Origin of the sequence: Collinsella sp. TF11-5AC (assembly GCF_003436775.1) — a bacterium.
GTDB lineage: Bacteria > Actinomycetota > Coriobacteriia > Coriobacteriales > Coriobacteriaceae > Collinsella.
On sequence record NZ_QSQO01000006.1, the window covers coordinates 57,092 to 106,689 of the forward strand.

Consider the following 49,598-nt stretch of genomic DNA (forward strand, 5'->3'; position numbering starts at 1 on the left):
TACGGCTCGATTCCGGGTCGCAGCTTCCACTTGAGGCGTCATCCGGAAAATGTATCCCATTCCGAGCTTAGATTCCGGGATGCGGTTTCCGCCTGGGCTGCCATTGGGAAAGCGCGTCCCACTCTGCGTCACTGAGGCGTTTTCTTTACGCCCGCGCCCTGCATAGAGTTCGATTCTCCGCGGGTGGGGGAATCCGTTGGTGCTGGGCATGGCTAGCTGAAATACCATCGGCAGCACATCTGTTTTGGGTTGGGGCTTTGCGCGGAGAATCCGCGTGTTTGCTTCGCGAACACGCACCGGCTTCGGCCGCCTGCCGGCGTCCTCGCCCGCGGGCTAAAAACGCTTACGCGTTTTCTTTACGTTCGCGCCCTGCACAGAGTTCGATTCTCCGCGGTACGGGCTAGAAATGAAAAGGCAGGTAGATACGAATATCTACCTGCCTGTAACTATTGGTGGAGGCGCGGAGAATCGAACTCCGGTCCACGAAAGCCCCCTGATTGGCATCTCCAAGCTCAGTCGCTGGTTTAGTCTCGGACGCTTTGCGCGCAGCGACACGCTCGCAGCATCCCAACCGGTTCGATCTTAGCCTGCGCCATACCGATTACGTGCGCAGGAGCATTCCCCTAACATGACGTCGCGCCGGTGTCGGGGAAATCACCGGGTTGACGCGCCGCTATAAATTAAGCAGCGAGAGCCATAGGCTCAAAAGAAGAGTTGTTGTCAATTCAATTTGACGGTACCCCTGTTTAACGAGGCGAGGAGACCTCGGCTTGCTTCCTCTCTCAGAGCTATCGTGTCGAAACCAGTCGCCCCCGAATGTCGGGAAAGTCTGGATGGTATCGGGCCTGCAAACACCCGATAACCGTCGACTTTTCAAGGAACATACGGGGCGAGCCCCGCTTGTGGAGTGTTATCTTACCACGTTCTGAAAGCGGACAGCTGTTCTATGCACGAGCTGTGAAGACCCCAATGTGCGCCGCACTTCGCACTTTTGTTACCGATCGCGTCACGTATATTTTCGCCAAGCAAAATTGACCCGTCGAAAGGACCGTTATGGATACCAAGCAGCAACTCGTCAATGCCCTCGCAGGCCTGGGCTCAACCATTACCGAAGCTATGGATGTCATCGAGGGCTTTGTCCCCTGCGGACATCCCGCCCTCACGGTATCGAACGCACTCGTCGCGCTGGACGTTGACGATGATGCAGCTCTCACTCAGCAGCTTGAGACCGTCGAGGGCTTTATCGACCACGTGAGTGAGAACCGCGGCGTAGCCGCCTACCACGGTATCGAGGTCGAGCTCGCGGGTCCCAAGGCCGATCTGTTCGCAGCAATCCGCGAGGTAGGCGCCCTTATGCAGACCGCAGGCGTCAAGAACACCCAGGTCAACGAGTGGGTCTACCGCAGCCTGGCAGCACTCGATAGCTCCAACGAAAAGGCAGCCGAGCAGCTCGCAGAAAGTCCCGCCATTAAGGCCGAGCTTTTGTAAATAGCAGACGCGGGCCCCTTGGCGCATCGTCGTCCAAGAGGCCCGCAAACAGTTTGCGTCAACCGATAGCCGCGCGGCCGCGTTCGGCCAAAACCAGAATCGGCATCATTTGGCGCGGGGTCTTTGCTGCAAGATCGGCATGTTCGAGCAGCTTGCGATCGTTGGTCACCAAGTAATCGACCTGCGCGCGCTTGCACGCGGCGAGCACCAAGTTGTCCTCGTAATCGCGATGGAACGCTAAGTATTTGTCAGCCAGCCAAAGGTCCGACGCATCTGCACCCACAGCCGTGGCGTTTTCGGTCATGTTCCGAACAAACGCCAGCGCCGCATCGCCAATCGCGCGGGCAGAAGCCTCGTCGAGCGCTCCCCCGCTGGCAAGAACGCTACGCTTCAGTTCGTGCTGTACAACGTACAGCACGTCCTTAGCGGTATGCACCGGGAAGAACAGCAGCGCACGCGTCTCCGTCGCCCGCCCAATAAACGCACGCGCGGCAAGCGACTCGGCATGGTCGACGCAAAACGAATCGACCCAAACGTTGGCATCCACCATGATCTTAAGAGGGGCTCCGCTCACAGGATCATCCCCTTTTGGCGATAGCGATCGTCCATGGTCTCGGAATAGATTGTGTCCCAATCGCGATCGTCGGATACGGGCGACGTATCGATACCCAGGTCCGCGTAAAGCTGATCCGCCACCGCCCATGATGCGGCGAACGGCGTATCGGGTGCGACGGTCTGCTGCCGGTCGTCGACGGCCGCAAGCACTTCCTCGCACGAACCACCGCCCTGCGCGACCTTGGCCACCACCTTTTTGATGAGCTCGGGCAGTGACCTGCCCGAAAGCTGCAGCGCTTCCTCGGCGCGCTCTTTAACCGAGCGATCTACGCGAACATTCACCTGCGCCATGCCGCTAACAGCACCCACGTCGATCCCGCTCCCTTCAATTGCTAGCCCTGCTAGCAACACTATATAGATAAGCTAGCACATGGTCAAATGCAAAAGGCCTGCGCCCGGACGACACCGATGCCGTCTGGGCGCAGGCCAGATAACGTGGGCGAACACGTCTGCTAACGCAGGTACGCCTTCGCGTTGCTCAGACTGTAGGCAATCGTCGAGCCGTTGTGCAGCAGTGACGACGTCTGCGGAGTGATCATGCCGGTAATGCCCAGTGCCAACAGCGCTGAGTTAGTGAGCATTACCTTAGAATAGGAGCTCGTCAGACGATCAACGAGGCCCTGGCTCATGCGGCGCAGGCGCACGATCGCGGCCAGATCCGTATCGGTCAGGATGATATCGGCGACCTCCTTGGCGATGTCGCTTCCACCACCCATCGCCAGTCCCACGTCGGCCAAACCGAGCGCCGGCGAATCGTTGACGCCGTCGCCCACCATGGCAACGTGGCGCCCCTCGCCCTTAATGCGCTCCACATACGCGTACTTGTCCTCGGGCAGCAGCTCGGCCTTAAATTCGTCGACACCTGCTTCGCGAGCAATGCGCTCGGCCGTGCGCTCCGAGTCGCCCGTGAGCATGACCACGTGCTTAACGCCCAACGCGTGCAGGTCGGCGATGGCCTCGCGGACCCCGGGCTTAAGCGGGTCCTCGATACCGAGCACGCCCACAACGGTGCCGTCGACCGCCAGATACAGCGGCGACAGCCCCTGCATCTGGGACTCAATGCGTTCCTTGATGTCGGACTCGAGCTGCGCGCCCTCGTCCTCAAATACAAAGTGCGCGGAACCGATGATGGCGCGACGCCCTTCAATGGACGAAGCGATGCCGTGCGCCACGATGTACTCGACGGCGGCATGGCGCTCGCGGTGCTCGAGCCCGCGCTCGCGTGCCGCATTGACCACGGCGCGTGCCACCGGATGCGGGAAATGCTCCTCCAAGCAAGCGGAAAGGCGCAGGATCTCGTCCTCGCCCCAGCCATCGGTCGTGAGCACGCAAGCTAGACGCGGCTGTGCCTCGGTGAGCGTGCCGGTCTTATCAAACACAATGGTGTCGGCCTTGGCAAACGACTCAAAGTACTTCGCGCCCTTTACCATGACGCCCATCTTGGCAGCATCGCTCATGGCAGTCATGACGGCGACGGAACCCGTGAGCTTGAGTGCGCACGAGTAGTCGACCATCAGCGCCGCTGAGGTCTTGATGAGGCTGCGGGTGGTAAGCGCAACCAGACCCGCGAGCAGGAAGTTCCACGGGACGATCTTGTTGGCGAGGTCTTCCATGTGCGACTGGCCCTCGGACTTGAGCGAGTCGGCCGTCTGCACGAGTGAGACAATCGAGCGCAGCTTGGTCTGTGCCGTGTTGGCGCGCACGCGCACCAGGATACTGCCGTCCTCCACGACGGTGCCGGCGAACACGTCGTCGCCCACGCTGCGCTCGACGGCAAGCGGCTCGCCGGTCAGGGTCGCCTGGTTGACCATGGCGCTCCCCTGCTCGACAACACCGTCGATGCAAATGGACATGCCAGTGCGTACGGCGACCAGATCGCCGGGCTCAAGCTCGGTGGCGGCAACGCTCACCTCGGTGTCGCCGACCACTTTTTGTGCCTTATCAGGCACGTCGAGCAGCGAGTTGATGAGCTCGTTTTCGCTCATGGCGCGGGTGTAGTCCTCGAGCAATTCGCCCACATTGAGCAGGAACATCGTCTGGCCCGCGGTGTCGACATCACGCTTGACGAACGAAATGCCGATGGCCGAAGCGTCGAGCACGGGAACGGTCAGGCGCGGCTGCGCCAGCTCATGAAGGGCAGCGCGCAAAAATGCCATGTAACCGGCCACGACAAACACCGCACGCAGGGGCGTGGGCAAAAACCATCGGCGCGCATAGTGGGCGCCGACAAGCGTGGCAAGATCCATAACGAGCTTGTGCTTGCGCGGCTCAAGCTGCATCACGTAACCCGTCTTTGCGTCGGCAATGGCCTGAGCGTCGAGCGCACCGACGGCGGCCAGCACGGCATCGCGACACGGCTCGTCATATTCGAGCGCTAACTGGCCAATACGGCCATAGACGCGTACCTTGTGCACGCCGTCGATATCGCCGCTGAGCTTAAGAAGTGCATCGAGATCGCTCTCTGGCACAGGACCCGCCAATTGAAGACGGGTCCTGCCGGGGATCTCGCTGATAATCGAGAATCTCATAGTTTGTGCCTGGGAGCGTTACTCTGCTGCCTCGTCAGCAGCGGCCTCGCTCTGGGTGATGTAGGCCGCCTCGGCAACCATGTCGTCGACATTAGCCTTGGCCTGCTCGACCATGTCCTGGTAGCCGTTCTTGATGCGCATACCGCACGCAATACCCTGCACGCAGGCATTCTTGACCGGAGCGCTGGTAAGCAGCTTGATGCCGGCCGTGCCAAGCAGAAAACCGCCACCGACAAGCAGGGTATTGAACGTCGACTTCTTCATGTTGCTTCTCCCTTTTGCCGCATTGGACGCGGCATGGTGCCTCAGCACCCGAGTAAACAAGTTTGCTCGAGCACGCTTTTGAAATATCTCAATTTTATCTAACTATCTAGGTCAGCCATGGCTAACCTTTTGAAAACTAACGATGCGGAGTAACCGATTGTCAATGTGAGAAAGGGACTGTCCCTTTGCCCCTTCTTACAACTGCCAGGTAGCTGCTTCCTTTTGCAGCGCCACCATGCGGGCGAATTCTCCACCTGCCGCCTTGAGCTGCGCCGGAGTGCCCTGCTCGGCAACCACACCATCCTTGAGTACAACGATTTTGTCGGCATTTTCCACCGTACGCATACGGTGGGCAATAACGATAACCGTCTTGCCTGCGAGCAGGCGGGAGAGCGCCTGCTGCACCACGGTCTCGTTCTCCACATCTAAACTCGCCGTCGCCTCGTCCAGCAACACGATCGGCGCGTCTTTGAGCAGCGCGCGGGCGATAGAGATGCGCTGGCGCTCACCGCCGGACAGCTTGGAGCCGTTCTCGCCGATCATGGTGTCATAGCCCTGCGGCATGCGGCTCACAAACTCGTCGCAGTTGGCGGCACGCGCGGCAGCAAGCACTTCCTCATCGGTGGCATCGCGACGACCAAGACGGATGTTTCCCATCACCGTGTCGTCAAAGAGCAGCACGTCTTGGAACACAATGGCGTAGTCGCGCAGCAACACCTCGGGATCCACGCTCGCAACATCCACGCCGCCCACGGTGACCGTGCCTTCGGTGGCGTCCCAAAAGCGCGCGGCCAGGCGGCTCACCGTGGACTTACCGGAGCCCGAAGGACCGACCAGTGCCGTGACCTCGCCTTCCTTGGCGGTAAAGCTCACATCGGTAAGAACTTTCTCGCCGGCGCGGCCGTCCTCGCCCGCACCATAGCCAAATGCCACATGATCGAACACCACATCGTGGCCCACGGGCTCAAACTGCTCGCTGCCCCGCGCCACGGGCTCTTCCATGATGGAACGCATGCGCTTGGCCGACGACTCGGCGGCAAACAGCTCGGACATCAGCATCAGTGCCTGATCGAAGGGCGCATAGATGCGGCTCACCATGAGCAGGAAGGCAAACATCATCAAAAAGTCGACCTGGCCGGAGGCGACCATCGCAGCGCCCGTGACCAACGTAGTGGCAATCCCCAGGCGCAGGATGGCAAAGGCGGAGTTGACCAAAAGCCCATTGGCGAGCTCGCCCTTGGTGGTCTCGCGCTCCTCGGCATCGATCACGGCGTTGAGCCCCTCAAGATAATGAGCCTCCTGGTTGGTGGCGCGGATCTCGCGCACGCAGTCGAGCGTCTCCTGGATCGCCTCGGTAACCTTGACCTTCTCGGCACGCACATGGTCGAACACCGGGATCATGGGGCCGCGCGTCAGATACAGCACGGCAAAGGCCACGGGAACGCTCCAAAACGCCGCAATCGCCAGCTGCCAGCAAAAGAACAGCGACGCCACGAACACAATGACGCTTGCGATGATGGCACCCCAAAGCTCTCCCAGCACGTGGCTGTAGGCGTGCTCCATGGCCTGGACGTCACCCATGATGGTCTCGGTTAAATCGGCCAGATCACGACGACCAAAAAACGACAGCGGCAGTTTGCGCAAGCGCTCGGCAATCTCCATACGCTGCTTGCCGCACTCCTCGTAAAAGATGCAGTAGGTGTAGTAATACTGCTGCCAGTTAGAGGCAAAGAGCAACACGAAAAAGACCAGGAGGCCGCCCACAATCGGCAGGACATCCGGCAGGTCGGCACCGGTGGCGAGATGTTCGACAAAACCGGCCATGACCAGAAACAATAAGCCCATGCCGGCCATGGTAATGAGATTGGTGAGCGCGGTCCAGAAAATGCCGCGTTTTACGCCGGCGACGCCTTTATCGGATAGGAAGTACTTCTTTTGGAATGAGGCGAACATTTAGGCCTCGCCTCCCTTCGTGACGGCGGCATCCGCGGCAGCAGTGATCTTCCAGCTCGCGGCCTGTTCGTATTCGGCCCACATCTTGGCGTATAGACCGTTTTGGGACAGCAGCTCGGCATGGGTGCCAGCCTCCTGCACGCTACCTTGGTTGAGCACCACGATCTTGTTGGCCCCCACTACAGTCGAGAGTCGGTGCGCAATCATAATGACCGTGCGACCCGCCGCCAGCTTGCTAAAGGCGCGCTGGATGAGTGCCTCGTTCTCGGGATCCGCAAACGCGGTAGCCTCGTCGAGTACCACGATAGGCGCGTCCTTAAGGATTGCGCGGGCGAGCGCCACGCGCTGGACCTCGCCGCCCGAAAGGTACGCCCCGCCGGCGCCGAGCATGGTGTCGATGCCCTGCGGGAGCTTGGCCACGATATCGTCGCACTGAGCTGCGGAGAGGGCCGCACGCACTTCGTCGTCAGTGGCCGTAGGCTTGGAGGCGCGCACGTTATCGGCAAGTGTTTGCCGGAACAGCTGGTTGGTCTGAAACACAAAGGCGACCTGGTCCATGAGCTCGTGCGGATCCATGTCGCGAACGTCTACGCCGCCCACGAGCACACGACCCAAGGAAACATCCCAAAAACGCGGGATCAGGCTGGCGCAGGTCGACTTACCGCCGCCCGAGGGACCAACCAACGCAAGGGTGCTACCTGCGGGAACGCTAAAGCTCACATGATCGACGGCAGGCGCCTCAGCACCCTCGTAGATAAAGCTCACGTCCTCAAAGCGCACATCGCTGCCAGCGGGGTGCTTGGGTTGCGCGGGCACGGAGAGCTGCTTGGAATCCATAACGCTTCGGATGCGAGCCAGCGAATCAGCACTCATCTGAGACGCCTCGCCCACAAACATAAGCTTGGTCATGGCCGTCGGCACCACGGCCGAAAAGATCGCGTAAAACGTAAAATTGACCATAAAGTGCGCGAAGTCCGTCTCGCCCGGCGCCAGCAGCAGCGCCACAGGCAAAAGAAATGCCACAAGGCCGTTGAGCGCAGTAAGGTTGAGCACCTGCGGACCCCGGCAAAACGTGCCCGCATAGTTTTGCGCCATGTCGGCGTATTCGGCGATCGCATCGTGGAAAGCCTTAAAGGAGTAGACCGTCTGCTGGAACACCTTGACCACGGGGATGCCGCGTACGTATTCGGTACCGGTCTTGTTCATCTTGACCAGCGCGCCCATGTAAGCCTTCATAAACTCGGCGCCCTTGCCGCTCATCATGGTGGCCATGGCGCAAAACGAAACGACGACCGAGATTAAGCATGCCGCGCCCAAACGCCAATCGAGGGCGAAAAGCAGCACGAGCAGGCCCACGACCATGGCGGTGGCGCCGGCGATGTCGGGCAGCATGTGCGCGAGCAGCGTCTCAGTGGAGGCGGCGCAGCCGTCTACGATACGGCGCAGCTCACCGGTGGCGTGCGTGTCAAAGTAGCCGAGCGGCAGCTTAAGCAGATGCTCGCTCGTAGCCTTGCGGATATTGGACGCGCAGCGAAACGCGGACAGGTGCGTGCACATGAGTCCCACGAAATAGACCACGATGCTCGCCAGGGCAAAACCCACAGCCCACCAACCATACATCGCGATGTCGGTAGCCTCGCTCCAGTTGGGCGCCACGGCGATAAGATCTCGCGCTACAAGCCAGATGCACACGTACGGGCCAAAGCCCAGCAGCTGCGAGAGCGCCGAGAGGGCCATGCCCAAATACGTTAGGAATTTACGTTCATCGGCATATGCAAGCAGCTCGCCGATGCCGCCACCTTCCTTTTTTGATCCCTTTGCCATGAGATTCCTTTCTAACGGCTTGAGAGTTAACCGTAAGAAACTTATCATTGGCGTGTTAGCCGAGGCACACAATCGAGCCAGGCGTGGACGTTTCCGCAAAGGAAGGGGACGCTTTTGAAAATGCGGCGGGCAGCAACCGATATAACCGAGCTCTACGCACCGCAGTTTGAGCAGTTTGGCCTGCAACTTTCCGGCAAGGGCACCGTCTTTACCGGTGAGGTGGCAAACGATCGGGCGCACGGACGCGCATGGATCATGCCCCTCTCCCCCACTTGCATCGTCATGGAGCATTTCATTACCCCGATGCACAACATGCACCTAGCCGAATACACGCCCGAACCGTACGCGTGCGTGAGCGAGGTCAGCGCGCCCACGCTCATGTGCATGCCCGAAGCCGGCATAACGCCTGCGAACCTCAAGCCGCTGCGTGGGCCGTGGCCGAGCAGCGCAGTCTGCAGCTTTATCCAAGACAGCTGCGGCGAGGAGCTAAGCCCGCTGTTTGCAGGGCAACTCTATCACTCACGCTCGGTGCTCTTTTTGCCTGGATATTTTGACGAACTGGAGCACCGCTATCCCACCGAGTTCGCAGGGGTCTTTGAGGCGTTTGCCGAGCCATGGCACGAGGAAGCGACGTCTGCCATCTGCCACACGCTGCGCCGGATTAACGAGGAACGCGCCCGCACCGTAGGCGGACACGTCTATATGCAAGGCATCGTGGAGACCATGGTCGCGGAGCTCGCCTGTTCGCGCGCGGCCCACAAGCAGGCGCAGCAGGCGGCAGACACACGCGCCAGCGTGACCATTGCCGAAGAAGCAACGGCAATGATTGAGCGCGCGCTCGACAAAGGCAGACGTGTGGGTATCAACGAGGTAGCCGAGAGGCTCTACACAAGCCGCTCCAAGCTATGCGCCACCTTTAAGGCCCAAACTGGCGAGTCCCTGGGCGCCTACATTCGCAGACGCCGTATGGAGCGAGCACAGGACCTTTTGGCCGATAGCGCGCTCACGATAGCGCAGGTGGCAGAGCGTCTAGGCTACCCTCAGCAGGCCGCCTTCGCCCAAGCCTTCAAGCAACACACCGGCACCACCCCCACCGCTTGGCGCTCCCAACATATATAAAGAATGAAGGCGCCAACGGCACCCTCATTCATCAAATTAAATTCAGCCCCGCCTGACCCGAACGGCCGAGTCGTCACGGAACCGAGGGGCCGGGCGCAGGGCCTTGCCTCTCAATGAGTTCCGCACGAACAGGAGGCGCCAGTGGCGCCTCCGTCGTGAGTCAGGACTGTCCGAAATTGAGAGGCAAGGCCCTGCGCCCGGCCCCTCGATTCCCGTTTACGAGAGCGACGTTCTCAGCAACTCGTTGAAGAGCTTCGGGTTACCCTTGCCGCGGCTCGCCTTCATACACTGGCCCACCAAAAAGCCGATGACCTTCTGGTTGCCGTCACGATACTGCTGCACCTGATCGGCACAGTTAGCCAGCACCTCGTCCACGATCGGTTGCAGCGCGCCGGCATCGCTCACCTGACGCATGCCGCGCTCGTCGACGATCTTGTTGGGATCGTCACCGGTCTGGGCCATGGCCTCAAAGACCTCGTGCGCCTGGTTGGAGCTGATGGCGTCGGTCGCCAGCAGCTTAGCCAGCGCTGCCACCTGAGCCGGCGCGATGCCGGACTCGGCGAGCGACACGCCCGCGCCCTTAAGGTAGGCGATCATCTCGTTCACCAGCAAGTTTGCGACCGTCTGGGCTTCCTTGCCGGCCATACCGGCAGCGGCGGCCTCAAAGAAGTCGGCAAACTCCGGGTCGCCGGCAATCTGCTCGGCGTCGGCCGTCTTAATACCAAAGTCGGCCTCAAAACGGGCGCGCTTGGCATCGGGCAGCTCGGGAATCTCGCCACGGCAGCGGTCGATGAACTCGTCATCCAAATCGAACGGCGCCAGGTCGGGATCGGGGAACAGACGATAGTCGTCGGCCGTCTCCTTCACACGCATGACCACGGTGCGCTTGCGGCTGGGCTCCCAGTGGCGGGTCTCCTGATAGATGATGCCGCCCTCCTCGAGCACCTCAGCCTGGCGGCAGATCTCGTAGGCAAGGCCGTCATGCAGGCTCTTAAACGAGTTGAGGTTCTTGAGCTCGGTCTTGGTGCCTAACTTGGTCTCGCCGCGGCGGCGCAGCGACACGTTGCCGTCGCAGCGCATGGAGCCCTTCTCCATGGAGCAGTCCGAAATGCCCAGCGTCACAAAAATGCGACGGAGCTTCTCCATAAACAGGCGAGCCTCCTCGGGCGTGCGCAGGTCGGGCTCGGTGACGAGCTCGATCAGCGGCGTACCGCAGCGGTTGTAGTCGACGAGCGACTCGGCAGCGGCGGTAATGCGGCCCTCGGCGCCGCCCACGTGCACCATCTTGGCGGCGTCCTCCTCCATGTGGATGCGCAGGATGCGGATGGGCACCGTGTAGGAACCGTCCTCGCGGCGCTCGGGCATCTGCAGGTTGGACGCATCGTAGCTAGCCAGGTGACCGGCGCGCTGGTTACCCTCGCGCATGGTCGACGTCATGGACGTGGACAGGCCCTCGGCGTTGGCCGAAGCGCTCGCCAGACTCTGGGCCTCGGCCTCGCCAAACGCGCAGTCGGGGCGCTCGGCGGCACCGCGACCGGTCACGTCCAGGTCCAGGTGGCCGTACATGGCAAAGGCGACCGGACCCTGCGTGGTCTGGAAGTTCTTGGCCATATCGGGATAGAAGTAGTGCTTGCGGTAGAACATCGAGTGGCGCTGAATCTCGCAGTTGGTGGCGAGACCGGCCTTGACGATGCTCTCGATGGCGCGCTTGTTGGGCACCGGCAGGGCGCCGGGCAGGCCCAGACACACCGGGCACACGTTGGCGTTGGGCTCGTCATCGTGGCTGAGCTTGCAGTTGCAGAACATCTTGGTATCGAGTGCGGTGAGCTCGGTATGGATCTCCAGGCCGATCACGGCCTCCCAATCCTGCAGGACCTCGGAAAGCTCCTTCATTACAGCTCGCCTCCCTTCCCGGCAAAATCGGGCGCGACGGAAAGCGCGGACGCACCCGTGGCGGCATCGGCAAAGCCGCGCTCCAGGGCGCGGGCAAACGTGAGCAGCTGACGGTCCTTAAAGGCCGGACCCACCAACTGGGCAGAAACGGGCAGTTGAGTGTCCTCGCCCAGGCCCAGCGGCACCGAGATACCACCGTTGCCGCAAATGTTGAGCGAGATGGTGTACAGATCGGAGAGGTACATCTGCGTGGGGTCGCTGATCTCGCCAAACTTAAAGGCCGTGCGCGGCGAGGCGGGCATGAGGATGGTATCCACCTTGGCATACGCGGCATCGTAGTCCTGCGTGATGAGCGTGCGGGCCTTTTGCGCAGCGTAGTAGTACTTGTCGTACACGCCCGAGCTCAGCAGGTAGGCGCCGAGCATCTGGCGGCGCTTGGCCTCGGCGCCAAAACCGTGGGCGCGCGAAAGCGAACTCTGGTCGGACAGGTTGGCGCAGCCCTCCTCCTGGTAGCCGTAGCGAATGCCGTCGAAACGGGCCAGGTTGGAGAATGCCTCGGCCGGGCCGATGACGTAGTAGGCGGCGATGGCGGCGTCCAGGTGCGGCAGGTCGACCTCGACCAGCTCGGCACCCTGGTTCTGCAGCTCCTGGGCGGCGCGCTGAACAGCGGCCTTGACCTCGGGCGTCAGGCCCTCGGCCTCCATAAACGCGGGGATGATGCCCACGCGCTTGCCCTCGATGCTGTCGTTGAGATGCTCGGTAAAGTCGACGGCGCAGTCCTGGCTGGTGCAGTCGTACGGATCGTGCCCCGCGCCGGTAAGCGCGTTCATGGCCAGCGCGACATCCTCGACCGTGCGGCCAAAGGGGCCCACCTGGTCGAGCGACGAGCCAAAGGCGACCACGCCGTAACGGCTCACGGCGCCATACGTGGGCTTAAAGCCCACCACGCCGCACAGCGACGCCGGCTGGCGAATGGAGCCGCCAGTGTCCGAACCCAGCGAGAGCGCGACCTCGCCCGCGGCGACGGCGGCAGCGGAACCGCCCGAGGAGCCGCCGGGCACGCGCTCGGTATCCCAAGGATTGTTGGTGCGGTGGAACGCCGAACTCTCGGTGGAGCTGCCGAAGGCAAACTCATCCATGTTGGCCTTGCCCATGGGCAGGCAGCCGGCATCGAGCATGCGCTGGACGCAGGTGGCGGTGTAGACGCTCTGGTAGTCCTCGAGCATGAGGGAAGCGCAGGTGGTGCGCGTGCCCACGAGGTTCATGTTGTCCTTGATGGCCAGCGGCACGCCCGCGAGCGGGGGCAGAGCCTCGCCGGCGGCGCGGCGGGCGTCGATTTTGGCAGCAGCCTCAAGCGCGAGCTCGGGCGCCACCTGCAGGAATGCCTGGACCCCGCCCTCACGCGCCTCGATGGCGGCAAGGGAGGCCTGGGCCACCTCGGTAGCGGTAAAGTCGCCGGCGGCAACGCCCGCGGCGATCTGGGCGGCGGTAAGGGAATCGAAGCTCTGCGCCATTACTCGCTCTCCCCCTCTCCCAAAATGGACGGCACGCGGAAGTAGCGGTCGCGCGCGCTGCCGGCGTTTTCGAGCGCAACGTCGAGCGGCAGGTCGCGCTCGGGCTCGCGCAGGTCATCGCCCATCACGTTGGACAGGCTTCCGATGGGATGGAACGTGGGCTCCACGTCGGGCAAGTCATATTGCAAGACGGGCTCGAGCATCTGGACGGCGTCGTTCATGTAGGACGTCATCTGGGCGAGCTCGTCATCGGTCAGTGCGATCTTTGCGTACTCGGCGATGCCGCGCACGTCTTTCTCGCTGAGTGCCATAGGCGCTCCCTTCCGCATAACAGTTAAACCGCTCTAGTATACAGGGCAACGCCGCTTGGAGCAGGTGCTTTACCCAAATGCAGCGAAAACGTAACGAGGGCGGCGGTTGGCAGGCTGCGGGCTGGCGGTTCTGCAGCGAAACTGTCCCGCCCACAGCTAAAACCGCGTCACCCACAACGAAAGCCATCCCGACCGCAACGAAAAGCATCACAACATTCGACGCTTTTCGCCAAAAACGAGATTTTTATCGAATGTTGTGATGGTTTGGAAATCCCGACCACCACAGAGGTGCCTGTCCCCATTGTGGCGGTTCTGAAGAATGTCCTATGCCGAGGCTTTAGCCTTGCGGTGCTTGCGGACCGCGTGGATCACGATGTCCAGCAGCAACAGCACAATGGCTACGACCACGATGAGCACGGCAAACTCGCGCTTGCCCCAGTGGCGGCCGGCCAGTGATTTTTGCTTGTCGACGTCCTTCTTGTTGTACTTGGTGCGCACGCAATGCACCAGCAGGCGATGGTCGTTCACGCCGTAGGGCGTGCAGGTGACGAGCGTCACCTTGTCGGCGCCGGGCTCGATGGTCAGCGACTCCATCTCCTCGGGCAGCACCACCTCGGAGTCCACCATCTTATAGGCGAGCGTCTTGTTCATGGTGTGCAGCAGCACCAGGTCGCCGGGCTCCAGCGAGTGGATGTCGTCGAACATGCTCAGGTTGCGCATGCCCGAGTGCGCGGTGAGTACGCAATGCGTCGAGGCGCCGCCCACCGGCAGGCTCGTGCCCTCCAGGTGGCCGACGCCGGCCATAAGGACTTCCTCGCTCGTGCCGTGGTAGATGGGCATGCTCACGTCGATGGAGGGGATCTCGACCCAGCTCATCATGGGGTCGCGGTCAAAGATGAGCTGCTGAGCGTAGGGCTCAATCTGGTCGGCGGGGAGCTCGGTGGCCTCGCCCGCCAGCTGCTCGTTAAAGGAGCGAGCCTGGAGCAGAATGCGCTCGCGCTCCTCGGCAGATAGCGCGTCCACGGTGCTGGACACCGTGCTGATTTGGTTGAACACGCCCGAGGCCTCGAGCCGGTCCAAAATCCACGGCCAGGTCATAAGGCCCACGCCAATAAGGATGATGACGATGGTGATGAGACGGTCTGCCCAGCGCGGCAGTCGCTTGCGACGGCGCTTGGGCTTTGGTTGAGGTTTGGGCTGAGGGCTTGAGCCGCCGTTGTCCGCGGCGTTATTGCTCTTCATATGTTTGGCGCCCTGCACCATCGCCGGTCACTCCTCTACAACTCAAGTTGTCTAAACAAATAATAGCCGATTCGCGAGCTCGTACGCCGGACAACGCAGCTCAGCGGCATTGCGCAGCGCGAGCATGAGCCCACATTTGAGTTTTCAAAATGTCCCGAATCGGCGGGGCGATTCGGGATACAATGTCAACAGAAAACGACGCACCCCGCGTAAGTACTTAGGAGCGCGGGCAGCCTAGTTTTCAGCTTTAGTTAAATGCCCGGGATCCGACCCCCGGGCATTCTTATTTGCGCTTGCGGCGCAAATGCCTTCTACCGTCCGCACCGCGCGTGCGCCTACGGACCTTAATCCGAACCTCATACGAGTCAAGAAACGCGATGACGAACGTACCCGCATCGGACGGTGGAGGCTGGCTGCGTTATCCCAAAAAACGGGGCAGAATCCAGTGCGGAGTCTGCCCCGAAAAGAAAATGACAAAGCAAGAACGTGGATGGACGAGAAAAGTGTCCGCAAGTCTCATGGCCATCACATCCCACCTGCCAAAGGGATGGGTGAGCGAGCGTTACTCCTGCTCGGACTCCTCAGCCTGCTTACGGCTGCGGATGAGATGAGCCACGCCGATACACAGCACCGCGCCACCAGCGATCCAAGTGAACGTCACGCCGTTAAGGCCGGTGAGCGGGAGGCCGGAACCCTGCTTGTTTTTGACGATCAAGGCAGCAGTACCGTTGTCCGTGTTAGTCGTGTCAACCTCGACCAAATTGGAACCCCTGGTGCTCGTCTTGACCGTAATCTTGTTTTCTCCCTCTCCCTCTGCTTGGTTGAATCCAATGGCTTTGATGGTGAAGGTGAACTCGGGGATGGTGTTATAGCCGGCGAGCGTATGGGTCTCCTTGACGGTGTAGGTGCCGGCATCGAGGCCCTTGACGTTAATCTCGCCGGAGTCGGTGGTCGTGAACTCATAAGCCTCAGTACCGAGGGAGCCATTCTCCTGGACATACATGTCCTTGGATGCAATATCGTCGGGATCAGTGGCACGGATGGTGAACTTTACGCCCTTAAGTATCTTATTCTCATCCGTCGCGTCCTTCTTGACGAGCTTGAGCGCATAGGTGTAGTCGCGCACGGTGTCGGGCACAGACTCACCCCGGGAATCGTGGCCAGGGTTGTTGGAGTAGATGAGCTTGACGGTGTTGGAGTTGCCCGTGCCACCGACAACGACATGCTGGGACTTATTCGGGTCGAGCTTGGCGCTGTACGTGACAACGACCCTTGTATGCTCGCCGACAGTGACGCCGGCCGCCGTGGCGGCAGCCTTAAGATCGTCAAACTTTACGCTCAAGACCGTTCTGCCATTTGAATCGGGATCAGACACGGTCACAGAAGTAGGCGTGATCTGAGTCTCACCAATCACGGCCTTGACAGTGGACTTATCAACAGTCAAACCGGCAGACAGCTCATCGTGGAACTCATAATAGTAGGTGCTGAACGTGTCGACATTGCTTGCAACCGTGCCGGTCAGCTTGTACTGAACGGTCTGACCCATCTGGGAGTCCGCCTTGTACTTCCAGTCGTTGTCCGCACCATCGTCCTTGACCTGCTTCGTCACGGTCGGGATGCTCGTCTTCTCGGTAACGACCACTGCGTTGCCGCCCACGACTGCAAAGATCGGCGAGGTACCGGTCTGCTTCTCATTCGCACTGAGCGAGTCGGTATCGGTCATGAACAGGTAGTAGCCAGCGCTCGTAGTGGTGAAAGCGCGACCGGCGGCAAAGGAATCGCCCGTAGCGGTAACACTCTTCTCTACAGCCAAGGCAATCTTGTTAAGGATGCTGCTCTGCGGCAGACTCGTGGTATCAGTGGTATCAGTGATCTTGGAAAGATAGTCGGCAACGTCAGAAGCGGTCGAGTCTAAGGTAATCCCTGGGGCATTATTATCAACAAGCACCTTCAGGACCGCAGTCTCTGCGTCATCACTCGCCCACTCAATGTTGGACGCAACCTTACCGGACTTTCCGTCAATAACGTCAGCCTTAAAAATCTGATACGCCTTGAACGAAGTGGAGTCATTGTCCACGGACTTGTTAATCGTGAGCGAATAGCTGGGGGCAGCACCCTCCGCAGCAAACGCCATCGTGACTGTCGCCATCACGCCGCCGAAGCTCAGGGCTGCGGTGAGGCCGGCGGTTACTGCCAGGCGTGCGATGTTCTTGGTTGTTTTCATGTTGGGACCTCTTTCTTGGAGGTTGCTTTAATTCTCGTCATCACCAAAAGTCAGCAGGCTCATTTCCCTGCGCTCTAATCGCTACGGAGGTAGTACGCCACTGAGCAAGGGGGGGCAATTATTTATCATGGCGACCTCCTCCCCGCTTGATGACGAGCGCGACGACAATAGCCACTACTCCGATGACGGCCAAAGCCGTTACCAACACCAACGTTCTATCTCCCGTCGAGGGCATAAAGCCTCGACTCACTTCGTTACTTGGGGTGTTAAGCACCGACAACTCGACTAAACCCTTCCCGGCATCGGCGGCATCAACTCGCAGAGGGCTTTCGGCCGATACGGTCACCTTAGGCTTGGCGGCCGCCACCTGGTCGACATCCAGGCCCTCGGCCTTGACCGTCACGCAGCACGTGCCCTCAAAGGCGGTGTAGCCCTTGGGCGCCTTGAGCTCGCGGACCTCCAGCTTGCCCGAGTCCACGCCCGAGACGGTCACGCGGCCGTCCTCGCCCGTGGTGACGGTGGCCTTGCCCTCCGCATCCCACGTGCCGTCGGCCGCCAGCGTGCGGCCGCGGTCGTCGGCGATGCTCAGGACCGCCCCGGCAAGCGGCTTGTCGCCGTCGCTGCCGCGCTTGGTGAGCGCGAGGTCCCAGGTGTAGGCGCACGCATCGTCGCTCGGCGTGTGGGTGAAGCCGGCATCGCCGGACTGGTCGGCAAAGGGAGAGCGCGGGTAGCGCAGGTAGACCTCGTTGGGGTTGCCCTTCGCGATGCCGTGGTTGCATGCGCTGTTGAGCGGCGCATCGTACACGGCAACCACGCGGGCGCCCGCGGTGAAGGCGTCGGCCCCGCCGAGCGCGGCGATCAGGTCGCCGGTGCGCACGGTGAAGGTCTTACCGTCGGCCGCTACCTTGGTGGCGCACTGGGCCGTGATATCGGTCCAGCCCTTCGCGGGGTCGGTGCCGACGCTACCGTCCTTGCCGGCCGAGACGGCGTCAAAGCCGCCGTCCGCGCCCGCCGCCGCGTACACGCGCATGCTCGCGGCCACCTTGGAGGGGTCGAGCCCCGCGCTCATGGTGTCGACGAACCGCACCGCATAGGCGTCGTAGGCCGTGAGGCCCGCCGGGACCGTGGCCGAAAGGCGCCAGTACAGGTCGTCGCCGACCGTGGCGTCGGCGGCCTTCTGCCATGCGGCGGCGCTGTCCTCCAGCACGTGCTTGGACACCTTGGGGGTCGCCGCCTTGGGCTTGACGGTGACGGCGCTGCCGCCCACCAGGGCCATGATCGGCGCGGTGCCGGCCTCGCCCCGGGCGATGGCGTCGTCGTCGGCGACGATGAGCCAGTAGCCGCAGGGCAGCTCGGCCGCCGTGCCCGCGTTGAGGGCCGCGAGCTCGGCGCCAGAGCTCTGGAGGGAACGAGCGAGCTGCGCGCTCAGCGCGCTCGTAAGGTGGGAATCGGTGTTGAGCCACTCGGCAGCTTCCTGCGCGGTGGTCTGGGAATTGGGCATGCCGGCGCTGTGCAGCACAGGCAGCGCGGCGTCGCGCACGGCGTCGCTTGCCCAGGCGAGGTCGGTGGCGATCTTGGCGTCGCTGTCGCCGTCGACGACGTTGGCGCTAAAGATCTGGTAGGCGTCGTAGCTGCGCGCCACGGTGCCGCTCACCGTGATGGAACCGGTCGAGGTCGGCGCGGCCTGCGCGGATGCGGGGAACACAACCGCGCAGGTGCCGATCAGGAGGGTAAGCAGCGCAAACAAGATCGGGAAGGAGCAAACTTTCTTATTCACGACGCTTACCTCCCTTCGCATTCGCCTTGCGACGAATGTGCATCCAGGCCGCAGCAGCGCAAAGCACCACCGCGCCGGCAAGGTACGTCAGAGTGACGCCCGACATACCAGAAAGGGGCAAAGAGGTGGAGTAGGTGTTGGTGAAGGTGGGGGTGGAACTTTCAGTGAGTTCGCGGCCCGTGTCGTTGGTCACTGGCTTGCCATCACGATCCTGAATCTGCTTGTAGGTCGCAGTGACGTCGATATGGTGGTTAGAGTCGTCAGTCGCGTTAACCGTAATCTGATAGACCGACTTGTCGTACGTATAGTGCGAGAACAGCGAACCGTCGTCTTTCTCGCGCACGTAGTACGTGAAGGTCTTGGAAGCACCACGGCCAGCGGGGCCAGACGCGAGCTGGTCGAGTTGATCGAGTTTGTAATCAATCTTGTCGAAGCTCAGGGTCTGGGACTTGTCGCCGTCGGCAGTGGTGGACTTGCTGCTAACGATATCCGTAAAATCTGTGTCGGTCGCAAGCTGGAGCGTGAACTCCTTCATCTCGCCACCCTCAACGACCTTAGTCGCCATAGGCGTCCAGGAGCCCTTCGAGTCGTACGGAGTGAACTTGTTAGTGAAAGTCGTGGAGTCACCCTCACAGATAATTGGATAATAGTCTCCACTCTTCTGCACCTTGCTCCTCGCTTTTACGTTCTCCCACTTCCCAGACGACTCGCGGAATTCGTACTTGGTTACACCGACGTTTTTAATCGTGTAGTTATGGATGTAAAGATCCTTCAGTTGGCTTGAGTTTTCTTTACTCGGAACAGACATGAGCAAGGTCTTGGTATCTTCGGCCGTCACCACAATCTTATACACGCTGGAGTCGTACGTGATGCCAGAATCACCACCGGGGTCTTCGACCAAGTAGTATGTGATTTCGTTACCCGCGCCACTCGATGCGAATTGTTCACCAAGGTCAAACGTAATGCTGCCTTCTGCATCATTTGCTGCTGTTCCAACCTCGGTGCAAACGTCGCGATTGAATGTCGTGCCAGCTGTCGTGCCAGCCAAAGGGTCGTCTGAATCCTTGCGATACACCGTAAAGGAGAACTCCCCATCATTGAGCTTGCGGCCTTCCAGCTTCTTGGTCGCCTTGAGCTTGAGGCTCGGATAGACATACGTGTCCTCAGGCGCGCCCATGTACAGGTCGCCGTTCGACATGATGCCGCCGCCATGGTTCCAGGAATAATTGCCCGTGATAAACGTCGCGCCCGCCTCTAGCGCAGCCTTTCGCGCATTGATCGCCTCGGGGTCTTGAGCCTTAACATCCGAACTCAGGCCGATGCTTTTATATACCTGCACGCCACCGTTAGCGGGGATAGTAATGGCTTTCTGGAGCTCTAAGCTTCCCCGATACTTAGCATCGCCGCCGCCAAGCATTTTGCCAATCACCGCCGCGATCGGAGTCGTATGACCCTCCGCCGCAAGGAAGAAGTCCGCGTGGCCGTTTTCGCGAAACACTTCGGCATTGTAGGCGTCGGAGTCCTGGTCCTTACCGTGACCACCGCCGGAAAGATGGGGGGTGCCGTTATTGCCTGTATTACTCACGGATTCGTAGTCGTTCGCGTTTTGCTCATTTCCGGCAGAAGTATTACCGAAAATCGCCGTGCCGTCGGTGCCTGTCACCAAAGTCTTACCCGTCGGGCAAGCCGCAACGCCGCCACCGTAGCCACCGGCCTCATTGCTGCTTATATAGGAGTTATAGACAAATAGCCTACCAGCATTAGACGCGACCTTAGAATCGCCCTGGACGAAGATGCCGCCTCCACCCCAGTCAAAGCGAGACATGCAGTGGTTATTAGTGATATAGACTGGATTTGAATTTGACGTTCCTTTTATCATCGCGTCAACCATCTGGCCCACGCGAATGCCGGCACCCTCAGAGCGAAAACTCACGTTAGAGGCAATAGTTCCCCCCGTAATGTTGAGCCATGCCATTGTCTTGCGCGAGCTCGCCCCTTGGTGTTCGATGTCGGTCACATAGACGCCGCCGCCGGCTTCCTCAGAATAGTTGCCCGTGATCTGGCCGCCCGAAATGGTGACATGAGTACCGTTTTTAGCGGCAAGTCCAGCACCGCCATGATCGCCATTACCATCGTTACCACAGTAATTGGCATATTTATTGTTAGTAATGTAGCCACCAGAAACAGTAACGCTGCCGCCTTCGGCCATGATGCCGCCGCCGAAACCAACACCAGTAGCAAGCGTGCTGTTGCCGGAGATTACGCCATTAGTTATGTTGACCGTGGAGTCTTTAGCATACACACCACCGCCACTAGGAGCACTGTTGCCGGCAATTACGCCACCGGAAACCTCGAGGGTCGAATTACCGTGTATTTCAATTCCGCCGCCCGCACCCGAGCCAGAAGCTCCACACACATAGCCGCCGCGCATGTTGACGGTAGAGCCGTTCTCGGCATAGACCAAGCTGCTAACGCTGCCGCCTTGTTTTTGCGTGATCACGCCGCTCACAAGGTTAAACGTGCCGCCCTTGCCGTTGTTGTTATATAGATTGATGAGCTTTAGATTTGCGTTGCCTCCGCACGCCACGATGGCGCCTTTAATCTCAACGTCATGTTTGACAAGTGTCTCGGTTGTGCCTGTTCCGCTCGGGGACGATTCGGTCACGTAGTAGGTAAGATTAGATGGAATGTTATCGTTATCGTAAGTCAGTTCGGCATTCTTGCCATAATTGGCGGCATTCTTGTCATAATTATCGGCATTCAGGCTCTGCCCCTGATCAGCTAGCTGCTGGCCCTCGCTGACCGTCTCACCCACCTGTGCAGAATCCCTAATTGTAAGTGACGCACCACCGGCAACATTGAATAACGGCTTGTCGGCGCTCGAGTGCTTAATCTTATGACCACTTAGGTCAAGGGTGATATTGCTGCCGCCTTTGTTAAGTGTGATTTCACCAGGAAAGTCAATATCAGCCGCAAGCGTAAAGCTGGCGGTTTGATTTTCCTCAACGCCTAGAAGCTTTCCCTGCAAGTCACCGGCATTCTTGATGTCCGTGGCTGTCTCTTCGCTCGCCACAGCCTCCTCGGCTGACGAACCAGCGCCATCGTCGATCGCTTCATTTTCTTCTGCCTGCGACTCGTCCTTGGGCTGCTCCTCCTGCTGGATTTCGTCGTCGCCCGCAGCATCGTCACTATTCTGGTTTTCGGTATCCCCGTTGTTGGTGTTGCCTACATCAGTAGACTCACTTGAGGAACCCCCCCCCATCACAGTTTCCTCGGTAGAAACCGTCTGGGCATCGTTGGCAATGGCCTGCGAGATCGGAGGCATGACGAGCGACAGTACCAGGCTCAAAACGGAGGCTCCGCACAAAACGCCTGCCAGCACACGGCGCGTCGCTTTATTACTCTGCTTAGATTTATCCGAATTCGCTTTCATCGATGTCTCCTCCCCAAGAGACCGCGATCTTGCTCTTTCACCATCAAACTTGGGCGCGCAACCTATAATTACTCGCGCTCGATATGCATATTATTACTCTTTGTTTAAACAACGCAAGCCTAACAATGTCAGTTTTGCTTTACGTTGCCTTAACTTCTTGACAATTATTCAAACTATGCATTGTTTTTCGAGGGTTAAATTTCGGAAAGACGCTGGTAAACTCGTTAGCAAATCTAGATAAATGACACTTTATCATTGTTTGTACAACACTTTGTTTTAACCCGCTCAATCTGTGAACGGTCAAAATTGCGCCGTGAATGGCAGTATATCTACCTGGAAATATTAGTTATGAGCTAATTGGTCAATTACTGCACAACTAGCGTGTGCCGATATGTTCATACATCGACACTTGAATGGCATCGCATGTTACCGGCTGCAAATCTCCTCGCTACAAAAAAGCGTCCCAACAATCGACTGTTGGGACGCTTGGAAAACCACCACAAAGGCGCTCTGCCCTCTTTGTGGCTGCCCCCAGGCGCTACAGCAGATGCTCCTGGATAAAGATCGCGATGCCGTCCTCGTCGTTGCTCGCGGTTACAAAGTCCGCGGCGGTACGGGTGGCGTCGCTGCCGTTTGCCATAGCCACGCCCACGCCGGCGTCGGCCACCATGCAGGTGTCGTTGTCCGCATCGCCAAACACGCAGATGTTCTGGAGCTCCATGTCGTTGAGCTCCGCCACGCGCCCAAGGCCGCGCGTCTTGGACACGCGCGGATCCATGAACTCGTAGAGCCGCTGCGTGGTCTGCAGGGCCGCCGCCTTAACAGTGTTATCTGCAAACGTCGACGCCCGTTCAATCACCCGCGGCATCACCTCGGGCGCCATGGTAAACATCACCTTGGGCTGCGGCTCGCGCAAGAACTCGGCAAAATCGACCACCTGGTAGGGCACGCCGTCGACGCGCGACAGGTGCTCGACGCACGCGTTGCTCTCGGGCACGTAGAACACGCCGTCTCGGGGGCAGACGGGTGTTGCCGGAAGGTCCGCCATGTGCTTGCAGATGCGCGCGATGGTCTCGCCCGGCAGCGGAAAGCTCAGCTCGTTGATGGCGTGCGCGCGATCGATGACCTCGGCGCCACCGCAGCCCACGAGCACGTCCACCAGGCCTTCGATGCCCCAGAACTCGTACATGGCCTCGGTCGCGTGGGCGTCGCGCCCGGTGCACAGGCCAAAAAGCACGCCGCGGTCGCGCAGGGCGCGGATCGCCGCCACGGTGCGCGGGGACACCGTATGCTGGCTCGTGAGCAGCGTACCGTCGATATCGCAGAACACGGCTTTGATGTGGCTGAAGGTGGCGTCCATGGGGGCCTTTCTGGGTTGTGCGGCGGTGTGGGGTGTATTCGTGAACGGCGTACATGGTATACCAAGGCGCGGATGCTGCCTGTCAAAGCAAAACCACCACAAAGGTGCCTGGCCCCTTTGTGGTGGTAGGATGCAGGATGGCCTGGCCCAGGGCGCAAACCATCACAACATTCGACGTTTTTCGGCAAAATCGCGATTTTCATCGAATGCTGTGATGGGTTTTACTGCCTTGCGGCACGATCAAAATGCCGGCATCCAAACAGCAGCAGCGCCGCGGGAACCGCCGTCACGACCATGCCAGCCCCCACGAGCGTCTGTTGTACGCCAAATGTCGCTGCCAGCCACGGGGCAATCGCCAGCGGCGCCACGCCGGCAAACATATTGCCAAAGCCCATGACCGAATTGACGCGACCAAGCTGCTCGAGCGGAGCCGTCGTTTGCACAATGGTGTTGTGGAGCGGGTTGACGACACCCCACGCCACGCCCAGGACAATCTGGCCGACGAGGGCTACACCCACGTACGGTGTTCCCACATAGAGCAAACTTCCCAGGCCCACGGACATAAGCGCCACGAGCAGCGTTTTAAGGTTGACCAAGTGCGGCGGCAAGCGGAGCGCGAGCACGGCACCCAGCACCGCGCCGACACCGCAGGCCGACGAGAGCCAGCCCATCCACTCAACACCGACGTGCAGGACATCGCGGTAGAAGAACGATTCGAGCGGGTCGAAGGCTCCATAGCCAAAGTTCGAAAGAAAAATGATACAGAAAAGTAGCGCGAGGACGCTGTTGGTGAAGACTGTCTTGATGCTGGCTGCGAAAGTGGCGTGGGCGGACGTGCTGGGGTTGGAGCTTTGTCCCGCACGCTCCCCTTCCTCTGCCGAATCGGCATCCGCATGCTCGGCGACATGGCTGGCCTGCGGCCTAAAGCCCCAACCGACGACGAGCGCCAGCACGGTAAAGAGCATCATAAGCACGAACACCGCGCGCGACGACGCAGCCGCCGCGACAAAGCCGCCCAGTGTGGGGCCGACGATAATGCTCACGTTGGAGAACATAGTTATGGCGGAGTTGATGTCTTTGAGCTCGACGGGGTCGTCGGTGAGATACGCCGGATAGGACGTGGCGATGGGCTGGGCGAATCCCATCACAAAGCCCAGGAGTACCGCGCCGGCAAGGACTGTTCCGGTCGCGCTGCCAAAGGCGATAATTGCCGCGCCCGTCGCCAGCGTGCCGACGATGCTCAACAAGAAATGGCGACGTGGGCCCCAGGCGTCGAGCGCCGCACCACCCGCAAAGGACCCCAGAATCACAAAGACGTTCATAAAGAGGACAGCCAGTGACGTCGCAACAACCGAAGCGCCATCCGCATAGGTGAGCGTTCCGATGACGCCGATAAAGTAGCTGGTCTGAAAGCCGGTGTAGATGAGAAAGCGCATCGCCACCAGGCGCTTGGCCTGCGCGGACAGCGATGATTGAGGCTTTGAGAAAAGAGAGGCGAGCATGAAGACTCCTTGTTTCATACGAATGCGCACGGTGGGTATTCGCCACCGTCTGTCAAATCAATCTATCCGCATGAAACATCAAGGACGCATCAAGCCCCTTTTCTCCGTTTTTCGCCCGTCATGAACTACTTGGTAGATTGTAAGGCATGTCCCACACATCTACCAAAGCAAAAACCACCACAAAGGTGCCTGACCCCTTTGTGGTGGAAATGACGTTTGCCCAGATAAAACCTGCCAAAATAAACCTGTCCCTTTTTGGCAGGTTTTAGGCCAGGTGGTCTTGGATGAGATCACAGATGGCTCGGGCGTCGTTGATGTTGATGGCTCGGGTCGCGAAGCCGGCGTCGAAGGCCTGGCGCGCCAGGGCCTCGTTGCAGGCAAGGGCCAGCGTGTGACCGTCGACCAGGTCGAGCGAGCTCTTGCCGCGCAGACGGTCGACACCGGAGCGCGCGACCACGATGTTGTCGAAGCCCTCGGTCTTGTAACCCTCGATGATCACCACGTCGACATCGTTGTAGCGCGACAGCAGCTCGCGCGCGGGCATCTCGTCCTCCTCGCGCGTGTCGGAGTACTCCGCCCAGCGCGTGGCGCAGATGAGGCCCACGTGTTTGGATCCGGCCTGGTGATGGCGCCACGTATCCTTAGCGGGCACGTCGATATCAAAGCCGTGATGCCCGTGATGCTTGAGCGAACCCACGCGCAGGCCGCGGCGGGTGAGCTCGGCAATGACCTTCTCGACGAGCGTGGTCTTGCCCGAGTTTTGGTAGCCGATAAACGCGATTGCGGGGACGGCCGGTGTCGGAGCTGCGGGCGCGACGGCGACGGGTGCGCTCGCGGGTGCGTCGCCCGCGGCACCCACGGCTTCGACAGCAGCAGCCTGACGCTCTGCGCGGTCCCACACGCCCGAGCGGCCGCCCTCCTTGTGCAGCAGGCGCACGTCGACGATCTCCATGCCGCGATCGACTGCCTTGCACATGTCATAGATCGTAAGGCACGCGGCACTCGCGCCGGTCAGGGCCTCCATCTCGATACCCGTCTTGCCCGTCACGCCCGCCGTAACCAGCACGTAAAAGCCAACCTGCCCGTCCGCGCGCGCCGGTGCCCAGCCCTCGGGCACGTCCTCGGCAGGCGTTCCCGCCGGAGCGATGGGCGCAATATCGCACTTGCTCTTGGTAATGAGCAGCGGATGGCACATGGGAATGATGTCGCTCGTGCGCTTGATGGCCATGATGCCCGCCACGCGCGCGCAGGCAAGCACGTCGCCCTTTTTGGCGCGGTCCTGCAGCACCATGGCCTGCGTCTCGGGGTGCATGAGGATGGTGCCCTCGGCGATGGCGCTGCGATGGGTCTCGGCCTTGTCGGACACGTCGACCATGCGTACCTCGCCCTTGGCGTCCACGTGCGTCAGCTCGTCGCGACGGGCGTCGCGGGCGGGCGGCTCGGTGGCAGCGCTGGCAGTCGGCTGCGCGGACGCGTCGGCGTTGCCAGCATTCGCCGCAGCTGTGACTTTGTGGGCAGACATCGCGGCCCTGCGAGCGGCCTTGGTGGCATCGGCGTACCTGCTCTTGGCCATATGATCATCCTCCGATTTGGGACATAAATCGTTGCGTGCCCTCAATTATCGCGTGTTCCTGCGGTTTGTGGGCCACGGCATCGCGCCAAATCGAAAGTACCTGCATATCATCACCACGGCGCAGGGCGTCGCGCACCGAATACTCGGCATCGCTGAACAGGCACGGACGCACGTTGCCATCGGCCGTCAGGCGCAGACGGTTGCAATTCGCACAAAAATGGTTGGACATGGCGCTAATAAAGCCAACCGTTCCCGCCGCACCCGGAAAGTGCCAGTAGCGCGCAGGGCCCGCGCCGGCAGGAGCGTCGTTGATGTCGAGCGGCTCGAGCTCGCCCAGTCCCGCCGCGGCAGCCCCGGCATTGATGCGCGCCCGCAGCTCGTCGCTCGGCACGGTATCGCTCGCGTCCCACAGCTCGGGATTGAGCGCGGGCGCATGCGGGCCCACAGCGCAATGCGAACTTGTGTGTTCGTCGCCGATAGGCATGTATTCGATAAAGCGCAGGTGGATGGGGCGGTCGAGCGTGAGCCGCGCGAGGGCCGCCACATCCTGGTTGAGTCGGCGCGCCACAACGCAGTTGACCTTAACGGGCTCAAAGCTCCAAGCCAGCGCCGCGTCGATGCCAGCCATGGTCTGCTCGAGCCGACCCAGACGCGTGATCTTTCCAAACATCACGGGGTCGAGCGTATCGAGTGAAATGTTGACGCGATCAAGCCCGGCGTCTTTGAGCTGCGGCGCCAGCTTGGGCAGCAGGGCACCGTTGGTGGTAAGCGAGATGTCCTCGATCTGCGGAATCGCGCGGATGTCACGAATGAGCGGGATGATACGGCGGCTGACCAGCGGCTCGCCGCCCGTCAGGCGCACGCGGCGAATGCCCTCCCCCGCCACTAAGCGCACAAAGCGGGCGATCTCCTCGGCGCTGAGCAGCTCGTCGTGCGCGCGGGGCGCTACGCCATCGGCCGGCATGCAATAGATGCAGCGGAAATTGCACTTGTCGGTAACGGCAATGCGCAGGTAGTTAATGTCGCGGCCAAAGCCGTCATGTTGCACGTGCCCGTCCACGCAGCCCTCCCCTCACGCGGCGTTTTATTCTTCGGAAAACATAATACCCCACGAGAGAATCATGCCGACACCCGTACGACAGGACAGGTCGCTTCGGGCAAAACGGACTTTCCAAGCCCATCCTCAGCACAGACCATCACAACATTCGATACTTTTCCCGATTTTGACAAAAAACGTCGAATGTTGTGATGGTTTGCCTGCCCACGGCACCCCGTAGAAGGGCCGGAACGCCCCTAAAGGCCGTCGTCCCAGTGACGAATCACGAATTCTCGCAGGTCGTTCTGCCGCTTTTGGAACGCTTCGCTTCGGTCGCACTTAAGGCCCATAGCAAGTGCGATAGCGTTCATCGCCCGGTGCAATTGCAGCTGATGGGCAAACTGAGTCCCGGTGAGGACGATCATCCTAAAGCCCAGCGCGCTCAGCACGGTCATACGCTCCGCATCCGACGCGCTGCGCTGTTTATCAAGATGGTCCGAGCCGTTGTATTCAAGCCCCGTACCACTCGCAGGCGCATATACGTCGATCTCGAAATACTCGGCCTTTGCAAGATACTTGAACTCGCTGGGAACATCGACCCGATGGTTGAGCTCGATCTTGGCGTATCCCAGCCCTCCCTGGGAACGTTTTGCTACGACCATGATTGCGGTGGCCGTCTCCATGGGCGAACGCGCGCCATCGCGCACGCGCTTGAGCACGGAGACCGCGCGTACAGCCCCCTGACGAGATCGGTTCTCATTGCAATAAGCAATCAAGTCGGCAACGGTATACCTCTGTCCCATCTCGATATAATCGCCTGTCGACAGATGATTCAAATGGTAACGGGCGCAGATTTCGTAGCCATATTCCAGCCGCTCAGGCTCGCTCATCCACGAACCCGCTTGGACAAAGCACATGGCCTCATCAACCACCAGAAGGCCCTCTGCCACCTCGATAAGATGGCCTGGAGGTACCGGCGCTCCAAACACGTGGCACCTAAATCCAGCCGGCGTCGAGCGCTCAAAATCGAAGTTGACGAGCGTGTCGATATGATCGAGCTCGTCTCGTGGAATACCAAGCGAGACCAGATAGTCGGCAACGATCCCAACTGCCGTTGAAGCCCTCAGCCCTTTGGCATCGAGTCCCAATTTGGGCAGGCTCGCGGTCGGCTCCGCTTCGTTAGCAAGCGAGTCCTCATCGTATAGGCTGCTTGCTCGCGAGAGCGGCTCGGACGGGCGCGCCACGTTGTGGTACAGCCAGGCAGTCTTATGGGACAGGACGATCGGCAGGTCCATGAGCCCTCCAATGGAGTCGGATAACCAACCTTATTCCCCTGCCCACGGGTCCGCACACCTTCGTGCGCAAGAAAGCGATTCCACCCGATCGAGTGGTAGAAAAACCATCACAACATTCGATGCTTTTCCCAATTTTGGCAAAAAACGTCGAATGTTGTGATGGTTTGAGGCGAGGTGAGGAGCATGGAGGGGTCAAAGCATCGTGCTTGGAGCGTGACTTTTTCGCCCCGCTGCCAACACAAACCTTGACTCTACAATCGTTATAGGGTTTTCACTACACTGGTACGTAAACAAACCCAGCCAGAAAGCCCCACCTATGGAACACGACCTCACACGCGGCAATGTCCTTAAGACCATCGCGGTCTTTGCCCTGCCCTATATGCTCTCGTACTTTTTGCAGATGCTCTACGGCATGGCCGACCTGTACATGATGGGACAGTTTAGCGGCGCCGCCGGCATCACCGCCGTGGGCAACGGCGCGCAGACGCTCTATATCATTACCGTGACGCTCGTGGGCCTGGCCATGGGAACGACGGTTATCGTCGGCCACGCCGTGGGCTCGCGCCGGTTTGACCGCGCCGAGACCGCTATCGGCAATACCATCACGCTCTTTATGGGTGTCTCGGTGGTACTGGCCGCTGCCTTGCTCGCACTGTGCCCGCAGATCGTGGCGCTCATTGGCACGCCGGCCGAGGCGGTCGAAGGCACCGCCGCCTACCTGCGCATTTGCTTTATCGGCATTCCCTTTATCGCCGCGTACAACATCCTCTCGGCCATCTTTCGCGGGCTGGGCGATTCGCGCTCGCCCATGTACGTGATTGGCGTGGCATGCATCATCAACATCGCGCTCGACTTTCTGTTTATCGGCCACATGGGGCTCGGCCCCGTAGGCGCGGCACTCGGCACAGTCATCGCGCAGACGGCGAGCGTGGCTCTCGCGCTCGTGTGGCTCAAGAGCCGCCGTACGCACATTCACCTCAAGCGCAGCGACCTACGCCCCCAGCCCGAGGTGCTCGGCAGCATCCTTAAGATCGGCGTGCCCGTAGCCGTGCAGGACGGCTGCATCCAGGTGGCGTTTATGTTCATCACCGTCATCGCCAACCACCGCGGCCTGGTTGATGCCGCCGCCGTAGGCTTGGTCGAAAAGATGATCAGCTTTTTGTTTATCGTGCCGAGTTCCATGGGCGCTACCGTCAGCGCGCTCACGGCGCAAAACGCCGGCGCAGGCAAGGGCGACCGCGCGCGCCAGGTGCTCAAGGATGCCATGACCATCTCGGTGGTGTACGGCTGCCTGATCACGGTGCTGATGTGGCTGGTGGCGCCGGCGTTTATCGGCTTTTTTGCCAAGGACCCCGCGGTGGTCGCCGCCGGCACCGGCTATATGCGCAGCTATATTTTCGACGCGATTTTTGCCGGCATCCACATTTGCTTTAGCGGCTTTTTCGCTGCATACGGCAAGAGCTACATCGGCTTTGCGCACAACGTGCTGGCCGTGGCGCTCATTCGCGTACCCGGCGCATGGCTGCTGTCGAACGCCTATTCCGACACGCTGTTCCCCATGGGTATCGCCTCGCCGTGCGGGTCGATTCTGTCGGCGGCCATCTGCGTGATTGCATTTACCGTGCTCAACCGCCGCGGAACTTTTGACAAGCTGATGGCGTAGCGGGGCAACGCAGGCCTAGCGCCTCTCCCCTGTTTTACCGAAAGGAGCGGTCCTGTGACCGACATGCCAAGCGAACACACCGAGGGCCTGCTCCGCATTGGCGAGGTGGCGCGCTTGCTCAATTTGAGCGTGGGCACACTGCGCCATTACGAACAGATGGGGCTATTGGAACCGGCATATGTCGATCCGACGAGTGGGTACCGCTACTACGGATCGCGGCAGCTCTCCACCCTCAACACCATCAGCCACCTGCGTGTTCTCAACTTGCCGCTCGCACAAATCCGCGAGTTTGTGACAACGCGCGATGTGAACCTCATGCAGCGGCAGCTGGCTCAGCAGCAGGAGCTCATCGAGCGCAAGCGCAGCGAGCTGGAGCGCGTGTCGCGCAAGATCGATAACCGACTTGCCCTGCTGCACGATGCCCTAAACACCGAGCTCGATACCATTTGCACAATCGATGCGCCCGAGCTTCACTGCGCCGTGCTGAGCGAACGCGTCAACCCTACCGACGCATATGCGCTGGAATGGCAGATTCGTCAGCTGCAGAAGGGTCAGCACGAGACCTTTGTCTTTCTGGGCAACTTGGGCGTCGGGATCGCGCCCGAACGCCTTGCCGCCGGCGACTTTGATGGCTACGACGAGGTTTTTCTGCTGCTGGATGACACGGACGATTACCTGGGCGATGTCGAAGTACGTCCCGCCGCGCGGTGTCTGACGGTCAGCTTCCGCGGCACGCACGGTCAGGCGGCCCCGCGCTATGAGCGCTTACTCGATTACATGCACGAGCGCGACCTGTCCCCCGCCGGTCCCTCGCGCGAAATCGCCCTCATCGACGACATCATCAGCGACGATCCGGGAGCGTATGTGACGAGGATCGCGATACCGGTCCGCTAATCACTACCATTTATCGAGCAATTCCATCCATTTACCTTAATCCGAATTAGATTGTATTTTGTAGCAAATAAAATGACAGCATATTGCCCCCCATAGGCAGGAGACATTATGCCCAGAGTTCAATCACGTCGCTCGTTTCTTCTCGGCCTAGCCTCGATCATTGGCTTATCCGCGTCACGCCCAACAAGAGTATTCGCTGCCGACTCAAACTCATCCGTCGCTTTTACATCAGACCTAGCACAAGACTACGCGCTTTCCCTGTTGCCCATCGTCGACGGATCCGCGAACTTAGAGATCGAGCAAATCGTTCCCGTATGCCAACAAATCGGCCTTATCTGTGGCTATGAAATCAGTGTCACAAGGGAAGGAAGCCCTTACGGTTATTTAATACTTGACGCATCATATCCTGGGCTTCTGAAGGAGATAACCCTCGGCGATACCATTCTTCCGATTTCAGCTTCTCTATCAAACGCCATTTCAACTTATTCCGGCCAACAGGCCACAAACCCAACCGTACTAATTTCGTACAACGATATTGAATATGGAACTTTGGTGCCAGGAACTAGAGACTGTGTAACCAACTATAACAATATACGGTCTGTCCCGATTGTCACCGAAAAGGGTATAGCACCTCAAAGCAATAACCCAACTTCATGGGATGCAGTCATTATCAATGAAGATGACTTGATGTTGCATTTCCAAATAGACGATTTAAACGGAATACCGTTCCGAGGAGTCTCGGAATCATTAGTTGAAGCCCGCACTAATAAGTATGCATGCGTCGTTTCTGCCTTGTACGCTGTATCAATGCATTACGGTCTCACCAGTTCAAACGCTAATCAATTTAATCCCGATTATTATAAAGAAATATGGAACGTCACTGGCACAACAACGTATAAGACCAATGATCAGGGCGTCGAGTACGGAAGAACGATCATCCCAGATGGAATTGTTCCGTTTAAAAGTCTTGCCGCTCAAAAGGGTAGAGCACTTAATACTCAATTTTTCGGTTATCAGCCTCAATTCGCTCAGTACAGAGCAACTATCGATCAAGGGAATATCGGCTTGTATCATATGTGGATCAACAGCCGAAACAGTGAAGGATCCGTCGAGCTATCAGGTCATACAGTCACGGTAACTGGCTATTTTACTGGGCGTAATGGAAGCTCTGGCATCGAACTGCAGTGGCTCGAAGTATTCGACGGATGGAACACTTATCCCCGAGCGATTAACTATGCAACGCCCAATATGGTCAAATTGAACGGAACAGTCTTTTGGTAGACCGGATGGCACCATCAAAATGCTATGGCACCACGGCCTTTGCCCTGGTTACGATATTGGTGATTTTCGCTATGTTTGCATCCGTTTCTTCATGCACAGATAGAGCCCACTATAGCGGAGGAGATGATTACCTTGTCTTTGGAGCCGGCAGCGTTCATTCTATTGAGGGAACGGAACTCGTAATCCAAACAGACAACAGTCCCCGCTACACCGACGCTGGAAAGCAAACCCGGATTACATTCCCCTCATCTGGCCGAATCAAAGACAAGCTTTCCCAAATCAAAGTTGGGACAAGAGTTTCCTACTCACGCTTTGACTCGGTAGACGCATCTGGATCATACGAGGGAAACGATATCGAAATTGAACAGGCAAACACTATAAGGAGATGTTGAGGAACTGAGCCTCTGCGCAGTTCCTCAACAAATCATTATGCCTCCGGGACCCTACCCGTCGCCAAAATCTGTTCAAGTGCCGCCTCGTCCAGCACGGGCACACCCAGCTGCTCGGCCTTGGTGAGCTTGGAGCCCGCTTTGGGGCCGGCGACCAGATAGCTCGTCTTCTTTGAAACACTGCCCGAGACCTTGGCGCCGAGCACCTTGAGCGCCGCGCCCGCCTCGTCGCGTGTGCGGTTGACGAGCGTGCCGGTGAGCACAAAGGTCAGACCCGCAAGCGGCTGTGCGTCGGCAAGCTCGCCCGCCACCCCAGCGTCGGCTGCGGCTTGTGCATGCGCGGCGCCCAAGTCGACCTCGAGCGACAGGCCCGCCTGACGCAAGCGCTCCAGCACGGCGAGGTTCTCGGGCACGGCCAGGAACTGCTTGACGCTCGCCGCAATCTTGGGACCGATGCCCTCGCACTCGGCGATATCCTCTTCGCTCGCCAAGATGAGCTTGTCGATCGATAGGAATCGCTCGGCGATGACCTCGCCCACGCTCTTGCCCACATGACGGATGCCCAGGGCAAACAGCACACGCCCGAGTGGCTGGCTCTTGGACTTGTTGAGCTCGGCGATGATTTTCTCGGCCGTCTTAAGGCCTACCGGAATGGGATCGCCCTTCTTAACGCCCTTTTTGCTGTTGGAGCTGGCGTACACGCGCCCCGTGTCCAGGCCGGCGATGTCGTCGACCGTGAGCTGGTAGAAGTCCGTGACATCGTGGATCAGGCCAGCGGCGATCATCTTGTCGACGATCTCGTCGCCCAGGCCGTCGACGTCCATGCAGCCGCGGCTCACCCAGTGGAGCAGGCGCTCCTTGAGCTGTGCGGGGCAGTCGATGGACACGCAGCGGTAGGCCACCTCGCCATCCTCGTGAACCACGGGGCTGCCGCACACGGGGCAGACCTCGGGCATGTGCCAGTCGACCGAATCGGCCGGGCGCTTGTCGAGCACCGGGCCCACGACCTCGGGGATTACGTCGCCCGCCTTGTGCACGATGATAGTGTCGCCCTCGCGCACGTTCTTGCGGCGGATCTCGTCGATGTTGTGCAGCGTGGCGCGCGCGATGGTGGAGCCGGCGACCGTCACCGGGTCGAACTCGGCGACCGGCGTGAGCACGCCGGTGCGACCCACCTGGATGCGAATCTCGCGCAGGACGGTCTGCTTTTCCTCGGGCGGGAACTTAAAGGCGATGGCCCAACGCGGCGCGCGGGCGGTAAAGCCCAGGTCGAGCTGCTGTTGGAAGCTGTCGACCTTTACGACCACGCCGTCGATGTCGTAGTCCAGGTCGCCGCGATGCTCAAGCGCCTGGGCACAGAACTCGTGAACCTCAGCCGGTGTGGCGCAACGGGCAACGTTGGGGTTGACGCTAAAGCCGGCGCTACGCAGCCAGTCCAGGAACTCGCGCTGGCTGTGGACGTGCAGCGGATCGGTATCGGCAATGGCGTAGATAAAGGTAGCCAGGTCGCGGCGCGCCGTGACCTTGGGGTCCTTTTGGCGCAGGCTGCCGGCGGCGGCGTTGCGCGGGTTGGCAAAGGGGTCGCGGCCCTCGGCATCGGCCTCTTCATTCAGACGAACAAAGCTGCCCTTGGGCATGTACACCTCGCCGCGCACCTCAATGGTACGCTCGCGGTCGGCGCCCATGTGGGCGAGCGCCGGCTCGGACAGGTGCATGGGCACATCCTTGATGGTACGGACATTGAGCGACACATCCTCGCCCGTGGTGCCGTCGCCGCGCGTGGCGGCGCGCATAAAGGTGCCGTTTTGATAGGTAAGCGCCACGCCCAGACCGTCGATCTTAAGCTCGCAGGTATAGGTGACGCTGCCGGCACCGAGCGCATCCTCGGCGCGCTGGAGCCACGCGTCAAGTTCGTCCAGATCCATAGCATCGTCCATGGAATACATGCGCGCCATATGTGTGACCGGTGTAAACTGCTCGCTCACGTAGCCGCCCACGCGCTGGGTATAGCTGTCGGGCGTCACCAGGTCGGGGTAGGTCGCCTCGATCTGCTGCAGCTCAACGAGCATTTTGTCAAAGGCGGCGTCCGTGATCTCGGGCGCATCGAGCATGTAGTAGCGATAGGCGTGGTAATCGAGCTCGTGGCGCAGCTCGGCCGCACGCGCTGCCGCCTGGGCACGGGCATCGGCCGGTGCAGCGGTATCCGTGCTCGCGGGCGTTTCGGTATCGATGTCCACGCCGTCACCAAACAGGCTCGATTGCTCCATAGCGGCACTCCTTCGCTCGATTTCAAACGGATACAAGAGTACCACCGGTCACCATGGGGCCGAATAGCGGTCTCAAACCGCACCGAATCGGCAGCCATCAAACTGGAGTGGATCGCGCGTTCAAACCATGCCCTTGCCGTTTCTAAATGATCCGTTTTCCTCCGTCTCCAAGGGATCATCGCGAAAAGAGGGGCTGTCCCGCGCTGGCGGAACAGCCCCTCTGGCTTCGATATGTGCGATACAGCTCGTTAGAAACCCTGGCCGTTGCCCTGACCCTGGCCCTGCTGGCCAAGCAGCTCCTCCAGATACTGGCGCAGCTGCTCGTCGGTAATACCGCCGTTGCCGGTATCGGTCGCGCTGTCGTTCTGCTGCTGGTTCTGCAACTCCTCGTCGGAACCCAGCTCGACCGTGACCTTCTTCTCTTCCTTGCCGCGCATGAGCGTGATCTCGACCTTCTCGCCCACCTCGTGGCTGCGTAGTGCGATGATCAGGCCATCGGCGCTCGTAATCTCGTCGTCGCCCAGCTTGGTAATGACATCGCCCTCCTGAATGCCGGCCTTGGCAGCAGGACCGTCCTCGACGACGCTCGCCACATACGCGCCGCTATCGGTGCTCAGCTTGTTGGTGCGGGCGTTAAGTGCATTGACGCTCGAAAGCGTGGCGCCCAGGTACGGATGCACCGGCGTCTTGCCGTCGATGATCTGGTCGGCAATGTTCTTGGCATAGTTGACCGGAATGGCAAAGCCCACGCCCGAGCTGGAGCCCGAATAGCTCTCGATGAGCGAATTAATGCCCACAAGCTCGCCATTGTCGTTAACGAGCGCGCCGCCGGAGTTGCCCGGGTTGATGGCGGCATCGGTCTGGATCATGTTGGCATAGATGGTGTTACCGTTGGTAGAGCTCATGGCCGTGGAGCGGTAGAGCGCCGAGACGATACCGGTGGAGACAGACTGCTCGTTGCCAAACGGCGAACCGATCGCCATGACCCACTCGCCCACGTTGAGCTTGGAGGAGTCACCAATCTCGATCGGCGTGAGCTTGGAGGCGTCGGCGTCCTTGAGCTTGATGACGGCCAGGTCGCTCGAAGCGTCGTTGCCCACGAACTCGGCCTCGTAGGTGGTGCCGTCGTCCATGGTCACTACGTACTGGTCATAGCCATCGACCACGTGGTTGTTGGTGAGGATATGGCCCTCGGTATCGAGCACCACGCCCGAACCGACGCTGCCCGAGTTGTCCGACTCGTCGGCAGACTGCGAAAGCGAGCCATTCTGGCCACCGCTCGAAGTGGCGGTGATGGAAACCACAGAGGGCAGGGCCTTGGCAGAAACGGCCTCGGCCAGCGTGGTGTCCTCGGAGTCGATGGTGATCTTTTGCGTCGACGAACCCGAAGCGCCCGCCGTCACGGCATTCTTGCCGCCACCGATATCGAGCGTACCGCTCATAATGAGCGCAATGACCAGCAGGGCACCACATGCGCAGCCGGCAAGCGCTGTAATAAAGATCGGCAGCTTTTTGGTCTTGGTCTTGACCACCGTGTGCTTGTTCACGACCTGTTGGCCGCCCAGCGGCTTGCCGGTCTGCGTATCGTAGGCCTGCACGTAGGGAATGTTGTTGCCGTCGGCAGGCGTCGACTCCACCTGCACGCGCGGCTGCTGCTGAGTCTCGCCGGCATTGCCAACATCCTGGGGACGCTGGGAATCGTTCTCGCTCATAGCTGCGATCCTTTCGTCAAATAACCAAAGGCCCGCCAAACACCGTGGCGGGCCATCATTGTTCACGTTGAGTTGTACCCCAATATGCGGGCGTACGTGTACGAGAACGCAATCTTTTAGGAAGGCTTAAGTTCTGCTGCAAACTCGAAAGGAACCCGCACCTGCGTCAAAACCACCACAAAGGTGCCTGTCCCCTTTGTGGTGGAAATCTAGTCCTTAAACAGATAGCCCACGCCGCGGACGGTGGTGATGTGTGCCGCGATCTGCGGGCCCACCTTGGAGCGGATGCGTCGGATGTGCACGTCGACGGTGCGCGTGCCGCCGCAGTACTCAAAGCCCCACACGCGGTGCAGCAGCACCTCGCGGCTGTAGGCGCGATTGGGATGCGTCGCCAAAAAGCTCAGCAGCGAGTACTCCATCAGCGTCAGGTCGATGGGCTCGTTATCGAGTGTCACCTGGTAGGTAGCCAGATTAATCTCGAGGTTATCGATGTTGAGCACATCGTCGGCGGTGACGGTCTCCTCCTCGCCCATCAGGCGCTGCGCGCGAGCCTTAAGCTCGTTGGGCGTCGCCGTGGGGCACACAAAGTCGGCATGCGCGTGATTCGGCAGGCGCAGGGTACCGAGCGCCTCATCGTCGACGATCACCAACATGGGGACACCGCCGCGATCGTCAAGCCACTTGGCAATCTGATCGATGCGGTCGCTGCGGATGCCGTCGGAATCGAGGATCAGCAGGTCAAAGTCGTGCGCCGCAGTTGGCGAATCAGGGGTTGCCAGGCTCACCTCGACACCCAGGGTAGTCGTCAAGCTGCGGGCAAACTCGTGGAAGCGCGTCGTGCGCGCCATGAACAGGGCACTCTTTTCGGACATATCGGCCTCCAAAGAAATGAGCTCAATCGTACTGGAACAAGCCAGCGCGATTAGGAGTTCGCCAGGTAGTGCTTGATCTCCCACTCGGTGATCGTAGACTCAAACTTATGCCACTCGTCGCGCTTCTTTTTGAGGAAGAAGCTGTGGATGTGCTCGCCGAGGGCATCCTTCATAAACTGCGAGTCCTCAAACACGTCGAGCGCCTCTTTGAGCGAGCGCGGCAGCGGCGCGTAGCCGGCCTCGACCATCTGACGGTCGGTAAGCTTGAGCGTCTCGGCCGTTGCCTCGGGCGGGAGCTCCAGCTTGCGCTCGATGCCGTCCAGACCAGCCGCCAGCGTGACGGCGTTGACCAGGTACGGATTGGCCATGGGGTCGGGGCTGCGAAGCTCGATGCGCGTGGACAGCTGCTTGCCGGGCTTGTAGACCGGAATGCGGACCATACTCGCGCGGTTGCGCAGGCCCCACGTGGCGTACTGTGGCACGGAGTCGCCGCCCGTCGTGATGCGCTTGTACGAGTTGACCGTGGGGTTGGTGATGGCGCTGATCTCGCGGGCATGCGCCAGGATGCCAGCCATATAGTGCTTGGCGATGTCGGAGAGATGGTACTTCTCGTCGTCCTCGCCCCAAAACACGTTGTTGCCGTCGTGGTCGAATAGCGACTGGCACAGGAACATGGCACTGCCGTCCTCGCCCGCCAACGGCTTGGGCATAAAGGAGGCGTGGCAACCGCTCTCGTAGGCCTGCTGCTTAATGATGAGTTTGGCCGTGGTGATGGCGTCAGACATGCTCAGGGCCTCGGCGTGGCGCAGGCTCATGCCATGCTGCGAGCGGCCGGCGGCGTGGAAGGTGTACTCCACGGGCACGGACATCTTCTCGAGCGTGAGGACCGTGTTGCGACGCAGGTCGCGAGCGGCATCGCTCACCGAAAGATCGAAGTAGCCCACGTTGTCGAGCGGCTCGGGGGTGTGCTCGTCGGGGAAGTAGTAGTACTCCAGCTCGGCGCCCACGTTGAGCAGATAGCCAGCCTTCTCAGCCTTGCGGAACATGCGGCGCAGGGCATCGCGCGGGTCGCCGGCAAACGGCTTGCGATCGGGGGTGCACACGTCGCAGAACACACGGGCGACGCCGTTGTGGCTCGGGCGCCACGGCAGGATCTGGAAGGTCGAAGCATCGGGGAACGCCAGCATGTCGGCTTCCTCGGGCGTGGCAAAGCCCTCGATGGCGGAGCCGTCAAAGCCAATACCCTCCTCAAAAGCGACCTCGAGGTCCTCGGGGCTGATGGCAAAGTTCTTGAGGCGGCCGAGAATGTCGACAAACCACAGACGCACAAAGCGGATATCGCGCTGCTCTACGGAGCGGAGTACGTAATCGATGTTCTGCTGGTTCATGTCGCTCCCCTTTCTTTCGGGCGGGTTTCGACTGGTCTATATCGCAGATACTATCGCAGAAAAATGTTTCCGCAGGGTTAAAGCGTATCAAGCGCTCAAAAAACGTGCTTGAGCAGGCCATTGCGAACGAGCGGCTAGCGCGAGGTCGAAGCGCGGTGTTCGATGCGGCCGGGTATCTCGATGCGCTTGGGGGCGAGCTTTGCGGCATCGCCCACCGTAGTGGTAACGATGTCGATGCGCTCGGAGAGACGCTCGACTACGCGCTCGGCAATGGTGAGGGTGTCCTGCGCGGCCGTGGTCACACCGCCAAAGAGCACGTGGTTCCAGGGGTAATCGTCAAACGTCGCAATCTTAAGGCCCGCCGGCAACGAGGGGCCGAGCTGGGCCAGCGCCTCGGTCAGACGCAGGAAGACCAGGCCGTTGACGGCAATGAGGCCGAGCTTTTTACCCGCATAGCCGCTGATGGTCTCGTCCAGGCGACTGACACCCGTGGCGCCACCGTCCGCCAAGGTGACGACCTCGCCCGCAAGACCGCGGCGCGAAAGCTCGTCGGCAAAGCCCTCGGCGCGCTCGCGACGCACGGGGCTGTCGTCGCTCGCCTCGGTGAGCAGGCACAGGCGCTCGCTGCCCGCAGCGGCCAAGGCGTCTACCAGGCCGGCGACCAGCTCACGGTTGTTGGAGGTCACCAGATCGACACCGCCGGCGGCAACATCGCGGTCGAGCAGCACAACAGGCAGGCGTCCCGCAGCTGCGACGATTGCCTCGTCGTTGTCGCCGCAGGTGTTGACGACCAGGCCGTCCACGCCGGCATCGATAAGTCTAGTGAGCGACTCTGCTTCCTTGGCGGGGTCATTGCCGCTAATGGCCGTCATAAGCGAGCAGCCGCGCGCGGCGGCGCTAGCGGAAAGCCCTTCGAGCATGGCGCTGGAGAACGGGTTGGTGATGTCGGCCAGAATCACGCCGATGAGGTTGGTGCGTGAGCTGCGTAGATTGCGTGCAGCAGCACGTGGGCGATAGCCAGTGCGCTCGATAACCGCCGCGATGCGAGCGCGGGTTTCCTCGGTCATCTGCCCGGGGCGGTTGTTGAGATAGCGCGAGACCGTGGCCGGGCTCACGCCCGCCTCGGCGGCAATGTCCTTGATTCTCATCTGCGCCATAGCGCACCCCGTTTCCCAATTGTCGGCAGTCTGAGCCATTTTAGGCATTTTTTTAAAAATCTCGCTTGCAAAACGTTGTAGGTGAGCAGGATCGTTTTTGCGTCTCGAGCAGATGCGGTGATGGGCTAGATAGACGAGTCTTTGGACAGCTCGAAATAGTCGGGATGCAAGGCGATAACCGGGCCCTGCTCCTCGGGCATCAGGTGCAAGTGCGTCTCTGCCAGGTAGCTCGCCGTGTCGGTATCGCCCCTCTTAATGGCCTCGAGAATCCGACGATGTTGTCGACGAATCGGCTCCCAATCCAGATCCTGCGACACCATACGCAACCAGTTGTATCGCTCAAAATGCGTGTTGACGCTCTTCATCCAATCCCACAGCATGTGACGACCGGCAATCTCAAAACACGTCTCATGAAACAGGTTATCCAAGTCGAAAAAGCAACGCGTCTCGCTATGGTCGAGCGACTCGGACTCGGCAAGAATCTGCTCGAGCCGATGCTTTTGCTCGGACGTGGCAGCCGGACAACATTTAATGAGTACGCTTCTTTCGAGTTTCTCGCGCAAGAAACAGGCATTCTCGGCGTGTTCCATGCTGATCTTAGAGACGTAGGTGCCGCTCTTGGGACGCGTTTCCACCAGCTCTTGCTCGCGCAGGCGCACAAAGGACTCGCGAATTGGCGTGCGCCCGATCCCCGTCTCCTTTTCCAGACCAATCGCCGAAAGGCGCGTGCCGGGCTTGAGCTCGGCATAGATAATTTTGGAGCGCAGTGCGTTGTATGCCTGATCTTGCAGGCTCTGATAATGCTGGTGTTGTTCCATAAAGCCCTCGGATGAAGCCCACGGTTTGTCGAATTCCACCACGTAATACTATCGCATCGACACGCCCCAGCTCCCAATCAGTCTTTTTGGGACGGGGCTCTTTTAGCTACCCTGGCCCGCAGATCGGCCCCCTTGCCACAAAAGTGGCCCATCTACTACGTTAACACGGATAGCCTCGGCCATACCGAAAACCGTGAAAACAAAACCGCAGGTAGACAGCTTGTCGATTTTCGAAAAAGCCGACTATGGTTGACCCCTGCGGCTTAAACGTAGTAGATAGGCCCTTTTCGTGACGCAGTACTACCGCACCCCAAATTGGCACCCCGAGCCTGTTATAAGTTGCTGTGAAATACGGACGGTGATAATCAAGGGTTGATAGTCAAGGCGCGCTATACGGCTTGCTATATTTCACTATACTTTGCTGTACGTCGCTATACTTTGCTATAACTTGACAATAATCGGCCCGTTACCATCCGGGATATAACGGACCCCAAGCCAACGCTGGCTTGGGGTCCGTCTTGTACCATGGCTCTTTTGGACTATGAGCGCTCGTATTTTGTGGCCCGCCCGGTTCCCTGCCTTACGATTGCATTCCGTTCAAGCAGAGATTCGAGTGCCGCCAACGTCCGCATGCGGCTCAGCCCCGTCTGTTTTTCAATCTCGCTTCGCGACATAATTCGCCCGCCCGACAAGGCATTGAGAACCTGGATCTCTTCCTCGGACCCTTCAAAGGCATCGGTAGCGGGCAATGTGACGGCCACCATGCCGCCGCGAACATCAAAAATTGGTTGATTGATCGAATCGCGATAGGCACGTCTAATGCGCGCGATTCCCGTGCCAAATTTCTCGATGTAATCCAGCTTTAAAAAGACCTCGGCGACAATTGGGTTTCTGAGCACGGATATCTGCCCATACAGGTATTGTTCCGTCGTCAAACCGGCGGGCAGTGATCCGGGCGAAGTCACAACAACACGATCGTCGTACAAGGCAATTTGAACATTCGCTCGAACGTCCCACGTCCGATGCACCAAAGCGTTTGCAACAGCTTCGCGGAATGCCTCAAGAGAAATTCGATCGGTTTGGACGCGCTCCATCCCTTCGATACGCTCAAAACGGTAGTAGCGTGCAAACATAGCCACCGCCCTGTCCACCTGCTCAATTGCGGATACATTTGTCGTCGTCTCACGGTCCAAGATCACATCCTCGGTATCGCCAAAACGGACGCAGTCGATGCCCGGAGAATCATTCTTATCCGCCAAAATCGCCGCAGCGTTGGTATAGCCATCTTTGCCGAGCAAGCGAAGCGTGCGCATAATATCCGGCGTTAGCTCGGAAATGCCGAGATGTTCAACACACTTATGCTCGAGCGTGTGAAAACTCAAGTCCTGGCGAGCCGACGTGAGCGCGTCGAACGTTACGTTGCTGCCTTCGAGCGTCAGCCTGCCATACTCAAACCGGTCGACCTCCACCGTTGCCGAATCGTTTCGCCTGTAGGCCTTTCCCTTGCTTCGATAGGGTTTGTCCTGGCCCTCATAAACCGTAAGGATTACGGTCCCGTGTTTCTCATCGCGCTCGAGCGTGTAACGGGGAGCGGGATCCAAGCTGTCATTAATCATGTTCTCGATGCGGAGACACTCTGCGACCGGATCTGCAAGGCCGACAGCCACGCCCTCGTCATCAACGCCAAACTCAATCTTGCCCGTCCCGTAGTTTGCATAGGCGCTCACCGTTTTAAGAAACGTCGGCGTAACGCTTTCCTTGTATTCGACTGTAGGGTTCTCTCTAACAACCATATGCACAACCCTCTCGTTTCGTACCATTCATAACCGTATTATAAGACGAAAACCGTTTGCGTACTGATTTATCAAAGACGCAAACGGTTTTCGTCTTTATTTGCGTACGGAATTAAGACGCATAATTTCGCTTTCGTATGGCTCAATACCGGACACAGACTGTTTTCGTCTGTCAATACGCCTGCAATCCAAACGAAAAGAGCCCCGAGCTCGTATGAACTCGGGGCTCTTTGTGCCGCACATCTATGAGAGGAGAAATTCGATGCGTACGGGCGCTACTCCATGAAGCCGCAATGGTGCAATGGGGCCAGATTTACATGCACCAAGTTGGTGCAAAGTAACCTGCCCCCACGCAACAAGGAGTTGACTAGAGCTCGCAGGCAACCTTGTAGCCATCGCCGATGGCATCGCGGATGTTGCCGCACTTGTTGGCATCGCCCAGCACGTGGGTGGCAACACCGGCAGCGGCAAGGTCGTCGGCCAGCTTGGTATTGGGACGATAGCCCATGGCGAGCACCAGCGTATCGGCATCGGCGATGGTGTGGGCCTCGCCATCCTTCTCGTAGCTGATGGCATCCTCGGTGATCTCGGTCACCTTGGCCTCGGTCAGCACGTGGACGCCCTTGGAGAGCATGCGCGTGATGAGCACCGCGCGACCGGCACCACCCTCGTTGGCGGCGAGCGTCTTGGTCATCTCGATAACGGTGACGTCGCGATTGGCCGGCGACAGATCGTTGACCAGTGGGGCCAGGTAGTCGGCCGTCTCGCAACCGACGGCGCCGCCGCCCACGATGACAATCTTCTTGCCCGGGAAGGCCTTGCCACCCAGCAGGTCGTCGGCCGTCATGACCTGCTTAAATCCCTGCATGAAGGCCGGGGCGATGGGCTCGGCGCCATAAGCCAGGACAACCTCGTAGCCCGCGTAGTCACGCTGAATGTCCTCGGCCGAAAGCTCGGTACCAAAGACGCACTTCACGCCCGCCTTAGCAAGACGGCGATACTGGTACTTGATCACGCGGGTGAGCTCCTGTTTTGCCGGCGGAACGGCCGCGATACGCATCTCGCCGCCCGGCTCGTCCTGCTTATCCACGAGCACCACGTTGTGACCGCGCTTGGCGGCAATGTAGGCTGCCTCCATGCCCGCAGGACCAGCGCCCACAACAAGCACGTTCTTGGCCTCAGCGGCAGGCTCGTAGCCAGCCTCGTCGCGCTCCACGTCCGGATTGACGGTGCAGGAGATGCGCTTGCCAAACATAATGCCGTTCAGGCAGCGCAGGCAGCCGATGCAAGAGCGGATGTCGTCGGCGTTGCCGGCAGCGGCCTTGTTGCAGAACTCGGCATCGCACAGATTGGCGCGACCCATCATGCAGATGTCGGCGGCGCCGTCCTCGATCAGCTCCTCGGCAATCCATGCCTCGTTGATGCGGCCGACCGTGGCAACGGGAATGTTCACATGCTTTTTGATCTCGCGCGAGCAGGCGGCGTGCGAGGCCTGCTGCGTGCCGGCAGCGGGAATTGCAGAGCCGCGCTTGATGGTGGTACCGCCCGACACGTGAATCATGTCCACGCCGGCCTTCTCCAGGCGGCGCGAGACGTAGATCATGTCGTTGAGGGTCAAGCCGCCATCGGTGTACTCATCGCCCGAGATGCGGACGTCGATGATGAAATCCTTGCCGCAGCGCTCGCGAATCTCGGCGATAACCTCGAGCAAAAAGCGCATGCGGGCGTCGAGCGAGCCACCGTACTCATCGGTACGCTTGTTATAGAGCGGAGTCAAAAAGCCGCCGAGCATACCGTGGGCGTGTGCCGCATGGACCTCGACGCCATCGACGCCGGCCTTCTGCATACGCACGGCGGCGTCGCCGAACTGATGCGTGAGCTCGTGAATCTCATCAACTGTGATGGGGCGCGGTGCCTCGCGGGCATAAGACGGGCCCACAAAGGACGGGGCGATGAGGCGCGGCGTGCCCGGAATGTTAAAGGCCATGTAGGCGGGATGGAAGAGCTGCGGCATGATCTTGCAGCCATACTCGTGGACGGCTGCGGCGAGCTTTTCCCAGCCAGGGATAAACGTGTCGTCGTAGCAGCACATGTCACCCGGCAGATAGGTATAGGTGGGCTCGACCGTCACGACCTCGGTGATGATCAGGCCCACACCTCCCTTGGCGCGGGCACGGTAATGATCGACCAAGTCGTCGGTCACATAGCCATGATCGGCCAGGTTGGTGGACACCGGCGGCATAAAGACGCGGTTCTTGACCTCGGTCGTACCGACCTTGATCGGACTAAAGAGCATCGGATAGGCGGAGGACTCCATACAGGGTTCCTTTCGTTTGAGCCGCTCGGCGGCAGTTGCTAACGACCCTATCGTATCAGCAACTGCCGTATCCGCAGTCATATACGCTCAAACGCCAGTCGGCTAATGAATACCGCGGCCCAAGTCTTCGGCGATTTTGTCTACGCCCTTAAGTGCGGCGCAGGTCTTTTTGTTGGAGCAATGTCCTGTGCAAACGCCACCTTGAGCGCAGTCGGCGCAAGTGCCCTTACGATAAATGCGCACGCACACGGCGACAAACGCAATGCCGATAACAGCCAGTACAACAATATCGATAGGTGCCATAGCAAGCCTCCTCTAGTTAACCATCACTTACTTTACCCCATTCTCCACCTACCAAAAAGGGGCAGGTTTATTTTGGTCGGTTTTATCTGCGGAAACGCCACATCTCCCTCACCAAAAAGCCCGAGTGTCGCTGGGACACCCGGGCTCGTGGAAAGGGGCTAATCCTTATTCGGACTTAAGCGGAAACTGCGGCGGAAGCGGTGTTGGTCTCATCCTCGTCGGTCCATGCATGCTTGGGCATGGGACGGAAGATCTGGAAGAGCATCGCAACCAGCAGCACGATGGCTACAATCGTCCAAATACCAAACTGGCCCAACACAAACAGGTTGTAGAACTGGTTGATGAACAGGCCGATCACCCAAGCGAAGGCGCACTCGTAGCCGATGGCAATCGCGGTCCACTTGCCGGAGTCCATCTGGTTGCGGATAGTGCCCATGGCGGCAAAGCACGGAGCGCACAGCAGGTTGAAGGCACCAAAGGCCACGCAAGCACCCATGGTGGGGAACATGCCCGCAAACGCGGTCCACAGGCTCGGGTCGGTCTCGCCAGCATCGGCGACGGAGAGCAGCGAGCCGGCGGTGGCGACGACGTTCTCCTTGGCGACAAGGCCAGAGACAGTCAGCGCAGTTGCCTGCCAGGTGCTAAAGCCGAGCGGGGCGAAAATCCAGGCGACCAGGTTGCCCAGCATGGCGAGCACGGAGTAGTCCATAAACTCCTCGGGGATGCCGTCCATCGCAGGCAGGAAGCCAAAGGAGCCGTTATAGCTACCAAAGTTGGAGAGGAACCAAACCACGACGGTAGAGGCGAAGATGACCGTGCCGGCCTTCTTGATAAAGGCCCAGCAGCGCTCCCACACGTGCAGCGCCCAAGAGCGGATCGCCGGGAAGTGATAGGCGGGAAGCTCCATAACGAACGGCGTCGGGCGACCGGCGAAGAGCTTGGTCTTCTTGAGCATGAGGCCCGAGGCGATGACGGCGAAGACGCCCAAGAAGTAGAACAGCGGGCTGATCCATGCGGCGGTGGTGGAAGAATCGCCGATGATGGAACCCATGAGCAGAGCGATGATCGGCAGCTTGGCGCCACAGGGAATAAACGTGGTGGTCATGACCGTCATGCGGCGGTCCTTCTCGTTCTCGATGGTCTTGGTGGCCATGACGCCGGGGACGCCGCAGCCCGAGGACACGAGCATGGGGATGAAGGACTTACCGGACAGGCCAAAGCGGCGGAACACGCGGTCCATGATGAAGGCGACGCGGGCCATGTAGCCGCAGTCCTCCAAGAAAGACAGCATCACGAACAGCAGGAACATCTGCGGCACGAAGCCGAAGATGGCGCCCAGACCGCCGACGATACCGTCACAGACCAGCGAATCGACCAGGCCACCGTCCTCGGTGCCGCCCGCCACAAGGGCGTCGTGCACCATGGTGGTGATACCCGGGACATAGGGCCCATACTGTGCCGGGTCGACCGAGTCGGCGTTGTCGCCCGCAGCCTCAACAGCTGCGTCGTAGGCATCGCGGCCCTGACCGAGCACGTACCAGCCGTCGGTGCCGAAGAGTTGGTCGTTGGTGAAGTCAGTCACCGTGCCGCCCAAGGTAGAGACGGCAATGTAGTACACACAGAACATGATGACCACAAAGATCGGCAGGCCCAGGATACGGTTGGTAACCACGCGGTCGATCTTCTCGGAAGTGCTCATCTTGGCCGGAGCCTTGGTAAGGCACTCGTCGATGATGTGGGCGATCACGCCATAACGCTCGCCGGTGATGATGGACTCAGCGTCGTCGTCGCAATCCTGCTCGCACTGAGCGACCAGCTGCTCCACGCGAGCGGCCTTCTCCTTGGTGAGGTTGATGAGCTTGCAGGCGTCCGCGTCGCGCTCGAACAGCTTGACGGCGTAGTAGCGACGCTTGTTGGCGGGAACGCTCGCCGGCAGATTGTTCTCGATGTGGTCCAGAACGTCCTCGATGGAGGAATCGAACTTGTGCTCCGGCACCTGGCCCTTGGAAGCAGCGGACTTCTTGACCTGCTCGAACAGCTCGTTGATGCCCTTGTTCTTAAGGGCCGAGATCATCATGACCGGGCAGCCGAGCTTCTTGGAGAGCTTGTCCGTGTCGATCTTGTCGCCGTTCTTCTCGACCAGGTCGGCCATGTTGAGGGCAACGACCACGGGCAGGCCGGTCTCGATAACCTGAAGCGCCAGGTACAGGTTGCGCTCGAGGTTGGTGGCGTCGACCACCTGGACGACGACATCGGGCTCGCCGCTCATGAGGTAATCGCGCGAGCACTGCTCCTCGGGGCTGTAGGGGGAAAGCGAGTAGATGCCGGGGAGGTCCGTAATCGTGACGTTCTTGTCACTCAGGAGCTTGGCTTCCTTTTTCTCAACCGTGACGCCGGGCCAGTTGCCAACGTAGCCGTTGGCGCCGGTAATCAGGTTGAAAAGCGTGGTCTTGCCGCAGTTGGGGTTACCCGCCAGCGCGACATGGATCTGAGAATCCGCCATTCAATCCTTCTTCCTTGTGTGCCCGCGCTGCTTTCTCCGCGCGGGCTGGATAATGTGCTTCAACATTGCAAATATAAGTTAGAAAAACCTAACTTTATCTACATAAATAGTTGCAGCGGGCCCTTACTGGACCTCGACGACGGCAGCCTCCTCCTTGCGGATGGAAAGCTCGTAGCCGCGCACGTTGATCTCGACCGGATCTCCGAGCGGTGCAACCTTAACGACCTTGAACGAAGTGCCCTTGATGAGGCCCAGGTCCATAAGGTGACGGCGAAGCGCGCCCTCGCCGTGAAGCTTGACGATGGTAGAGCTCTCGCCCACCTTAACGTCACCCAACGTCTTCATATTCTTTTCCCCCTTTCAGCTTTAATGAAATGCTGCGAACTAACCGACGGTCATGATGTGCATGGCGACCTTGGTATCGATACCAAAGCGTGCGCCCAGCACGGTGACGATGATATTGGCGCCACTCGAGCTCACCACGTGAACCTCACTGCCCTCGACAAAGCCGAGGTCCTTGAGGTGGTGCTTCATGTCCTCATTGCCCTTTACACGAGACACGTGCACGGTTTCGCCCGCTTTCACCATCGAAAGCGGCATGGCCGGCATCTGCGGTCCGCAAGACATGAGTGTGCTCCTAACGTCAGTTCGTCCTCAACATCGACGCAGCAAAAGTTAACCACGTCTATGTTCGCTATAGTAAACTAGCACGTGGTTAACTTTTTGGAAAGGGTCCCTATTCAGTTTTCGGAAAAGTTTCCTATATGAAACAAAAGGGCGCGGCAAAGGACCATCCTTTACCACGCCCTGTCATGCTTAGAGCGAGAGGTTTCTAATCGATGTGACACAGGAAGCCTCGTCTACGCCCGAAATGCGGAAGATGATGTCCTCGCCGCACTCGCCGTAGAGAGCCATGAGCCCCATTACATCGCGGCCGTCGGTATGGCGATCGCCGATGCTGACCGATACGTTGCTACGATGCTTGGCAATAATGTCATAGAGCAGCGCAACCGGGCGGGCATGCAGTCCCAACGGATCTTTAATCGTCTTTGTAAACTCGACCATGTCCCCTCCCACGGCATCGCACATTCGGCCGGCAAACCCAGCCACGTGGTAGTTATTGTAGCGTTAGATGCTTGTCGAGAGCTCCTCTGAACACCTCGTGGGCAAAAAGTGGCAAATATGAGTACTGTCACCAATTTAGTAGCAGCAAAATCGAGAGCAAATTGCCTCCTTTGAGCGATTCGAAGGTGGCGCGCGCAGACGTGGTGTAAGAGCGTCCTGAGGTCC

36 protein-coding genes and 1 other RNA gene are annotated in these 49,598 nt (G+C 59.6%); 5 read left to right on the plus strand and 32 right to left on the minus strand.

The window, feature by feature from the left end; genetic code table 11:
* Window positions 1-450: 450 nt before the first annotated feature.
* Window positions 451-814, minus strand: a transfer-messenger RNA (tmRNA) gene (gene ssrA / locus DXD16_RS04405).
* A gap of 239 nt (window positions 815-1,053) precedes the next feature.
* On the opposite strand from ssrA, the gene DXD16_RS04410 reads away from it, so the two are divergent.
* Window positions 1,054-1,488 carry a hypothetical protein gene (locus tag DXD16_RS04410; protein ID WP_117655236.1) on the plus strand — a complete coding sequence of 145 codons (435 nt, stop codon included), beginning with the start codon at window positions 1,054-1,056 and terminating at the stop codon, window positions 1,486-1,488.
* A gap of 58 nt (window positions 1,489-1,546) precedes the next feature.
* Here the strand turns inward: DXD16_RS04410 and DXD16_RS04415 are convergent, their stop codons facing one another.
* The 6 genes from DXD16_RS04415 to DXD16_RS04435 all read right to left on the minus strand — a co-directional run bounded on the left by DXD16_RS04415 (window position 1,547) and on the right by DXD16_RS04435 (window position 8,672).
* Entirely contained in the window at window positions 1,547-2,062 is a 516-nt protein-coding gene (locus tag DXD16_RS04415) for a PIN domain-containing protein (protein WP_158551553.1), read from the minus strand.
* Window positions 2,059-2,412 carry a hypothetical protein gene (locus DXD16_RS10300; RefSeq protein ID WP_158551556.1) on the minus strand — a complete coding sequence of 118 codons (354 nt, stop codon included), beginning with the start codon at window positions 2,410-2,412 and terminating at the stop codon, window positions 2,059-2,061. Before DXD16_RS10300 ends, DXD16_RS04415 begins: the two co-directional genes overlap by 4 nt.
* Before the next feature lie 143 nt (window positions 2,413-2,555).
* On the minus strand, window positions 2,556-4,571 hold the full coding sequence (locus DXD16_RS04420) for a heavy metal translocating P-type ATPase (protein ID WP_233502610.1): 2,016 nt from the start codon (window positions 4,569-4,571) through the stop codon (window positions 2,556-2,558).
* Between the two features lie 78 nt (window positions 4,572-4,649).
* The gene (locus DXD16_RS04425; RefSeq protein WP_055250999.1) at window positions 4,650-4,895 is read right to left on the minus strand and encodes a DUF6110 family protein; all 246 of its coding nucleotides are present in this window, start codon (window positions 4,893-4,895) and stop codon (window positions 4,650-4,652) included.
* A 195-nt stretch (window positions 4,896-5,090) separates the two neighbouring features.
* Complete coding sequence (locus DXD16_RS04430) at window positions 5,091-6,848, minus strand: ABC transporter ATP-binding protein (RefSeq protein ID WP_117655239.1); 1,758 nt, start codon at window positions 6,846-6,848, stop codon at window positions 5,091-5,093.
* Window positions 6,849-8,672 carry an ABC transporter ATP-binding protein gene (locus DXD16_RS04435; RefSeq protein ID WP_199408102.1) on the minus strand — a complete coding sequence of 608 codons (1,824 nt, stop codon included), beginning with the start codon at window positions 8,670-8,672 and terminating at the stop codon, window positions 6,849-6,851.
* Between the two features lie 120 nt (window positions 8,673-8,792).
* Here DXD16_RS04435 and DXD16_RS04440 point away from each other — a divergent pair, with 120 nt between their 5' ends.
* Entirely contained in the window at window positions 8,793-9,791 is a 999-nt protein-coding gene (locus DXD16_RS04440) for an AraC family transcriptional regulator (RefSeq protein WP_117655240.1), read from the plus strand.
* Window positions 9,792-10,007: 216 nt separating this feature from the next.
* On the opposite strand, the gene gatB is transcribed toward DXD16_RS04440, so the two are convergent.
* The 12 genes from gatB to DXD16_RS04500 form a co-directional block, all read right to left on the minus strand.
* A complete protein-coding gene (gene gatB, locus DXD16_RS04445; protein WP_117655241.1) occupies window positions 10,008-11,684 on the minus strand; it encodes an Asp-tRNA(Asn)/Glu-tRNA(Gln) amidotransferase subunit GatB in 1,677 nt (558 codons plus the stop codon).
* Complete coding sequence (gene gatA, locus DXD16_RS04450; protein ID WP_117655242.1) at window positions 11,684-13,198, minus strand: Asp-tRNA(Asn)/Glu-tRNA(Gln) amidotransferase subunit GatA; 1,515 nt, start codon at window positions 13,196-13,198, stop codon at window positions 11,684-11,686. Before gatA ends, gatB begins: the two co-directional genes overlap by 1 nt.
* Window positions 13,198-13,509: an Asp-tRNA(Asn)/Glu-tRNA(Gln) amidotransferase subunit GatC gene (gatC, locus tag DXD16_RS04455; protein ID WP_035136890.1), complete on the minus strand. Its 312-nt coding sequence runs from the start codon at window positions 13,507-13,509 to the stop codon at window positions 13,198-13,200. The genes gatA and gatC overlap by 1 nt, the downstream gene beginning before the upstream one ends.
* 324 nt (window positions 13,510-13,833) lie before the next feature.
* A complete protein-coding gene (locus tag DXD16_RS04460) occupies window positions 13,834-14,751 on the minus strand; it encodes a class C sortase (protein WP_158551562.1) in 918 nt (305 codons plus the stop codon).
* A gap of 562 nt (window positions 14,752-15,313) precedes the next feature.
* On the minus strand, window positions 15,314-16,975 hold the full coding sequence (locus DXD16_RS04465) for an isopeptide-forming domain-containing fimbrial protein (protein ID WP_117655244.1): 1,662 nt from the start codon (window positions 16,973-16,975) through the stop codon (window positions 15,314-15,316).
* A 118-nt stretch (window positions 16,976-17,093) separates the two neighbouring features.
* Window positions 17,094-18,752, minus strand: coding sequence for a SpaA isopeptide-forming pilin-related protein (locus tag DXD16_RS04470; RefSeq protein WP_158551565.1), 1,659 nt, complete (start codon window positions 18,750-18,752; stop codon window positions 17,094-17,096).
* Complete coding sequence (locus DXD16_RS04475; RefSeq protein WP_117655246.1) at window positions 18,745-22,185, minus strand: Spy0128 family protein; 3,441 nt, start codon at window positions 22,183-22,185, stop codon at window positions 18,745-18,747. The genes DXD16_RS04470 and DXD16_RS04475 overlap by 8 nt, the downstream gene beginning before the upstream one ends.
* Window positions 22,186-22,723: 538 nt before the next feature.
* Window positions 22,724-23,545 (minus strand): HAD family hydrolase, encoded by an 822-nt coding sequence (locus DXD16_RS04480; protein WP_117655247.1) that lies wholly within the window; start codon window positions 23,543-23,545, stop codon window positions 22,724-22,726.
* Window positions 23,546-23,766: 221 nt separating this feature from the next.
* Window positions 23,767-25,047, minus strand: coding sequence for an MFS transporter (locus tag DXD16_RS04485; RefSeq protein WP_158551568.1), 1,281 nt, complete (start codon window positions 25,045-25,047; stop codon window positions 23,767-23,769).
* 265 nt (window positions 25,048-25,312) lie between these two features.
* A complete protein-coding gene (gene mobB / locus DXD16_RS10545; RefSeq protein WP_117655249.1) occupies window positions 25,313-26,620 on the minus strand; it encodes a molybdopterin-guanine dinucleotide biosynthesis protein B in 1,308 nt (435 codons plus the stop codon).
* A gap of 4 nt (window positions 26,621-26,624) precedes the next feature.
* Window positions 26,625-27,680, minus strand: a complete 1,056-nt coding sequence (gene moaA, locus DXD16_RS04495; RefSeq protein ID WP_233502611.1) for a GTP 3',8-cyclase MoaA — start codon at window positions 27,678-27,680, stop codon at window positions 26,625-26,627.
* Between the two features lie 233 nt (window positions 27,681-27,913).
* The gene (locus DXD16_RS04500; protein WP_117655250.1) at window positions 27,914-28,951 is read right to left on the minus strand and encodes a hypothetical protein; all 1,038 of its coding nucleotides are present in this window, start codon (window positions 28,949-28,951) and stop codon (window positions 27,914-27,916) included.
* 262 nt (window positions 28,952-29,213) lie between these two features.
* On the opposite strand from DXD16_RS04500, the gene DXD16_RS04505 reads away from it, so the two are divergent.
* From DXD16_RS04505 to DXD16_RS10190, 3 genes are all read left to right on the plus strand, one after another.
* On the plus strand, window positions 29,214-30,614 hold the full coding sequence (locus DXD16_RS04505; protein WP_369831464.1) for an MATE family efflux transporter: 1,401 nt from the start codon (window positions 29,214-29,216) through the stop codon (window positions 30,612-30,614).
* Between the two features lie 63 nt (window positions 30,615-30,677).
* Window positions 30,678-31,508, plus strand: coding sequence for a MerR family transcriptional regulator (locus tag DXD16_RS04510; protein ID WP_117655263.1), 831 nt, complete (start codon window positions 30,678-30,680; stop codon window positions 31,506-31,508).
* 108 nt (window positions 31,509-31,616) lie between these two features.
* Window positions 31,617-32,789 carry a hypothetical protein gene (locus DXD16_RS10190; protein ID WP_147326448.1) on the plus strand — a complete coding sequence of 391 codons (1,173 nt, stop codon included), beginning with the start codon at window positions 31,617-31,619 and terminating at the stop codon, window positions 32,787-32,789.
* Window positions 32,790-33,216: 427 nt separating this feature from the next.
* Here the strand turns inward: DXD16_RS10190 and ligA are convergent, their stop codons facing one another.
* The 13 genes from ligA to DXD16_RS04575 all read right to left on the minus strand — a co-directional run bounded on the left by ligA (window position 33,217) and on the right by DXD16_RS04575 (window position 49,373).
* On the minus strand, window positions 33,217-35,445 hold the full coding sequence (ligA, locus tag DXD16_RS04515; protein ID WP_117655252.1) for an NAD-dependent DNA ligase LigA: 2,229 nt from the start codon (window positions 35,443-35,445) through the stop codon (window positions 33,217-33,219).
* 248 nt (window positions 35,446-35,693) lie between these two features.
* Complete coding sequence (locus tag DXD16_RS04520; protein WP_117655253.1) at window positions 35,694-37,157, minus strand: S1C family serine protease; 1,464 nt, start codon at window positions 37,155-37,157, stop codon at window positions 35,694-35,696.
* 209 nt (window positions 37,158-37,366) lie between these two features.
* Entirely contained in the window at window positions 37,367-38,029 is a 663-nt protein-coding gene (locus tag DXD16_RS04525) for a response regulator transcription factor (protein ID WP_006234733.1), read from the minus strand.
* Between the two features lie 50 nt (window positions 38,030-38,079).
* Complete coding sequence (locus tag DXD16_RS04530; protein WP_117655254.1) at window positions 38,080-39,417, minus strand: glutamine synthetase family protein; 1,338 nt, start codon at window positions 39,415-39,417, stop codon at window positions 38,080-38,082.
* 134 nt (window positions 39,418-39,551) lie between these two features.
* Window positions 39,552-40,574: a LacI family DNA-binding transcriptional regulator gene (locus tag DXD16_RS04535; protein WP_158551571.1), complete on the minus strand. Its 1,023-nt coding sequence runs from the start codon at window positions 40,572-40,574 to the stop codon at window positions 39,552-39,554.
* A 125-nt stretch (window positions 40,575-40,699) separates the two neighbouring features.
* On the minus strand, window positions 40,700-41,392 hold the full coding sequence (locus DXD16_RS04540) for a GntR family transcriptional regulator (protein ID WP_117655256.1): 693 nt from the start codon (window positions 41,390-41,392) through the stop codon (window positions 40,700-40,702).
* Between the two features lie 539 nt (window positions 41,393-41,931).
* Window positions 41,932-43,185, minus strand: coding sequence for an ATP-binding protein (locus DXD16_RS04545; protein ID WP_158550928.1), 1,254 nt, complete (start codon window positions 43,183-43,185; stop codon window positions 41,932-41,934).
* A 367-nt stretch (window positions 43,186-43,552) separates the two neighbouring features.
* Window positions 43,553-45,502, minus strand: a complete 1,950-nt coding sequence (locus DXD16_RS04550) for an NAD(P)/FAD-dependent oxidoreductase (protein WP_117655257.1) — start codon at window positions 45,500-45,502, stop codon at window positions 43,553-43,555.
* A gap of 102 nt (window positions 45,503-45,604) precedes the next feature.
* On the minus strand, window positions 45,605-45,805 hold the full coding sequence (locus tag DXD16_RS04555; RefSeq protein WP_117634210.1) for a hypothetical protein: 201 nt from the start codon (window positions 45,803-45,805) through the stop codon (window positions 45,605-45,607).
* 175 nt (window positions 45,806-45,980) lie between these two features.
* The gene (locus DXD16_RS04560; RefSeq protein WP_117655258.1) at window positions 45,981-48,308 is read right to left on the minus strand and encodes a ferrous iron transporter B; all 2,328 of its coding nucleotides are present in this window, start codon (window positions 48,306-48,308) and stop codon (window positions 45,981-45,983) included.
* Between the two features lie 123 nt (window positions 48,309-48,431).
* On the minus strand, window positions 48,432-48,653 hold the full coding sequence (locus tag DXD16_RS04565) for a FeoA family protein (protein WP_006234774.1): 222 nt from the start codon (window positions 48,651-48,653) through the stop codon (window positions 48,432-48,434).
* 39 nt (window positions 48,654-48,692) lie between these two features.
* Window positions 48,693-48,935 carry a FeoA family protein gene (locus tag DXD16_RS04570; RefSeq protein ID WP_231500839.1) on the minus strand — a complete coding sequence of 81 codons (243 nt, stop codon included), beginning with the start codon at window positions 48,933-48,935 and terminating at the stop codon, window positions 48,693-48,695.
* Between the two features lie 189 nt (window positions 48,936-49,124).
* Entirely contained in the window at window positions 49,125-49,373 is a 249-nt protein-coding gene (locus DXD16_RS04575; protein ID WP_117634215.1) for an HPr family phosphocarrier protein, read from the minus strand.
* Window positions 49,374-49,598: the final 225 nt, after the last annotated feature.

What these genes read in the sequence shown, in the direction of transcription:
- DXD16_RS04430 (WP_117655239.1), bottom strand. Translation starts at nt 6,848, where the DNA reads ATGTTCGCCTCATTCCAAAAGAAGTACTTCCTATCCGATAAAGGCGTC.
- DXD16_RS04535 (WP_158551571.1), bottom strand. Translation starts at nt 40,574, where the DNA reads ATGGCGCAGATGAGAATCAAGGACATTGCCGCCGAGGCGGGCGTGAGC.
- DXD16_RS04575 (WP_117634215.1), bottom strand. Translation starts at nt 49,373, where the DNA reads ATGGTCGAGTTTACAAAGACGATTAAAGATCCGTTGGGACTGCATGCC.
- DXD16_RS04560 (WP_117655258.1), bottom strand. Translation starts at nt 48,308, where the DNA reads ATGGCGGATTCTCAGATCCATGTCGCGCTGGCGGGTAACCCCAACTGC.
- DXD16_RS04465 (WP_117655244.1), bottom strand. Translation starts at nt 16,975, where the DNA reads ATGAAAACAACCAAGAACATCGCACGCCTGGCAGTAACCGCCGGCCTC.
- DXD16_RS04485 (WP_158551568.1), bottom strand. Translation starts at nt 25,047, where the DNA reads ATGCTCGCCTCTCTTTTCTCAAAGCCTCAATCATCGCTGTCCGCGCAG.
- gatB (WP_117655241.1), bottom strand. Translation starts at nt 11,684, where the DNA reads ATGAAGGAGCTTTCCGAGGTCCTGCAGGATTGGGAGGCCGTGATCGGC.
- DXD16_RS10190 (WP_147326448.1), top strand. Translation starts at nt 31,617, where the DNA reads ATGCCCAGAGTTCAATCACGTCGCTCGTTTCTTCTCGGCCTAGCCTCG.
- DXD16_RS04520 (WP_117655253.1), bottom strand. Translation starts at nt 37,157, where the DNA reads ATGAGCGAGAACGATTCCCAGCGTCCCCAGGATGTTGGCAATGCCGGC.
- ligA (WP_117655252.1), bottom strand. Translation starts at nt 35,445, where the DNA reads ATGGAGCAATCGAGCCTGTTTGGTGACGGCGTGGACATCGATACCGAA.
- mobB (WP_117655249.1), bottom strand. Translation starts at nt 26,620, where the DNA reads ATGGCCAAGAGCAGGTACGCCGATGCCACCAAGGCCGCTCGCAGGGCC.
- DXD16_RS04545 (WP_158550928.1), bottom strand. Translation starts at nt 43,185, where the DNA reads ATGGTTGTTAGAGAGAACCCTACAGTCGAATACAAGGAAAGCGTTACG.
- DXD16_RS04510 (WP_117655263.1), top strand. Translation starts at nt 30,678, where the DNA reads ATGCCAAGCGAACACACCGAGGGCCTGCTCCGCATTGGCGAGGTGGCG.
- DXD16_RS04550 (WP_117655257.1), bottom strand. Translation starts at nt 45,502, where the DNA reads ATGGAGTCCTCCGCCTATCCGATGCTCTTTAGTCCGATCAAGGTCGGT.
- DXD16_RS04440 (WP_117655240.1), top strand. Translation starts at nt 8,793, where the DNA reads ATGCGGCGGGCAGCAACCGATATAACCGAGCTCTACGCACCGCAGTTT.
- DXD16_RS04565 (WP_006234774.1), bottom strand. Translation starts at nt 48,653, where the DNA reads ATGAAGACGTTGGGTGACGTTAAGGTGGGCGAGAGCTCTACCATCGTC.
- DXD16_RS04460 (WP_158551562.1), bottom strand. Translation starts at nt 14,751, where the DNA reads ATGAAGAGCAATAACGCCGCGGACAACGGCGGCTCAAGCCCTCAGCCC.
- DXD16_RS04570 (WP_231500839.1), bottom strand. Translation starts at nt 48,935, where the DNA reads ATGTCTTGCGGACCGCAGATGCCGGCCATGCCGCTTTCGATGGTGAAA.
- DXD16_RS04435 (WP_199408102.1), bottom strand. Translation starts at nt 8,672, where the DNA reads ATGGCAAAGGGATCAAAAAAGGAAGGTGGCGGCATCGGCGAGCTGCTT.
- DXD16_RS04540 (WP_117655256.1), bottom strand. Translation starts at nt 41,392, where the DNA reads ATGGAACAACACCAGCATTATCAGAGCCTGCAAGATCAGGCATACAAC.
- DXD16_RS04425 (WP_055250999.1), bottom strand. Translation starts at nt 4,895, where the DNA reads ATGAAGAAGTCGACGTTCAATACCCTGCTTGTCGGTGGCGGTTTTCTG.
- DXD16_RS04555 (WP_117634210.1), bottom strand. Translation starts at nt 45,805, where the DNA reads ATGGCACCTATCGATATTGTTGTACTGGCTGTTATCGGCATTGCGTTT.
- DXD16_RS04525 (WP_006234733.1), bottom strand. Translation starts at nt 38,029, where the DNA reads ATGTCCGAAAAGAGTGCCCTGTTCATGGCGCGCACGACGCGCTTCCAC.
- DXD16_RS04475 (WP_117655246.1), bottom strand. Translation starts at nt 22,185, where the DNA reads ATGAAAGCGAATTCGGATAAATCTAAGCAGAGTAATAAAGCGACGCGC.
- gatA (WP_117655242.1), bottom strand. Translation starts at nt 13,198, where the DNA reads ATGGCGCAGAGCTTCGATTCCCTTACCGCCGCCCAGATCGCCGCGGGC.
- DXD16_RS04500 (WP_117655250.1), bottom strand. Translation starts at nt 28,951, where the DNA reads ATGGACCTGCCGATCGTCCTGTCCCATAAGACTGCCTGGCTGTACCAC.
- DXD16_RS04530 (WP_117655254.1), bottom strand. Translation starts at nt 39,417, where the DNA reads ATGAACCAGCAGAACATCGATTACGTACTCCGCTCCGTAGAGCAGCGC.
- gatC (WP_035136890.1), bottom strand. Translation starts at nt 13,509, where the DNA reads ATGGCACTCAGCGAGAAAGACGTGCGCGGCATCGCCGAGTACGCAAAG.
- DXD16_RS04410 (WP_117655236.1), top strand. Translation starts at nt 1,054, where the DNA reads ATGGATACCAAGCAGCAACTCGTCAATGCCCTCGCAGGCCTGGGCTCA.
- DXD16_RS04480 (WP_117655247.1), bottom strand. Translation starts at nt 23,545, where the DNA reads ATGGACGCCACCTTCAGCCACATCAAAGCCGTGTTCTGCGATATCGAC.